The sequence below is a fragment of the Henriciella aquimarina genome (assembly GCF_002088975.1).
Classification (GTDB): Bacteria; Pseudomonadota; Alphaproteobacteria; order Caulobacterales; family Hyphomonadaceae; genus Henriciella; species Henriciella aquimarina.
This window is the reverse complement of sequence record NZ_NCST01000098.1, coordinates 1-51499: the sequence shown is the minus strand read 5'-3', so window position 1 is coordinate 51499 and position 51499 is coordinate 1. Positions and strand designations below refer to the sequence as shown.

The 51499-nt window shown below is 59.4% G+C and carries 43 protein-coding genes and 2 pseudogenes; 24 read left to right on the top strand and 21 right to left on the bottom strand.

Annotated features, from left to right (window positions below; all coding sequences use genetic code 11):
* Positions 1-268: 268 nt before the first annotated feature.
* Positions 269-679: a hypothetical protein gene (locus B8784_RS15260; RefSeq protein WP_084398778.1), complete on the top strand. Its 411-nt coding sequence runs from the start codon at positions 269-271 to the stop codon at positions 677-679.
* Between the two features lie 25 nt (positions 680-704).
* On the opposite strand, the gene B8784_RS15255 is transcribed toward B8784_RS15260, so the two are convergent.
* The 3 genes from B8784_RS15255 to B8784_RS15245 form a co-directional block, all read right to left on the bottom strand.
* Positions 705-2432: a hypothetical protein gene (locus tag B8784_RS15255; protein ID WP_084398777.1), complete on the bottom strand. Its 1728-nt coding sequence runs from the start codon at positions 2430-2432 to the stop codon at positions 705-707.
* Positions 2433-2716: 284 nt separating this feature from the next.
* Positions 2717-4393, bottom strand: a complete 1677-nt coding sequence (locus B8784_RS15250) for a M20/M25/M40 family metallo-hydrolase (protein ID WP_233356175.1) — start codon at positions 4391-4393, stop codon at positions 2717-2719.
* Positions 4394-4489: 96 nt separating this feature from the next.
* Positions 4490-5686 carry a PrnB family protein gene (locus B8784_RS15245; protein WP_084398776.1) on the bottom strand — a complete coding sequence of 399 codons (1197 nt, stop codon included), beginning with the start codon at positions 5684-5686 and terminating at the stop codon, positions 4490-4492.
* A gap of 146 nt (positions 5687-5832) precedes the next feature.
* Here B8784_RS15245 and guaB point away from each other — a divergent pair, with 146 nt between their 5' ends.
* Positions 5833-7287, top strand: a complete 1455-nt coding sequence (gene guaB, locus B8784_RS15240) for an IMP dehydrogenase (RefSeq protein WP_084398775.1) — start codon at positions 5833-5835, stop codon at positions 7285-7287.
* A 72-nt stretch (positions 7288-7359) separates the two neighbouring features.
* The gene (locus B8784_RS15235; protein WP_084398774.1) at positions 7360-7914 is read left to right on the top strand and encodes a hypothetical protein; all 555 of its coding nucleotides are present in this window, start codon (positions 7360-7362) and stop codon (positions 7912-7914) included.
* A 6-nt stretch (positions 7915-7920) separates the two neighbouring features.
* Here B8784_RS15235 and B8784_RS15230 read toward each other — a convergent pair whose 3' ends face one another.
* Together B8784_RS15230 and B8784_RS15225 are read right to left on the bottom strand one after the other, a co-directional pair.
* Complete coding sequence (locus B8784_RS15230) at positions 7921-8511, bottom strand: hypothetical protein (RefSeq protein WP_084398773.1); 591 nt, start codon at positions 8509-8511, stop codon at positions 7921-7923.
* Positions 8512-8519: 8 nt separating this feature from the next.
* A complete protein-coding gene (locus B8784_RS15225; protein ID WP_084398772.1) occupies positions 8520-9128 on the bottom strand; it encodes a GNAT family N-acetyltransferase in 609 nt (202 codons plus the stop codon).
* Between the two features lie 75 nt (positions 9129-9203).
* On the opposite strand from B8784_RS15225, the gene B8784_RS15220 reads away from it, so the two are divergent.
* The 3 genes from B8784_RS15220 to B8784_RS15210 all read left to right on the top strand — a co-directional run bounded on the left by B8784_RS15220 (position 9204) and on the right by B8784_RS15210 (position 11497).
* Positions 9204-10511 (top strand): RsmB/NOP family class I SAM-dependent RNA methyltransferase, encoded by a 1308-nt coding sequence (locus B8784_RS15220; RefSeq protein ID WP_084398771.1) that lies wholly within the window; start codon positions 9204-9206, stop codon positions 10509-10511.
* Positions 10512-10547: 36 nt separating this feature from the next.
* Entirely contained in the window at positions 10548-11060 is a 513-nt protein-coding gene (locus B8784_RS15215) for a hypothetical protein (RefSeq protein WP_084398770.1), read from the top strand.
* A gap of 125 nt (positions 11061-11185) precedes the next feature.
* Positions 11186-11497, top strand: a complete 312-nt coding sequence (locus B8784_RS15210) for a hypothetical protein (protein ID WP_084398769.1) — start codon at positions 11186-11188, stop codon at positions 11495-11497.
* Here B8784_RS15210 and B8784_RS15205 read toward each other — a convergent pair.
* Complete coding sequence (locus B8784_RS15205) at positions 11494-12681, bottom strand: aspartyl/asparaginyl beta-hydroxylase domain-containing protein (protein ID WP_084398768.1); 1188 nt, start codon at positions 12679-12681, stop codon at positions 11494-11496. The genes B8784_RS15210 and B8784_RS15205 overlap by 4 nt on opposite strands.
* Positions 12682-12745: 64 nt before the next feature.
* Here B8784_RS15205 and guaA point away from each other — a divergent pair, with 64 nt between their 5' ends.
* The 4 genes from guaA to B8784_RS15185 all read left to right on the top strand — a co-directional run bounded on the left by guaA (position 12746) and on the right by B8784_RS15185 (position 16794).
* Positions 12746-14329: a glutamine-hydrolyzing GMP synthase gene (gene guaA, locus B8784_RS15200; RefSeq protein ID WP_084398767.1), complete on the top strand. Its 1584-nt coding sequence runs from the start codon at positions 12746-12748 to the stop codon at positions 14327-14329.
* Between the two features lie 292 nt (positions 14330-14621).
* Entirely contained in the window at positions 14622-15896 is a 1275-nt protein-coding gene (locus tag B8784_RS15195; protein WP_084398766.1) for a tyrosine-type recombinase/integrase, read from the top strand.
* A 42-nt stretch (positions 15897-15938) separates the two neighbouring features.
* Positions 15939-16247 (top strand): type II toxin-antitoxin system TacA family antitoxin, encoded by a 309-nt coding sequence (locus B8784_RS15190; protein ID WP_084398765.1) that lies wholly within the window; start codon positions 15939-15941, stop codon positions 16245-16247.
* On the top strand, positions 16237-16794 hold the full coding sequence (locus tag B8784_RS15185) for a GNAT family N-acetyltransferase (protein ID WP_084398764.1): 558 nt from the start codon (positions 16237-16239) through the stop codon (positions 16792-16794). The genes B8784_RS15190 and B8784_RS15185 overlap by 11 nt, the downstream gene beginning before the upstream one ends.
* Before the next feature lie 19 nt (positions 16795-16813).
* Here B8784_RS15185 and B8784_RS15180 read toward each other — a convergent pair whose 3' ends face one another.
* From B8784_RS15180 to B8784_RS15160, 5 genes are all read right to left on the bottom strand, one after another.
* Positions 16814-17152 (bottom strand): helix-turn-helix transcriptional regulator, encoded by a 339-nt coding sequence (locus tag B8784_RS15180; RefSeq protein WP_233356174.1) that lies wholly within the window; start codon positions 17150-17152, stop codon positions 16814-16816.
* 326 nt (positions 17153-17478) lie between these two features.
* Positions 17479-18501: an NADP-dependent oxidoreductase gene (locus B8784_RS15175; RefSeq protein WP_084398762.1), complete on the bottom strand. Its 1023-nt coding sequence runs from the start codon at positions 18499-18501 to the stop codon at positions 17479-17481.
* A 132-nt stretch (positions 18502-18633) separates the two neighbouring features.
* Complete coding sequence (locus tag B8784_RS15170) at positions 18634-19689, bottom strand: phosphotransferase family protein (RefSeq protein ID WP_084398761.1); 1056 nt, start codon at positions 19687-19689, stop codon at positions 18634-18636.
* Positions 19690-20427: an SDR family NAD(P)-dependent oxidoreductase gene (locus B8784_RS15165; protein ID WP_084398760.1), complete on the bottom strand. Its 738-nt coding sequence runs from the start codon at positions 20425-20427 to the stop codon at positions 19690-19692.
* Between the two features lie 23 nt (positions 20428-20450).
* Complete coding sequence (locus B8784_RS15160; protein ID WP_084398781.1) at positions 20451-21740, bottom strand: acyl-CoA dehydrogenase family protein; 1290 nt, start codon at positions 21738-21740, stop codon at positions 20451-20453.
* 136 nt (positions 21741-21876) lie between these two features.
* On the opposite strand from B8784_RS15160, the gene B8784_RS15155 reads away from it, so the two are divergent.
* Positions 21877-22818 (top strand): LysR family transcriptional regulator, encoded by a 942-nt coding sequence (locus B8784_RS15155; protein WP_084398759.1) that lies wholly within the window; start codon positions 21877-21879, stop codon positions 22816-22818.
* Between the two features lie 41 nt (positions 22819-22859).
* Here the strand turns inward: B8784_RS15155 and B8784_RS15150 are convergent, their stop codons facing one another.
* Complete coding sequence (locus B8784_RS15150; protein ID WP_084398758.1) at positions 22860-23741, bottom strand: MaoC/PaaZ C-terminal domain-containing protein; 882 nt, start codon at positions 23739-23741, stop codon at positions 22860-22862.
* Positions 23742-23947: 206 nt separating this feature from the next.
* Here B8784_RS15150 and B8784_RS15145 point away from each other — a divergent pair, with 206 nt between their 5' ends.
* A complete protein-coding gene (locus tag B8784_RS15145; RefSeq protein WP_084398757.1) occupies positions 23948-24790 on the top strand; it encodes an alpha/beta fold hydrolase in 843 nt (280 codons plus the stop codon).
* 505 nt (positions 24791-25295) lie between these two features.
* Here B8784_RS15145 and B8784_RS15140 read toward each other — a convergent pair.
* Both B8784_RS15140 and B8784_RS15135 read right to left on the bottom strand, forming a co-directional pair.
* Positions 25296-26225 carry an electron transfer flavoprotein subunit alpha/FixB family protein gene (locus B8784_RS15140; RefSeq protein WP_084398756.1) on the bottom strand — a complete coding sequence of 310 codons (930 nt, stop codon included), beginning with the start codon at positions 26223-26225 and terminating at the stop codon, positions 25296-25298.
* Positions 26225-26971, bottom strand: a complete 747-nt coding sequence (locus B8784_RS15135; protein WP_084398755.1) for an electron transfer flavoprotein subunit beta/FixA family protein — start codon at positions 26969-26971, stop codon at positions 26225-26227. Before B8784_RS15135 ends, B8784_RS15140 begins: the two co-directional genes overlap by 1 nt.
* A 470-nt stretch (positions 26972-27441) precedes the next feature.
* Between B8784_RS15135 and B8784_RS22245 the strand changes: the two are divergent.
* The 7 genes and pseudogenes from B8784_RS22245 to B8784_RS15100 form a co-directional block, all read left to right on the top strand.
* Positions 27442-27752, top strand: a pseudogene (locus B8784_RS22245) (aldehyde dehydrogenase family protein); the annotation flags it as partial.
* Between the two features lie 276 nt (positions 27753-28028).
* Positions 28029-29168, top strand: coding sequence for an acyl-CoA dehydrogenase family protein (locus B8784_RS15125; RefSeq protein ID WP_084398754.1), 1140 nt, complete (start codon positions 28029-28031; stop codon positions 29166-29168).
* Positions 29165-30190 carry an enoyl-CoA hydratase/isomerase family protein gene (locus B8784_RS15120; RefSeq protein ID WP_084398753.1) on the top strand — a complete coding sequence of 342 codons (1026 nt, stop codon included), beginning with the start codon at positions 29165-29167 and terminating at the stop codon, positions 30188-30190. The genes B8784_RS15125 and B8784_RS15120 overlap by 4 nt, the downstream gene beginning before the upstream one ends.
* Before the next feature lie 14 nt (positions 30191-30204).
* Positions 30205-31095, top strand: coding sequence for a 3-hydroxyisobutyrate dehydrogenase (gene mmsB / locus B8784_RS15115; protein ID WP_084398752.1), 891 nt, complete (start codon positions 30205-30207; stop codon positions 31093-31095).
* 2 nt (positions 31096-31097) lie between these two features.
* Entirely contained in the window at positions 31098-32333 is a 1236-nt protein-coding gene (locus tag B8784_RS15110) for an NAD(P)/FAD-dependent oxidoreductase (protein WP_084398751.1), read from the top strand.
* Between the two features lie 202 nt (positions 32334-32535).
* Complete coding sequence (locus B8784_RS15105; RefSeq protein ID WP_233356173.1) at positions 32536-33345, top strand: SDR family NAD(P)-dependent oxidoreductase; 810 nt, start codon at positions 32536-32538, stop codon at positions 33343-33345.
* A 290-nt stretch (positions 33346-33635) separates the two neighbouring features.
* Positions 33636-36014 (top strand): TonB-dependent receptor, encoded by a 2379-nt coding sequence (locus tag B8784_RS15100; RefSeq protein ID WP_084398749.1) that lies wholly within the window; start codon positions 33636-33638, stop codon positions 36012-36014.
* Between the two features lie 785 nt (positions 36015-36799).
* Here B8784_RS15100 and B8784_RS15095 read toward each other — a convergent pair.
* Positions 36800-38344 (bottom strand): acyl-CoA synthetase, encoded by a 1545-nt coding sequence (locus B8784_RS15095; protein ID WP_407646489.1) that lies wholly within the window; start codon positions 38342-38344, stop codon positions 36800-36802.
* Positions 38345-38496: 152 nt separating this feature from the next.
* Positions 38497-40533 carry an acetoacetate--CoA ligase gene (locus tag B8784_RS15090; RefSeq protein WP_233356172.1) on the bottom strand — a complete coding sequence of 679 codons (2037 nt, stop codon included), beginning with the start codon at positions 40531-40533 and terminating at the stop codon, positions 38497-38499.
* Positions 40534-41016: 483 nt separating this feature from the next.
* On the opposite strand from B8784_RS15090, the gene B8784_RS15085 reads away from it, so the two are divergent.
* The gene (locus B8784_RS15085) at positions 41017-41628 is read left to right on the top strand and encodes a 2-hydroxychromene-2-carboxylate isomerase (protein WP_084398748.1); all 612 of its coding nucleotides are present in this window, start codon (positions 41017-41019) and stop codon (positions 41626-41628) included.
* 20 nt (positions 41629-41648) lie between these two features.
* Here the strand turns inward: B8784_RS15085 and B8784_RS15080 are convergent, their stop codons facing one another.
* From B8784_RS15080 to B8784_RS15060, 5 genes are all read right to left on the bottom strand, one after another.
* Positions 41649-42602 (bottom strand): LysR substrate-binding domain-containing protein, encoded by a 954-nt coding sequence (locus tag B8784_RS15080; protein WP_084398747.1) that lies wholly within the window; start codon positions 42600-42602, stop codon positions 41649-41651.
* A 240-nt stretch (positions 42603-42842) separates the two neighbouring features.
* The gene (locus B8784_RS15075) at positions 42843-43739 is read right to left on the bottom strand and encodes an NAD(P)-dependent oxidoreductase (RefSeq protein ID WP_084398746.1); all 897 of its coding nucleotides are present in this window, start codon (positions 43737-43739) and stop codon (positions 42843-42845) included.
* Positions 43739-44497 carry a short-chain dehydrogenase/reductase gene (locus B8784_RS15070; RefSeq protein ID WP_084398745.1) on the bottom strand — a complete coding sequence of 253 codons (759 nt, stop codon included), beginning with the start codon at positions 44495-44497 and terminating at the stop codon, positions 43739-43741. The genes B8784_RS15075 and B8784_RS15070 overlap by 1 nt, the downstream gene beginning before the upstream one ends.
* Positions 44481-45359, bottom strand: coding sequence for a fumarylacetoacetate hydrolase family protein (locus B8784_RS15065; RefSeq protein ID WP_084398744.1), 879 nt, complete (start codon positions 45357-45359; stop codon positions 44481-44483). The genes B8784_RS15070 and B8784_RS15065 overlap by 17 nt, the downstream gene beginning before the upstream one ends.
* A gap of 19 nt (positions 45360-45378) precedes the next feature.
* A complete protein-coding gene (locus tag B8784_RS15060) occupies positions 45379-46149 on the bottom strand; it encodes an enoyl-CoA hydratase-related protein (RefSeq protein WP_084398743.1) in 771 nt (256 codons plus the stop codon).
* Between the two features lie 333 nt (positions 46150-46482).
* On the opposite strand from B8784_RS15060, the gene B8784_RS15055 reads away from it, so the two are divergent.
* The 4 genes and pseudogenes from B8784_RS15055 to B8784_RS22005 form a co-directional block, all read left to right on the top strand.
* Positions 46483-47343 (top strand): VOC family protein, encoded by an 861-nt coding sequence (locus tag B8784_RS15055; protein ID WP_233356171.1) that lies wholly within the window; start codon positions 46483-46485, stop codon positions 47341-47343.
* Between the two features lie 848 nt (positions 47344-48191).
* Positions 48192-49394 (top strand): acyl-CoA dehydrogenase family protein, encoded by a 1203-nt coding sequence (locus B8784_RS15050; protein ID WP_084398742.1) that lies wholly within the window; start codon positions 48192-48194, stop codon positions 49392-49394.
* Between the two features lie 8 nt (positions 49395-49402).
* Positions 49403-50515, top strand: a complete 1113-nt coding sequence (locus B8784_RS15045; RefSeq protein WP_084398741.1) for an acyl-CoA dehydrogenase family protein — start codon at positions 49403-49405, stop codon at positions 50513-50515.
* Between the two features lie 176 nt (positions 50516-50691).
* Positions 50692-51499, top strand: a pseudogene (locus B8784_RS22005) (IS3 family transposase); the annotation flags it as partial.

The window sequence follows — 51499 nt, the reverse complement described above, 5'->3', positions numbered from 1 at the left end:
CGGCGCGCGCCATGGCCTCACACACCACATCGCGCACCGCCTCGAGGCCCTCGGCCAGAAAATCCCGCTCGGCTGTCATGGCGGGAAGGATAGGGGCAGGATGCGTCCGGTTGGATGTTTGACCTGCCGCCCCACATCTCCGGAAACCGACTGGCTTCTGAGTGGGCGCGGAGAGGTCGCGCCAGCATGAACAAGGTAACACGCGACGGGCGGATGCGGGCGTGCTAGACACCGGGCCAGACCCCTTGCCAAAACGAAAGCCAGACAGATGCGTCTTTTCCTTCTCGCCACAGCGGCTCTCTTTCTGGCCGCCTGCGGCAACCCGTCCGACGCGCCCGCGCCCGAAGGCGCAGAGAGCGCGGCCACGCAAGGCGGCTATGCCCGCATCGAGTTCGAAGGCGAGACGGCGACGCCGGAAGAACGCGAGCGCTGCGAAGCCGCCGGCGGCGAAGTGCGCCCGGCGGGCCGGATGGGCTTCGAGCATTGCATCCAGAGCTTCGCCGATGCCGGCGCGTCCTGCAGTGACACCTCCGAGTGCACCGGCAAGTGCCTGGTCAATGGCGAGGTCGTGGAAGCCGGCACGGCCATCACCGGCCAGTGCGCGAAAAATGACGACCCCTTCGGCTGCTATCAGGAAGTCGAAGACGGCACCGCCAGACCCGGTATCTGCGTGGACTGAGGCTTACAGGGTTCCCGGGCCCGGGTCAGTGCCTATGATCCGGCTCCCACCAATAGCGGGTTTGCTTGGCCCAGTCCGACTTGCCGAAGCGATAGTGAAGCAATTCGAAAGCGCGCTTGGCGACCGGCTTCCCGTCGATGTCGCCGGCCGGTTCGTGGGCCAGCATATAGACGGTGCGGTGCAGGGCTTCGGCCATGACATCCTTATGCGGGTTGAACCAGCGCTTGAGTCTGGTGTCGGTCTTGTCGTCCACCCAATCGATGATGGTCAGGGCCACCGTGCGGGTCATGCGGCTTTCGGTGGCCAGCGGGCCGATCTCGTCCCAGGCTGCCCAGCCGGCGATCCCCTGCTGGCCGAACCGGATCGTGGCGCGAGGACTGGGGAAGGTGTCCGGCATGGCCGGGGTGAGAGACCGGCTGTTGCGCGGCAAAATGTAATCGGGGTCGATTCTGCGTCTCTGGGCCCGTCGGGAAACCTGATAAGATGTACCATAGAGCCAGTTTTCAAAGGCGAATTTGATCTTGGCCCCCCAGGCCCAGTCCTGAGAAAGGTCGCGATGGAGGTGGCGTGGTTTCGGATCTTCAAGAGAGCAATTGCTTTCATGCCGGGTCGACAGGCAATCGGTACGCAAGGCGAAGACCGCCAGCCTGACGTCTGCCGGCAGGCCATTGAGGCCATTGAGATTCTGTCTGTATTCAGGATACCGCTTCAGGAATGTCTCAAGCTGTCTACTGGCATCTTCGGTTCGGCCAAGGGCGATGGAGCGTGCCAAGGCCATATTGGGCATGATGCCTTCGAGCGTGGAGACAGGCAGCATCCGGGTGACATAATAGGGGCCCATTCGCCGCGGAGCGTAGGGGATATAGCTGGACCTGACCGCATAGGCAGCCGCCTCTTCGGCAGAGGGGGCAGAAAGCATTAGAGGCAGGGCGAAGGCCGCCGGTTCAGGCGCGAGCGCGGCGATCTTGCCTATCTCCCGATGATATGCCGTCGTGAAGGGGTAGCGATCATGTCTGTATCCAGCCGAGCGCATCGTGGCCCGACGTGCCTCCCCGAGAAGCGCCTGTTGCAAGCGTTTGGGCGGGGCCCATGCCTGGGACTCCAGGCGGACGGATGAGGCAAGCACCGTGTAGTCCGCCGGGCTGGCCGTGCAATCTTCGACACGCTGTTCGAGGTCCGAGAGGCTTTCCCGGAGAGGGCTGGGCAAACGACGTGGCGGCTCGGACGCGGTGATTGCCAGGGCGAGCCAGGGGCCAGGCTCGGCTTCAGCTTCGGCCTTCCGAAGAATGTGATCATAAACGTGGTCATCATTCCTGCTCCAGTCTGGCTCGAGGGCGGGATAAAGCTCGTGAAGCTCGGCTGACAGGGAGAGGGCGGCCAGAAGCCAGTCCATGGCGGGGGCGTTTGCTGCGATCCCGGCAACCGTGCGCTCGGTTTCATTCAGGCCGGTATAGATCCGCCCAGTTCGCGGGTACTTGGACACCCCATCTTCAAAGTCGTCTGGCCGTAGCCACCAGTCGCTGGCTGGGCCGATGGTCGTGGCCAGGTCGAGCCGGGCGGCAGCCTGCATCGCGTCATTTCCGGATATGGAGGGGACGGCGTCGGTCATGATGTCCAGGTCGGAGAGAATATCCGCACGCGTCCATTTCTCAGGCTGGTTGCGCGGCTCATACAGGTCGATGTCCACACGGCGCGGCAGGTCTTCCAGCGGCTTCATGCCTGACATCAGCCTGTACAGCTGGACAGTGCCCATGACCGTATCCACATGTCTGTGATGATTGCCCCCGGAGTAGAGGGTCTCGAACTCGTGGAAGGCGGCGTCTACGTATTCGGCAGGGGCAGCATACCGGCCATCACAGAAAGTGGCGGGATCGGCGGACGCGCTGCCGGTTAGGCAGCAGGCTGATCCTGCTGCAATGCCAGCGATTCTGAGGGCTTTGATCATGGAGCACGGCATAGACGAGAGCCGTGACCATCCCATGAAGCAAAGATGGCAATTTTTCTACTTTAAAGTGGCGCGCCCCGTAGGGTGAAGCCTTACTCCCGCGCCGCTTCGCTCTCGTCTCTCAGCTCCTTGAATTCGGAGGTGTCCTTGAGTTGCGGCCAGTCGGTCGAATTGGCGAGGTCTCGGGTCATCTCCAGGAAAAGTTCGACGTCCTGGGCGGCGCCGCGCAGGTCCCAGTCGGGGGACCAGGCGTCGTTCTGGTTGTGGTACTTGTTGTCGATATAGTCCTGCACCCAGGCATCACCGGCCTCACGCCCACCGTCGACGAGGTCGGAGCCGCCGGCAATGCCCATGATGAGCAGGACGGGGACGCCCCGGCGGGCGAGCGAGAAATGGTCGGCGCGGTAGAAGAGGCCGTTTTCCGGCAGGCCTTCCGGCGTGACGGTGCGGCCCTGGTCTGCAGCAGCGGCGGCCATGCGCTCCTCCAGCGTGCTCTGGCCTTCGCCGACCTGGATGACATCCCTGGCCGGGCCGGCCGTCTGCAGGATATCGAGGGTGAAGTTGGCGACCGTGGTTTCCAGCGGATAGACCGGGTCCTGGGCATAGGCTTCCGAGCCGAGCAGGCCGCTTTCCTCGGCTGTCCAGGCGGCGACGACGACGGTGCGGGCCAGCGGCGGGCCGTCTTCGAGCACGCGGGCGATTTCCATGATGCCGGCTATGCCGAGCGCATCGTCATTGGCGCCGGGGCGCACCGTGCGGCCCTGATCGTCGGGCGCGCCGACACCATAGGCGTCCCAGTGGGCCGAGAGCATGATCGTTTCGTCCGGCCGCTCCGTGCCCGGGAGTTTGCCCAGCACGTTCTGGCTCTCAATGGTCTCGACCGACAGGGCGAGGTCGGTGTTGAACGTCAGGCCGTCCAGCGTGAAGGCCTGGAAGTCGCGCTTGCGGGCAGCGGTGCGCAGGGCGTCGAGATCATGGCCGGCCTGTTCGACCCATTGACTGGCCATGTCCTCATGCAGCCAGCCCTGCAGGTCGACGGAGGCCTTTCCGCCATCGCCGGCCACGGCATAGTTCTCGCCTGGCCCCGAGGCGGCGACGTTCCAGCCATAGCCGGCGGCTTTCGTTTCGTGGATGACGAGGGCGGCCACAGCGCCGCGGCGGGCGGCCTCCTCGAACTTGTAGGCCCAGCGGCCATAATAAGTCATGCGGCGTCCACCGAAGACGCCGGCGACGGGGTCATCCTCGGCGACGCCGAAATCGGGGTCGTTGACGAGGAAGAGGGCGACCTTTCCCTCAAGGTCGATGTCGCCATAATCGTCCCAGTCGCGCTCCGGCGCGCTTGCCCCGAAGCCGACAAACACGACGGGGGCGTCTTCCACCTTGATCGTGTCGCGCGGATTGGCGGAGCTGATCTCGATATCGCGGCCCTGCTTCATCTCGATCACCGTGTCGCCTTGGGTGACGTTCAGGGCGCGCACATCGGTGACGCGCGAATGTTTGAGGGTGACCGGATCGGTCCAGCCGCCATTCTCGCCGCCGGGCTCAAGGCCGATCTCCTTGAAGCGGTCGATCAGGTAGGCGACGGTTTTCGTTTCGCCCTCGGTGCCGGGCGCGCGGCCCTGGAATGCATCGGAGGAGAGGATCCTCGCGGTTTCAGAGAGGTTTTCCGTGCTGATGGGGGAGGCATCGTCCTCGGCCGTTGCGACATGGGCACAGGCGGCCATCAGCATGCCTGCGCCGAGCGAACTCACGATTGCTTTCATCATCATCTGCACGTTCCTTCCTAATTGTTTGCCGGGGCGGGACCCGGGCCCGGTTGTAGCGGGATTTCGCCGATTTCCAAAAACGGGACGGCAGCCAGCGCCTCAGCCCGCGCGCTCGGGCGCCACGCTGAGCAGGTGCGCCTCGGCCTCGTCGCGGTGCTTCTTCAGATACTTCATGAAGGGCGTGCCGCCGGTGCCGACTTCGGTGTCGTTGCCGGGGGCGCCGCCGGCCTGCTTGTTGATATAGGTCGCGGCATATTCGAGGTGGCGCGTGCGGAAGCGGGCGAGCTTCTCGACATTGTCATTATAGAGCTGGCGGATGCCGGCCTCGTCGCAAGCGCTGACCCAGTCGCGCACATGGCTGGCGGCGCGGACATCCTCGATGAAACGCCGGTGGCCGACGGGCCGGTAGGCGTGCAGCTCTTCGAGGTAGTGGCGCAGCGGGTCGTCTGCGTGGGAGATGGAGAGCAGCGCATCCATGGTCGGCACGATGGACGATTGCGAACCGGTTTGGCCGCGGAAGGCCTGCGGCGTGTCACCGGCTTCGGGCACGCCTTCATAGACGAGGCCGCCGGCCAGCGCGGGATTGTCCTTCCAGCCATGGATGTAGGGGCGTACGCGGTTGAAGTAGATGTAGGGGTCGCAGCGCTCCGGCATGCGGTCGAAGATGGCGTTGACCGCGTCCCAGCCCTCGGCGAGGCGGGCGAGGGCGATCTTCACGCCCTTGGCATCATTCAGGGCGCAGGCCTCGATCAGCTCCGGAATGGTGGCCAGCATGTCGCCGGCGCGCGCCTCGATGGCGACATGGACGAGCACGAACCAGGCTTCGTCCTGGCCCGAGAGGAAGGGCTGGATCATGTAGACGTTTGAAAGGTCGACGGGGCCGTCCTTGTCGATCTTGGCCCAGTTGTCGAGGACATAGGTCGAATAGGTGAGCAGGGCCTTCTGGTCGAGCGCGTGGGCGAGCTGCCAGCCGGGCCGGGCGAGGCATTCCGGCAGGGACTTCGGCGCATCCGGCTCATCCCAGACATAGGCCTGGATCATGAAGGTGTAGTGGACGAAGGCCTTGCGGATCTGCTCGTCGGAGGCGTCCTTGCAGAACTGGTCCAGGTCTATGACCGGCAGGCGCTCCAGAAGGGCGCGAACCCGGCCGGTGACCATTGTGTGCGGCAGGTCCATCGCCGCCTCGACGGCGGGCTTCAGATAAGCCGGCAAGACGACCTCGTCGGCATTGTGACGGCAGAGAAAGCCGCGTTCGCGGGAGATGTCGTAATGGTCAAGCGGTTTGAGCCCTGTCATGGCGTTTCCCTCTCCTGTTAGTTGTTTTTGAAACTATCTCTCACCTGCCAGACGTAACGTAAAGTCGCAGGGCTCAGTTTTCCCCACAAAAGGGGCTTCCAAAACCGCCACGACTCTCTTAAAGGGCCAAAAAGGGAGCTCCCCAGATGAAAATCCGACAAGCCATTACCTTCGATGACGTGCTTCTCCAGCCCGGCCCGAGCGAGGTCATGCCGGCGAATGTCGACGTCTCGACCTTCCTGACAAAATCCATTCCGCTGAACATGCCGCTCCTGTCTGCGGCGATGGACACGGTGACCGAAGCGCGCCTCGCTATCGCCATGGCCCAGGCCGGCGGCATCGGCGTGGTTCACCGCAACCTGACGGTCGAGGAACAGGCCGGCCAGGTCACGCAGGTGAAGAAGTATGAGAGCGGCGTGGTGATGAACCCGATCACCATCGCGCCGACCGCCACGCTGAGCGATCTCAACGCCATCAAGTCCCGCACGGGCTTCTCCGGCATTCCGGTGGTGGAAGACGATGGCCGGGTCGTCGGCATCATCACCAATCGCGATACCCGCTTCGTCGATGATCCGACGGCCAAGGTCGCCGAGCTGATGACCAAGCATGTCGTCTCGGTGAACATGTCCGCGCCGATTGAGGAAGCCCGCCAGCTCCTCCACAAGCACCGCATTGAGCGCCTCGTCATCGTCGACGAGGCCGGCAAGTGCGTCGGCCTGCTGACGGTGAAGGACATGGAGAAGGCCCAGCTCAACCCGAACGCCGCCAAGGACGATCAGGGCCGCCTGCGCGTTGCCGCCGCCTCGACGGTGGGCGATGCCGGGTTCGAGCGCTCGCAGGCGCTGATCGAGGCGGGCGTGGACGCGGTCGTCATCGACACCGCGCACGGCCATTCGCAATCGGTGCTGGATGCGGTTTCCCGCGTGAAGAAACTGTCGAATTCGGTGCAGGTCATTGCGGGCAATGTCGCGACCGGCGACGCCACCAAGGCGCTGATCGATGCCGGCGCCGACTGCGTGAAGGTCGGCATCGGGCCGGGCTCGATCTGCACCACGCGCGTTGTGGCCGGTGTGGGTGTGCCGCAGCTCACCGCCATCGAGGATTGCGCCAATGCCGCCGCCAAGACCGGCACGCCGATCATTGCCGATGGCGGCATCAAGTTCTCCGGCGATTTCGCCAAGGCGATTGCCGCAGGCGCCTCGACGGCGATGATGGGCTCGGCCTTTGCCGGGACCGAGGAAGCGCCGGGCGAGGTCTTCCTCTTCCAGGGCCGCTCCTACAAGGCCTATCGCGGCATGGGCTCGCTGGGCGCGATGTCTCGGGGCTCGGCGGACCGCTATTTCCAGAAGGAAGTCCAGGCCGACAAGCTCGTGCCGGAAGGCATTGAAGGCCAGGTCCCGTTCAAGGGCCCGGTCGGCAACATCATCCACCAGATGGTCGGTGGGCTGCGCGCGGCAATGGGCTATGTCGGCGCGAAGACGATCCCCGAACTGCACGAGAAAGCCGAGTTTATCCAGATCACCGGGGCGGGGCTGTCGGAAAGCCACGTCCACGATGTGACGATGACCCGGGAAGCGCCGAACTATTCGATCAGCCGGTAGGTTTTCCCGGAGAGCCTGACCCGTCTTCTCCCGGTCCTGCGCCTTTAAAGGCAGGTGGACAGGGAGGCGAAGATGCCGGATTTCACGTTCAGGCGGGCCTGGGGGACCGGCACGCTGCACGTCTCGGTCGACACGGCGCAGACGCAGATCACCAGGGGCCGGACGAGCCATTCGATGCGTCACGACGCTGTCGAGGTGGTCCGCTGGGCCCGGACGTCGAGCCCGCAGCGTTCAGACTATGCGCTCATCCTGGAAGCCGGCGGCGACAAGCTGGTCATCAATTGCAACACGCTCGCCGATCCGTCCGACCAGGACTGCTTCAATGCAGCGGTCGGCGCGGTGCTGGCGGCGATCAACCGGGTGCAGCCGGGGCTTCGGGTACATGCTGGAGCAAGCCCGGCAGCAAGCTGGCTGGCCTTTGCCTGCTTCGCTGTGCCGGCCTTTTTCGGGCTCTGCTTTGCGTTGGCGATGGTCGGCGAGCCGGGGGCGGCGGAATTCGTTCTCCTGCCGGCGGTGATTGGCGGCGTGTCCGGCTGGAAAGCCTGGAGCGCACGGCCCTGGCAGCAGAGGGAGTCCATTCCGGTCGGAGAGCTCGCAGCGATGTTCGCCGGGCCGACGACAGCCTGACATGGTCTAGCCGGGGCTTTGCTGAACCAGCCCTTGCCGCCGTCCGAGGATCAGCGCCACGAAGACCAGACAGGCGAGCCCTACGGCCGCCGGGAAGAGGGCGGTTGTCCAGGAATAGCGTTCGAGCGCGAGTACGACGAAGCCATTGCGCACCGCGCCGAGGGTGAAGAACAGCGCATTCTCCTCATGCGGGCGCAACCACGCCTTGCGCATGGAGGGGCCGAAGCCGAGCAGGTCGACCGTGGTGAGGATGATGACCGCGGCCAGCGGGTCGGAGGTCAGCGCCCAGAGCGGCAGGGCTGAGAGGGCCAGCGCCAAAAAGACCCAGTCCATGCGGACGATGGAAGTGTCGGCGGTCTTGGCCAGGGCAAGCGCGGCGACCCCGCAGGTGATCAGTCCCGACACCGCAATCGGCCAGGCGCCGACGCCGGCCCCGTCGGCCAGCTGCGCGATGGCGACTACGGTCGTCCCGGCGCCCCAGATGAACCAGGAAAAGACGTGCGGGCGGGTGCGGCCGTTCAGGATGGCGCGGATATAGGGGTAGAACGCCACGAAGGTGAGCGCCATGGCGATGGCGCTGAAAAGCTCCTTGGTCATGAGATGGCTTATCCCGGCTGTGGCTCCCGCCACATGGTCGTAACCAGCGGCGCGGTCTCGTCAACGCGGAAGTCGCCATGGCGCTCGAAACCGAGCGAGCGATAGAAGCCGTCATTCGCCGGATTGGTGTTTTCGAGATAGGCAGGCAGGCCCTTGCGGTCGGCGGCGGTGAGGACGGGTGCCAGCATGGCTTTGCCGAGCCCCTTGCCGCGTGCGGCGGCCCGCGTGCCGACGGTGAAGAGATAGACGTGCGGATCTTTCGGGTGGTGGGCTTGCATGGTGTCGGCGGCGGCGAGCGCGCGCTTCATTGCGCCGCGCCGGGCGAGCACCATCTGTGTGGCGATGAGACGGGCCAGAGAGAGCGGCGGAAAGTCCTGCTTCGCGTCATGCATCGCCCACATGGTGGCGGCGGAATCCTCGGCGAGGTGGCAGAAGCCGGTCTTGAGATAGATGTCGCGCGCCATGGTGCGGAAGAGCGGCTTCAGCGCACGGGCCCGTCCGAAAATCCAGAGATTGAACGGGTCTTGCGCGAAGGCTTCGGCGGTGATGTCGCCGAGCTGGCGCCAGTCGGCACGCGTAGCCGGGCGGATCGTCTCCGGCAGGTGAATGTCGAGCATGTGCCGCCCCGCTGTTTCCTCCGCCCCGATAGGACGCTAACACGGGCGCCTTCGCAAGAGAGGGCTCGGAAGATCATGCGCGACGGCGGACGGATAGCAGCAGCAATCGATGTGCTGACGGATGTGCTCACCCGTCACCAGCCGGTGAAGTCGGCCGCGCGCGACTGGGGCAAGCGGGCGCGTTATGCCGGCTCGAAGGACCGGGCCTGGGTGTCCGGTCTGGTGCTCGATGCGCTGCGCAAGAAGAATTCGATCGGGCATGCCATGGGCTCGGACGCGCCGCGTGCGCTGATCCTCGGCGCGCTGGCGCATGCCTGGAAATGGGACATCATGCGCATCGACAGCGCCATGGATGAGGAACATGCGCCCTCTGCCCTGACGCTGGATGAGCGCGAGCGGCTGGTCATGGCGCCGGATGTCACCGCCGAGCCTCATGTGGCGGGCGACTATCCGGAGTGGATGGAGCCGATGATGAACCGCGTTTTCGGTGAGGAGAAGGTGGTCGAGGGCCAGGCGATGGCGGTGCGCGCGGATGTCGATATCCGGGTGAACACGCTGAAAGTGGACGCCGAAAAGGCGGGCGGGCCGATGCGGTCGGCCAAGGCGGAGACCTCGCCACTGCTCAAGAATGCCTACCACATCCCGGCCCGCGACCCGTCCGAGCGCGAAGCCTCGCTCGAAAGCATCCCGGCCTATTCCAAGGGCTGGGTCGAGGTGCAGGATGCCGGCTCGCAGATCGCGGCGGCGGCGGCCAATGCGAAAGGCGGCGAGCAGGTGCTCGACTATTGCGCGGGCGGTGGCGGCAAGACGCTCGCCATCGCGGCGATGATGGAAGGCAAGGGCCAGGTCCATGCCTATGATATTGACGGGCGCCGGCTCTCGGCGCTGATCCCGCGGCTGAAACGCTCCGGCGCGCACAATGTGCAGCTGGTCCATCCGAAGGAGCCGGACGCACTGGAGGCACTGAGGGGCCAGATGGATGTGGTCTTCGTCGATGCGCCGTGTACCGGCACAGGCACCTGGCGCCGGCGTCCGGATGCGAAGTGGCGGCTGAAGGAGAAACAGCTCGCCAAGCGCATCGAGGAGCAGACGGAGATCCTCGAGGCGGCGAGCGACTTCGTGAAGCCGGGTGGGCGGCTGGTCTATGCGACCTGCTCCTTCCTGATGGAGGAGGATGAGGACCGGGTGGCGGGCTTCCTTTCCGGACACGCTGAGTTCAAGGAACTGAATGCGGCCGACCAGGCGATTGCCAGCGGCCTGCTCACCGATGAGGGGGCGGCCACGGTCAAGGCGGGCTGCGGGGCCGGGACTTCGGTGCGGCTGACCCCGCGCCGGGCGGGCACGGATGGATTCTTCTTCGCGGTTCTGGAGCGACTCAGCTGACAAGCCTAGACTGGGTTTGAGGAAAGGGCCGAGGCGATGACGCAGGACGTGCCGGAGCACAAGCATTTCGAGGCGAGCAACCGGCAGTATCTCGTGCTGGCGATTGTCGGGGCGGTCTTCGTCATCATGCTCTGGCTCATGCGCGGCAATGACGACGCGATGAGCGTCACGGTGAATGTCTGGCTGACCGTGCTGTTTGCCATCGTGACGCTGATCGGTGCGGCGGCTTTCCTGCTTAAGCGCGCCTGGCTGACGCTGGACGCGGACGGGTTCTCCTCAAGCGAGTTGCGCCCGCTCGGCAAGATTGCCTGGAGCGATGTGTCGGAGTTCCGGCTTCACAAGGCTGGCTCCAGCGGGCTGCCGACGACGCAGCAGGTCATCTTCGAACTGGAGAAGGAAGACCAGCAGACGCTGTCGCATCTCTCCGGCCTGCTGTTTCGCGGCTCCATCCGGCTGACCGAGGATTACCGCATCAAGGCGCGTGACCTGGTCGAGCTGATGAATGCCTTTCGTGAGCGTGCCCGGGCCGGGCAGGGGGTGTCGTCATAGTCTGGCCGGCGATCCTCATTGCGCTTGCCTTCCCGGTTTTCTTCGGGGCGCTATGGATCGGTATTGTCGGCTTTCTCGCCTGGGCCGGCGGCTGGCGGACGCTGGCACGGTCCTATGCCGGCGAGGTGGCGAAAGGTTTTGGCGGGCGCAAGATGCGCACCGTCACGCTGGGACGGGGCCGCTTTCCGCGCGTGCATTACCGCAACACGCTGTGGATGCGTTTCGACGAGGACAGGCTGCTGATCCGCCCGCACGTCCTGTTTCGCTGGGCGCACCCGCCGCTCATCATTCCGCGTGCCGAGATCGAGGCGCATGTGCGCAAGGGCCTCCTGCGCCGCTTTGCCGAGATGAAGACGGCGGCCGATCCGGCCATCGGCTTTCACCTGCCGATCCGCCATTATGGCTGGCCGGAGGACCTGGACGGCGGGACCGCCTAGCGGGGCTCCGCCGCGCCCCCCAGGGCGAACAGGCTGGAGATGAGCTGGCGCTGGCGGTCGGAAAGCTCCGGGCGCCAGATCTCGAAGATCAGGACATAGCGCGGCTGTTCGCTGCGGTTCCAGGCTTCGTGCTCGATCGTGTCGTCGAAGATGAAGACCTCGCCGTCTTTCCATTCGCGCGTTTCATTGCCCACCCGGAAGCCGCACTGGCCCGGCAGGATGACGGGCAGGTGGCAGATGAGCCGGGTATTGAACTGGCCATGATGCGGCGGAATGCTGGCGCCGGGCTTCAGCAGCGAGAACAGCACCGACTGGGCCGGGGCGGGGCAGGCCTCATCCCCTAGGGCGTCGATGGCCGCCATGGTCTTGGGGCAGAGCGCGATATTCTCTTCCTGACGCTCGCCCTGCTTGATGAGGTAGAAGGCGCTCCAGTCCGGATTGTCGAGCAGCGGGTGGGAGACATTCGTACCCTCGCGGCCGGCCTTCTCGACATAGGGGGAAAAGCGGGTGGCTTCGCTTCGCTGGCGGGCGAGCAAGTTTTCCAGCTCGGCGTGGATTTCCGGCGTCTTCGCGGCGAGCGCTTCGGTCCAGGCGAAATGATGCAGGGGATAGAATTGCCGGTTGGGCAGGCCGGGATAGAGGTAGCGGGTCGGCTTGGAGACATAGGGCCGGATGCGCCCGGCCAGCATGTCGAGCGACTGGCGGAAGAGGTCGTCATCCGGATCGGCGCCGACATTGTAATCGCGGGCGAAATCATCGACCGGGTGGTGGGCTGGCGCGGTCCCGGCTTCGGCTTCCAGCCCGAGAAAGGCGCGGGCGGCGCTGACGAGCTGGTCCATCTCGGTGGTCCAGGTCTCCACCGTCGACAGACTGCTCAGCCCCATGCGGAAGGCGGCGGCCGCTTCCTCCTTGCGCCCGGCGCCCGAGAGCGCTTGGCCATGGTGCAGCCGCGCGCGCACGCTGGTCGGGTCGACATCGAGCGCCTTTTCGAGCGCGGCGATGCGCCCGTCCATGTCGCCGAGCAGGGATTTCGCGAAGGAGAGCGCGACCCAGACATCCGGGCCCGGCCAGCCGAGTTCGATCGCGCGGGTAAGGGCGGTCTGCGCGGCCGGTCCATTGCGCGTCTGAAGGGCCTGCATGCCGGCAGCTGCCTGCGATCTTGCCTCGGTCAGTCTCTCTTCCATGCCGATATCCGTCCTTGTCGCATTCAACTCTTCCAGCCTTCGGGATTAGCGGTTAGGAGGCGTCATGGCCAGCACACCCGATTCCATTGCAGACAAGCACGAGCATGTCCTGATCGTCGATTTCGGCAGCCAGGTGACGCAGCTGATTGCGCGGCGCCTGCGCGAGAGCGGCGTTTATTGCGAGATCCATCCTTTCAACAAGGTCGATGCGGCCTTCATCGAGGATTTCGACCCGAAAGCGATCATTCTCTCCGGCGGGCCGGCGAGCGTGACCTGGGACGACAGCCCGCGCGCCGACGATGCGGTGTTCACGCGCGGCGTGCCGGTGCTCGGCATTTGTTACGGCCAGCAGGTGATGATGGAGCAGCTGGGCGGCAAGGTCGAAAGCGGCACGAGCCGGGAGTTTGGCCGCGCCTTCATCGAACAGGTCACCGAAAGCGAATTGCTGGAAGGCCTCTTCCAGGGCGAGGATCACAAGGAACAGGTCTGGATGAGCCATGGCGACCATGTCGCCGAGCTGGCCCCGGGCTTTGGCGTCATCGCCAAGTCACCGGGCGCGCCGCTCGCCATCATCGCGGACCTGGAGCGGCGCTTCTATGCCACGCAATTCCATCCGGAAGTCGTCCATACCGTGCATGGCCGCCAGATGCTGCGCAATTTCACCCACAAGATCGCCGGCCTCTCGGGCGACTGGACCATGGCGGCCTATCGCGAGGAAGAGATCGAGAAGATCCGCAAGCAGGTCGGCGACGGCAAGGTGATCTGCGGGTTGTCCGGAGGGGTCGACAGCTCTGTCGCCGCCGTCCTCATCCATGAGGCGATCGGCGAGCAGCTGACCTGCGTTTATGTCGACCACGGCCTGATGCGGCTGAACGAGAGCGAGGAAGTCGTCAGCCTCTTCCGCGACCATTACAACATCCCGCTGGTGCATGTGGATGCGAGCGAGACCTTCCTCGGCGCGCTCGAAGGCGTCTCCGACCCGGAGAAGAAGCGCAAGACCATCGGCAAGCTCTTCATCGACGTGTTCGAGGAAGAGGCGAACAAGCTGGGCGGGGCCGATTTCCTGGCCCAGGGCACGCTTTATCCGGATGTGATCGAGAGCGTCTCGGCCATGGGCGGGCCGTCGGTGACGATCAAGTCGCACCACAATGTCGGCGGCCTGCCGGAGCGGATGAACATGAAGCTCGTCGAGCCGCTGCGCGAGCTCTTCAAGGACGAGGTCCGCGCGCTGGGCCGTGAGCTCGGCCTGCCGCAGAGCTTTATCGGGCGCCACCCTTTCCCGGGGCCGGGGCTTGCCATCCGCATTCCGGGCGAGATCACGCGCGAGAAGGCCGACACGCTGCGCAAGGCGGACGCGATCTATATCGAAGAGATCAAGAATGCCGGGCTCTATGACGAGATCTGGCAGGCTTTCTCCGTGCTGCTGCCGGTGAACACGGTCGGCGTCATGGGCGACGAGCGCACATATGAAGCGGTTCTGGCGCTGCGGGCGGTAACGTCCACCGATGGTATGACGGCGGACTATTATCCCTTCGATCATGCCTTCCTCGGCCGGGTCGCGACCCGCATCATCAATGAGGTGAAGGGCGTGAACCGGGTGGTCTATGACGTCACCTCCAAGCCGCCCGGCACGATTGAGTGGGAATGATTCCGAGTCTCTCGCGGACTATCGAGTCCAATCAATAAAATTATAAAAAACAATAGCTTGATACGAATATCTTTCGCTATCTATCGCCGTTTATCGCGGGCCAACAGATCATTCTGACGGTATCGCTCGACGGTATACAAATTCGCTCGCACCCCCTAAATTCAAAATACCGTCAGGCCTTTTGGGCGGCATGACGGTATTTGTTCGGCATAAGCTGTTGTTGTTATTGGGTTTTGTTGTTGGTAATTGGCCATTTCGGCCTGACGGTAAAATTGGATGGGAAGGAGCACGGATGCTGACCGACATTGCGATCAAGTCTCTGAAACCAAAGGAGAAACCTTACAAGGTTGCTGATCGGGACGGGCTATACGTGTCCGTCGCTCCGACCGGTACCAGGACGTTTCGTTACGATTACCGTGTGAATGGGCGCCGCGAGACTCTGACCATCGGGCGCTATGGCAAATATGGCATCACGCTGGCCGCGGCCCGGGAGAAGCTCATCGATGCCAAGAAGATGGTCGAGGAGGGCATATCGCCCGCCAAGGCGAAGAAACGGGCCAAGGCGAAGGTGAGGGCCGAAGGAACCTTCGGAGAGCTCGCCCGGCGCTGGCTCGATGGAAGCGAGATGTCGGACTCAACACGGGACATGCGCCGGCACATTGTCGACCGGGACCTGATTCCAGCGCTTGGCAATTACACGCTGCGTGAAGTGACACCCGAAGACATCCGGGCGCTGTGCGAGAAGATCAAGAAGCGCGGGGCGCCCTCGACTGCACTGCATGTGCGCGAATTCATCAAGCTAATCTACGCCTTTGCCAATTTGCACGGCATCAGGGTCGAGAACCCTGCCGAAGAGGTCGATCCCCGCTCCATTGCCCGCGTGCGTCCACGTGACCGCTCGCTCTCGCCGCTTGAAATCCGCATCCTCTACCGTCTGCTGGACGAGATTACGGCCAATCCGACCCTGAAGCTCGGCGTGAAGTTCATCCTGCTGACCATGAAACGCAAGACCGAGGTCGCGCATGCGGTCTGGGACGAGATCAGCTTCCAGGACGCGGTCTGGACGATCCCCAAGAAGCGCATGAAGACAGGGCTCGACCATAATGTGTATCTCTCACGCCAGACACTCGACATCCTTGTCGCCCTGAAAACATGCGCCGGTGGATCGAAATATGTCTTCCCGTCGCGCTACGACACGTTCCGGCCGATCTCGAATGCAACCTTCAACCGGATCACGGACAGCGCGCACAAGCTGGCCGAGGAAATGGGGCTGCCCTTGGAGCCTTTCACGGTGCATGATCTGCGCCGGACCGGATCGACACTTCTCAACGAACTCGGCTTCAATCGGGACTGGATCGAAAAGAGCCTCGCCCATGAGGACCGCCGTTCCTCGCGCGGGGTCTATAACAAGGCTGAATATGCCGATCAGCGCCGTCACATGCTGCAGGAATGGGCGGACATGATCGATTCCTGGGCCGCAGGCGAGACGCGCAAACCGGTCATCATTCCGGAAAGCATGGGCGTTTATGCATCCGGTCCAGACCTGTCTGCGGATCTTGATATGTAATGCAATTTGCACTACATATTCGGCTTGAAAGGAGTCCCTGCGATGTTGGACCTGCCCATAAACGATCCCGACGAGGGAAAACAGACCCGTACCACCCAGATCCGCCATGGCGACAATCTGGGCGAACTGATCACGCGCGCCGCCGCCTCGCTTGGCGTCGACAAGTCGGTTTTCCTTCGCACCGCCATTGCCCGGGAAGCCTCCCGGGTGATCGAGGCCGGATCGCGTCATGTCCTGACCCCCGAGGATGCGGCGCGCTTTTCCGCCGCGCTCGATACACCTCCGGCACCGACGCCGCGGGCGCTTGCCGCGGCAAAGGCCTATCGCCGGCGCGTCGTGCATGCCGACTGAGGCCGGTGACCTTCGCATTGAAACCCTGGATCCGGCGCGGCACGACCGCGCCGGATTTTCGTGTGGCGTGGAGCGGCTCGACAATTATCTGAAACTGTCGGCCAGGAAGCAGCAGAAGGATGACATGACCCGGGTCTATGTCGCGGTCGAGGATGGCCGGACCACGATCCTTGGATATCACGCGATAAATCTCGGCATGATGAACGTGGACGCGCTTTCCAAGCGCCCGCGCGGCGCGCCGGATCATGGCGAATTGCCGATCCTGTTCCTCGGGCAGGTCGCTGTGAGCGAGACTGCGCAGGGGCAGGGTATCGGTTCAATCCTCATGCATCACGTGTTCGAGAAGGCCTGCGGGATCGCAAGCGAAGCAGGCTGTTTCGCCATCGTGCTGGACGTAATGCCCGATGGCGGCAAGGCAGCGTACAAGCGCCGGAAGGCCTGGTACGAAACCTTCGGTTTCCAGTCCTTTGTGAGCGATCCCGGACGCATGTTCATGACCATGAAGCAGGTGCGCTTAATCGTGAGCGAGCATGCAGACGCTGGATAGGGACTCTGCTCTTGCTGGCTCAGCGCCTGCTTTCCGGCACGGCGCGTTGCCGGTAATCGGGGTGGGCGCCGCACCCCTCGCGTCCTTCCTGCCGCCGGGCATCAATCCATTCCAGCACTTCAGCAAGCGGCCAGACCACACATCGCGGTGTCAGATAGAAGCGTTTGGGAAACGCTCCCTTCTGCTCAAGCTCGTAGATCGTCGTGTCCGAGAGCGGCACCAGCTTGCGAAGTTCGGGGCGCCTTACGGTCCTCCGCCTGAATATGTCTGCGGGCGTGATCCGTTCCGGGTCGGTGGATGTGACTGGTGCGGGGGGCCTCGCTGCAGGCGCGGCGATCTCCTTGGCAAATTCGTTCAATCTCAGACGAGCATCTTCTCTAACGCGATGTAACATCTGTTAGCCTTCCAGCTGGTTTGGGCCCGGTCCTCACACCGGCCTCGGCCAGCATGCCACCCTGAACAAGACCGGCATTGGGCGATCGAGGCCGTTACTCCGATCATCTCACGTATTTATCGAAAGGCGAGTTTGCCCCGGGGCCGAATGCTGCAAGCGGCAGCACAGTGCTGCACGAGCTGTGGCAAAACTGGCCAGGTCGATAGAATACAAATCCGGACTTTCGCGTATTCGAGAGCATCTGGCCCGGTGGCCATGAACCCACAAGAGCCCGGACGATGGAAGAAATGTCACCAGCCTTGGCCGGCTTCACCAATCTTGACCAGAAGCCTGCCAGCAGAGCTTTCTGAGAACTGTGAAACAAAACCATCTACCGCCAGGTCGATACCGGAAAGGATGTTGGGACTATCTTGCAACGCGCCAGACAAGACCCATTCTCGGATGTGCTCAAGCGCTCGATCGAACTGGTCCCGGAAATCAAATACGACAAAGCCTTGCAGGGTTAGTCTTCGCGTTATCACGGATGTCATCTGACGGCAGCCACGAGGCTCTCTTTGGTTGTATTCGCTGGTCTGGCCGCAGATGGCGATCCGGCCGAACAATTTCATGTTCTGAATAACAGCATCAGAAATCTCACCCCCGACATTATCGAAATAGGCGTCAATGCCTTCCGGGGCTTTTGCATTCAGCTCGCGAGCGAGTGACTTTGAGTCTCGATAATCGAGGCTGTCGTCGAATCCGTAGATTTCGATCAGGTCACGACACTTTTCCTTGCCGCCCGCAATACCAATAACATGACACCCCAATATTTTGGCGATCTGTCCGGCAGCGCTTCCGACAGAGCCCGCCGCCGACGAGATCACAACCGTCTCGCCCGGCTGGATGGCCAGCACATCCGTCAAGCCGAAATATGCTGTCAATCCTGATGGCCCCATTGTGCCGAGTGCGGTGTGCAGCGGTAGATCTTTCAAATGCTGCGTACCAATGCGATTTATGTCAGAAGCCGCTACGATGGCATGTGTTGCCCAAGCGAGCTGTCCTACGACCAGATCGCCAGGTTCGAACAAGACGCTTGCGGATTCCAGGACGATTCCGACGCCCATCCCTGGTATGATTTCTCCAACCTCGATCTTCGCTGCATAGGTGTCTGCGCCGATACGCGCCCGGATACCAGGAGCAACCGTGTGGTAGCGAATTTCTACCAGAACCTTCTGCTCTGTAGGAGAAGGAAGGTCGGTTTCCGCCAGAGAGAAATTCGAACTGGATGGCATTCCGACGACAGGCTTTGCCAGTACCCATTGCAGCGCTTTCATACAGCAGTCTCCAGTGTCGCAGAAAGTTAGACGCAGCCGCGTCTACAGATTTCTCCGATTTCGTTATCCTTCAAAAGTATACAGGTATTGCTGTCTGTTCTTGCAAGACAGACTCATTGGCTGGCGGCTGTCTTATTCCCATCGGCGACGGTCCGCCCATAGTCTGCCTCTTTGCATCAGTGCCATAGCGGCGGCGTGAAGTTTCTGACCGGTCGCTTGCGGGGCCTTTCCGGCACATGCGCGAGCGTGGGTCCCTTCAAGGATGATCCCGAGTTTGAAACACGCCAGCACGACATACCAATTGAAGCCAGAGAGGTCCCTGTCCGATTGGTCTGCATAGTGCGCGATCAGCTCGTCAACTAGCGGAAATCCGTCCCAGGGTTCGACTTGCAGGATTGGAAGTTCGGGAGTGTAGCCGCGCCAGGTTGCAATTATCCAGCCAAGGTCCAGCAGCGGATCTCCTATTGTCGAAAGCTCCCAATCGACAATGGCCGCCAGTTCCGGACCATCATAGCGATACATTACATTGGCGAGCTGATAGTCGCCATGCATGATGCCGGGCTGGAAACTGGAAGGCACATTCTCCGACAAGTAGTCCGACAGCCCGTGGACGCCCTCCAGGCTTTCCGGGCCGGGCCATCCCTCGTGACGAGAATATGAGGCGAGCTGCCTTTGCCAGCGCGGGACCTGTCTTTGGAGGAAATTCTCCGGCTTCCCAAATCCCTCCAGTCCGACCTCAAGATAATCAATATTGGCAAGTGCTGCCGCTCCGTCGACAAGCGAAAACCCCATGGCGCGGCGCATGGCGGAATCGGATCGGTGGGGCTCCGGCATTCCGTTCACGGCATTGAAGCCGGTGACGGGTTCCATCAGGTAGAAGCTGGCACCAAGGACTTCCTCGTCAGCGCAGGCAGCAAGCAAGGCCGGATGGGGAACGTTGCTGCCTTCCAGCGCGCCCAGAACACGCGCTTCGCGCATCATGGTCACATTGGCTTCGGGCCGGGGATTGAGCGAAGGCCGGCGGAGAACATATATCCTGCCTTCTCGTTCGAACCGCACAATCAGGTTTTGCGTCCCGCCCGTGAGGAGGGACATGCCGGCGATCGGTCCGCTGCCAAGCCCTTGTTCATCCATCCATTCGACAAGGCGGTCGCTATCGACGCCCTTGATTTCACTTTGGGTGTTCATTCAGAGCAACATTCCCCCATCGGCAAGCAGGGTCTGGCCGACAATGTAACCGCTCATCGGAGACGCGAGGAAGAGTGCAATCGCTGCCATTTCCTCGGGAGTTCCAAACCGGCCGAGCGGGATATTAGACCGAGCCGCGTCAGCCCGCTTTTCGTTTTCGGTGGTTACGCGGGTCATCCGCGTCGGCACAAAGCCGGGAGCAATGCCATTGACGCGTATTCCCTCAGCAGCCCAGGCCTGAGCGAGAGTTCTTGTCAGACCAAGCGCGCCGGCTTTGGAGGCATTATAGGCCGGATTGCCTCGGGTGGCATGGAATGCGGCTGAGGAGCTGACGATAATGAGTGACCCGTTGCTTTGGGAAAGCAGATCACGGAATTTCATGGCACAGGTCATAAGGCTCGTCAGATTGACATCCAGGACCCGGCTGAAGCCTTCGGTCTCGAACTCCTTACGCTCGTAAAGGACCAGCCCTTGGCAGAGCACAAGCACGTCCAGCTTCGAAAACGGAGGAGCATAGGATTCGACCCGGCCGGATTCGACGACATCCATGCACTCATACCGAATTCCGGCCAGGTCAGATGTCGGCTCATTCTCATAGTCCTCTGGGCTCTGGCGTGTCCCCCAGACATGAACGTCGGCGCCCTTTGTGCGGAAGGCCTGCGCGGTCGCGTTGCCGATACCGCTCGTGCCGCCGACGACCAGAGCAGTCTTGCCAGTGAAGTCGATTGAGTAGTCCATAGATGTGTTTCCTTCGCGGCGACTTACGGGACTGGTTGCGATTGATCGAGAGGCGGATACATATCTTCAGCATGTGCTCTCGCCTTGTGCTGTATATAGTCCGGAAACAGACTGTTTGTGGGCTCAACGTCCCGCAGCATTTCCTTCGCCACTGTAAGCTTGTGAACCTCTGTTGGCCCGTCGGCCAATCCGATCATGTAGCTGTTCATGAGGTGGTAAGAGAACGGCATTTCAGTGGACAGCCCCAGCGAACCATGCAGGTGCAGTGCCGTGGATGAAACATCGTGCAGCACTCTGGGCATCATTACCTTAACTGCCGCAATGTTCTGCTTGATCGCCTTCCAATCCTTGGACTCGTCAGCCAGCCACGCCGCCTCCAGAGTGAGAAGCCGGAACTGGCGAAGCTGGATCCAGCAATCGGCCAGTCTTTCCTGGACCATCTGCTTCTCGGCCAGCTTTTCACCTTTCGTGAAACGTGAAGCGACGCGTTGACATGTTAGGTCAAGGCACTTTGTGGCCTCGGCCAAGGCCCGCATCGCATGATGCAGCCGGCCACCGCCGAGACGGACCTGCGCCACAACAAAAGCGTCACCTCTGCCACCAAGCATATGGTCCTTTGGAACGCGTACATTGTCGAATCTGAGATGCGCATGCTCGGCCTCGGCCTGTCCATAATAGGTGTAATCGCGCACGAACTCGATCCCCGGCGTTTCAGCGGGTACAATAAACATGGACATGCTGCGATAAGGGGTATCCGCATCGGGGTCAGTCACGGCCATAACAATAAAGAAAGCGGCAAATCGGGCATTCGACGCAAACCACTTCTCGCCGCTAATGGCCCACTCATCACCTTCGTCGGTTGCTCTTGCCTTCAGGAGTAGCGGATCCGACCCACCATGCGGCTCGGTCATCGCGAAGCAGGACACAATTTCATTATTTAGAAGGGGGTCAAGATAGCGCCGCTTTTGTTCGGCTGTTCCGTAATGTGCGAGGATCTCGGAGTTGCCGGTGTCGGGTGCCTGCGCCCCGAACACAATCGGACCAAATCTGGAGCGTCCGAACTGTTCATTCATGAGGGCAAGCTTGAGTTGACCATAGCCTTTCCCGCCCAGCTCGGCACCGAGATGGCAGGCCCAGAGGCCGCGCTCCTTTACTCTTTTCTGGAGAGGGCGGACGTATGTCTTGAACCGTTCATCATGAATATTCCACTGACTGCCGAGAATGAAATCCAGCGGTTCAACTTCAGTTTCAACAAATTCTCTGATCCAATCCAGTTCTGACTGAAACTCTGCATCTGTCTCGAAAGACCACATTGCCATCTCCAACTCGCTAGTGACCATTGCATTTTGACTCAGGGAAAGATGGGAAGTCGAATTTGTATTCCTTTTGCTTTGGATTTGGTTTGCTTATAGATGGGGTCGAGATCGCAACATCGCTGGAGGGAAGATCATGGATTTGAGGGCAACCCCCTTTCGGGCCTTCCTCAAAATTGCCGAACTTGGGTCCTTCACGCGTGCGTCCGAGGCACTGAACGTGTCACAGCCGGCGCTGTCGGCCAGCATACGGGAAATGGAACGACAGCTGGGGTTCGATCTGTTCCACCGTACAAGTAGGCGGGTCAGCCTCACGCGGCAGGGGCAGGCTTTCGTTGCGAATGCGCGCAGACTGGTTCTGGAGTCCGACTGGCTTCACCAGAAAGCGGAGGAATTGAGGACCAATGCGCTCCGGCTCGCCGTCCAACCGCACTCGGTGTTCTTTCCGGAACGGACGCGCCTGACGGACTCGTTCCTCAAAGTATACTCAAATACGAGTATCGAAGTGCTGACGCTTGGCCATGTGAGGATTTTCGATGCCCTGAAGGAAGAGAATGTCGACCTTGCGCTCGCCATCGAGCCCGACTGCCAGGAGAGTCACCGGCAGGGTCGCGATGATGAGCTTGATCGATTGATTGTGCGACGGCGTCCCATGCGGCTGATCATTCCAGCGGGTCACCCACTCGATGGCGCAGTCAAGATAGACGATGATCTCCTGAAGGGGCATTCAGTCGCGACCATCAATCGTCTGCATGGAGTCAGTCTTGCCGATGCCGTCGCACGGGGGCTCGTTGCTGCCGGAGCCAGGCTTGTGCGTCCGCCAGAGGCCGATGCATTTTCCCTGCTGCGATATGCAACATTGAACAGAATCATGTGCGTGGATCTCGGCTGGTTCGATCCTGAGCTCTATTTGGCTGGTACGGGCGAGGCTCACCGCCTGACTTCCGTCGCGGCACCATTTCTTGGGCTTGCGACCCAGTTGTCCGTGCTCAGACGCCGCGGCGAGCAGAGATCAGCCGCAATGGATTTCTGGGAGCATGCAAAGCAGTCGGCTGTTGAGGAGCCCGTGTGCTTGTGAAACCGGAATCGGAACGCTGCAAAGGGAGAAGGAAATCGCCTTCATCCGTGCGCCAATAGAGTCTTTCCATTCCGGATAGCGGTGATTGCGCGATCTGTGACGTGGGCTTCGAACGAGACAACATTGCCGTCTTTCCACAGGTCGACTGTCAAAGTCTCGCCCGGATAGACTGGCGAGGAGAAACGCACTTCATGGTGCGTGACCAATGAGGGGTCATTGTCGCAATATTCCTTCAGAACAGCGCGACAGCAAATCGCAAATGTGCACAGACCATGCAGAATTGGCTGGGGGAAGCCGGCCGCGAGCGCTGCATCGGGATCGGCATGGAGCGGGTTGTCATCGCCCGAAAGCCTGTAGAGCAGTGCCTGATTTTGGGTCGTGCCGATACGCACACTCTTGTCGGGCGCACGCGACGGGACAGAGTGAGGTTCAGGCTGTCCGTCACGGGGACCGCCAAATCCGCCTTCGGCGCGCGCGAAACTCGTCGTCCTGATAGTGGCGAGCGGCTCTTGGTCCCCTTCCAGCCTCATTACTTTCTCCTGCGAAAACACTGCACCGCGTCCAGGGCCCTTGTCCCAAGCCCCAAGCATCCTGCTCGTTGCCACTGCTTGTCCGCTTGATGGAAAGCGCTTGTGCAGCGTGACTGCATGCTCGCCGTGTAGCACGTACCGATAGTCTATGCCGACATCCTCCAGAGCGCCGCCATTGAATCCGACAACAACAGGGAAGGTCGGGAAGACTTTCAGCTGTTTCTCATAGACGAAGCCGAGCTCTGCCCGGTCCAGAGGGTCCGCACCGAGGCCGATCCCAAGCGCGTACAGCATTGCGTCTTTCTGACTCCATTCATGGCGGTTTTCTTTGCTCAGGCTCATCACCTGCTCGTGGTTGATGTCCGGAAGTGAAGCGTCTCTGTTGATTTCCATTCGAAGCGATTCTCCATTTTTCAGACGATTCCCTTCGATATGCCTGAAATGAGGCAAAAACAAAACAAACGCTTTAATTTGTGAGCTGGTTGTGGCAAACCTTTGGGACCGTGACTGGCCAAGGTGTCGCAGTTTCCGGATCGGATTGTTGCACCGGCGATGCCCAGAAGCGTAAAAATAAAATTGGATCACAAGGAGCCCGAACGATGCCGAATGCTGCAGTCCCAGAAAGCCACTATGCTGACCTGCCGAATGGCCGGATCCGTTATCATGAGGCGGGTTCGGGCCCGGCGGTAATCTTTATCCATGGTGGAGGCCCGGGAGCTTACGGCTTCAGCAATTTCAGCAAAAATATGCAGGCCCTCGCCGATAGAGGATTTCGGTCGATTGTGTACGATCATCCGGGCTTTGGCGAATCTGAGCACCGGAACATCAAAGGCGGCATGTTCGATGCCATGGCGGAAGCACTTCTGGAACTCATGGACTATCTTGAACTGGACAAGGCAAGCCTAGTGGGCAATTCGCTAGGTGGCGGAACGGCGCTGGTTCTGGCGCTCGATCATCCTGAGCGCGTTGATAAGCTTATCCTCATGGGGCCCGGCGGTGGCATGCCGGTGCATTCGACCTTCCCCACCGAAGGTATAATGCGTATGGCGACCTTCTATGATGGAGACGGGCCGTCTATCGAGAAAGTGGATCGGGTTGTCGATCTTCTTGTGTACGACAGATCAGATATAACGCCGGACCTCATTGAAAAAAGATTTGAGGCTGCCACCCGGCCCGAAATCGTCGCTGCCCCCCCGCTGGCGGGCCAAGTGGGAAATACGGCGAACGACCTATGGCGGCGAGATTTAGAAAGCCTGCCCCACGAAACGCTGATTATATGGGGTGCGGAGGATCGTGTCTTGCCTGTAGACATGGCATTCCAGTTCCAGCGTCGTATTCCAGAAGCCGACCTTCACATCTATTCGAAATGCGGCCACTGGGCTCAGTGGGAGAAGGCGGAAGAGTTCAATTCTCTTGTTGCCGATTTCATCAGCAATGGATGATGGATCAGATGTTTTCGCATTGATCTTGCGACAAATTGATCATGTGTCGGAATGAGCTCTAACTAGCCTGCGGGATTGGTGCGCCGGGCATTCGTATATGCCCCTGGAACATGATCGGGTCGTGCCTGGCGTATCGCACATCCCCACCGCTATGTTTGGCGGCTCTTCATGGTTGCCTATGCGCCTTGCTTGGGGTGCAAGGCGCTGGTATTGCCAGTAACCGGGAGAATAACGTTTCATCAAGCGAGTGCCCTATCCGCGACGTAGGCACTGCTGGTTTATAGCGAATGAACGCGAGTTCATTCGCAGATCTCTCTAATGGAAAACAGCATGCAGGGCGGGGGGTATTGCTGCTATTAGGAACAACAGGCCGGGCGTTTGGCTCAGCAAAGACGATTCCGCCTATCTATGGGCTATAGGAAGGCCGAAACTGTAGCAGCGGTAAGGCCCTTTATAGGCGCATCGGTTTCGTTCCCGCACAAGAGGGAATCGTCCTCGTGTGCGATCAGAGCGCTTCAGTCAGCTCTGGCACAGCGTTGAAGAGGTCGGCGACCAGGCCATAATCGGCGACCTGGAAGATGGGGGCTTCCTCATCCTTGTTGATCGCGACGATGATCTTGGAGTCCTTCATGCCGGCAAGGTGCTGGATGGCGCCTGAGATACCGACGGCAATATAGAGTTCCGGGGCAACGATCTTGCCCGTCTGGCCAACCTGGTAATCATTCGGCGCATAACCTGCGTCGACAGCGGCGCGTGAGGCACCGACAGCGGCGCCGAGCTTGTCGGCAAGTGGCACGATCAGCCGGTCGAATTCATCCTTCGAACCGAGGGCGCGGCCGCCGGAGACGACGCGCTTGGCCGATGTCAGTTCCGGGCGATCGGACTGCACGATCTTTTCCTCGACAAAGGCCGACTTGAACGGGCCTGTCGGCGCGTCGATGGCCTCGACGGAGGCAGACCCGCCTTCACCGGCGGCATCAAACGAGGTGGTGCGAACGGTGACGACCTTCTTCGCGTCTGAAGACTTGACCGTCATGATCGCATTGCCGGCATAGATCGGGCGTTCGAACGTGTCGGTGCCCTCGATCGCGGTGATGTCGGAAACCTGCATCACGTCCAGCTTGGCGGCGATCCGCGGCGTGCAGTTCTTGCCCATGGTCGTGGCCGGCGCGAAGATGGCGTCATAACCATCCATGAGCGGAACGATCAGCGCCTCCATCGCCTCGGCGAGCTGCTTTTCCAGCGTGTCGCTTTCAGCGTGGAGCACCTTGCGGACACCGTCGATCTTGGCGGCGGCCTCTGCCACGGCGCCCGACCCCTTGCCGGCGACCAGTACGTCGATGTCGCCACCGAACGCCTTGGCCGCGGTCACGGTCTTGTGGGTCGCGTCAAAGAGCGATTCATTGTCGTGATCGGCAATAACCAGAACAGCCATTAGAGCGCTCCTTCGGACTTGAGTTTCGAGACGAGCGTGGAGACATCCTCGACGATCTCACCGGCTTCGCGCTCCGGCGGTTCGGTGACCTTCACGACGCTCAGGCGGGCCGCCGTGTCGACGCCATAATCGCCAGGCGCCTTCTCGTCGATCGGCTTCTTCTTTGCCTTCATGATGTTCGGCAGCGACGCATAGCGTGGCTCGTTGAGACGAAGGTCTGTCGTCACGATCGCCGGGGTCTGGAGTGCCAGCGTCTGCAGGCCGCCATCGATTTCCCGGGTCACGGTCGCCTTGCCGTCCTCGATCACGACTTCCGAGGCGAATGTGCCCTGCGGCCAGTCGAGCAGGGCAGCGAGCATCTGACCGGTCTGGTTTGCGTCGTCGTCGATGGCCTGCTTGCCGAGGATGACGAGGTCCGGGTTTTCTTCGCCGACGATGCCTTTCAGGATCTTCGCGACGTTCAGGGGCTCGACAGTCTCGTCGGTCTTCACGAGTATGCCGCGGTCGGCGCCCATGGCGAGCGCTGTGCGAAGCGTCTCCTGGGCCTGTTGCGGGCCGATCGAAACGACGACGATCTCTTCGACCACGCCTTTCTCTTTCAGGCGCACAGCCTCCTCGACGGCGATTTCGTCGAACGGGTTCATCGACATCTTCACATTGGCAAGGTCAACGCCCGTCTGATCCGACTTGACGCGGACCTTCACATTGTAATCGATCACCCGTTTGACGGGCACGAGCACCTTCATCGGCTGGCTCCCATATTCAGTATCCTCTACCATTGCCGAGGCCGGATCCGATACCCGGATCAATCATTCTCAGGATCGGAGTGCATCGACGAATGCAGAAAACAAATGTACTAATTCATGGATTGCTCGCATCTTGTCAGGCAAGTGTCAAGAAAGACTGCGCGCAGCCCTTCCGGAACATTTGCCGGTCTCCGGCAGAAGATATAGTCTTGTATCAAGAGCGAAGTTTTGGCGCGCTAAAGACGGGATTGAAGCTAATCCTGGCGGCGACTTCCAGCTTTGGGAGCATTGTTAGATCAAGGAACATTTTGACATGGTCCCACTTCATCCCCCCCTCTCTCTGACTGCAGAATTGCAGTTGTCAGCTGCAAATGGGTATGTTTACCCGGGTGAATGCCGGTGATATTGCATCTCTAAAACATGTATACTAGGAAGTCGGCAACTTGATGTGCAGCGTCCACCATTTCATCCTCCGTAAGGCCGTTGGGGGCGCAAAGGCCGCGTTGCCGGAGTGGGCGAGCAATCCGCAACGCTGGGCCCGCATCCTTTTCAGGTTCAAGGACCTGCTGGAGCAGAATAGCGGCGAGTTGGCCGAGCTGCTTAACTCCGAACACGACAAGGTGGTCTGGGACTCGATAGGCGACGTGCAGCAGAGCATAGATGTGGTCGAGTTCGCTTGCGGGATTTCGCGCGTACTGAAGGGGTCTCGTGCTGGATGTTCGCGGATGCCATCGCCTGCGGGAACACCTTCGTGCTAAAGCCCTCGGACCAAGGCCCCTCTGCGCCGGCAGGGCTGGCCGAACTCTTTCTGGAGCCCGAGGCGCCGGAAAACGTGCTTGGCGACAACATCGCCGTCGATGGGGTCCTGAATCATCCCTGCGTCGCGATTAGTGTCTGGAAGCGCCCTGCCTTTGGTGACACCGACCAGCACGGCCCCGAAAGCGTGAAGTTCTGGGCCAAGACCGTCACCCAGCGCTGGCCGGAAGGCGATGTCGGCGACCAGGCCTTTATCATCCCGACGATGCAGTAAGTCAGTCTCAAACATCCGGAGACGAACATGATCCTCAACGAAGAACAGACGATGATTTCGTTCATGGCGAAGAATTTCGCCATGAACGAGCTGCGCCCCCATTCGGCGAAATGGGACAAGGAAGGCCATCTCGACCGTTCCAAGCTGGAAGCGCTCGGCGAGCTTGGCTTTGGCGGAATCTATACGCAGGAGGAGCATGGCGGCTCGGGCCTGGGCCGGCTCGATGCGGCGCTGATCTTCGAACAGCTCTCGCGCGGTGACATCAGCCATGCGGCCTTCCTGTCGATCCACAATATGGCGACCTGGATGATCGATAGTTTCGGCCATGACCAGCTGCGCGCGAAATATGTCTCGCGTCTGACGGCGACCGAACTCATCGCCTCCTATTGCCTGACAGAGCCGGGGGCCGGGTCGGATGCGGCGAGCCTCAAGACGACGGCGAAGCTCGATGGCGACGAATATGTGCTGAACGGCGCGAAGGTGTTCATCTCCGGCGCGGGCTTTTCGGATGTCTATGTCGTCATGGCGCGGACCGGGGAGGACGGCGCGAAAGGCGTCTCGACCTTCGTGGTCGACAAGGATGCGCCGGGGCTCTCCTTCGGCAAGCATGAGGACAAGATGGGCTGGCGCGCGCAACCCACCGCGATGGTCAATTTCGACGATTGCCGTATCCCGGCGACGAACCGTGTTGGCGAGGAGGGGCAGGGCTTTCGCTTCGCCATGGCGGGGCTTGATGGCGGGCGGCTCAACATTGCCGCCTGCGCGCTTGGCGGGGCGCAGGATGCGCTCGACCGGGCCTTCGCCTATGTCCGGGAACGCGAGCAGTTTGGCCGCGCCATCATCGAGTTTCAGGCAACCCAGTTCAAGCTCGCCGACATGGAGACAGAGCTCGCGGCTGCCCGCGCGCTTCTCTATGAGGCTGCCTCCAAGCTCGACCGGAAGACAGCTGACGCCACCAAATTCTGCGCCATGGCGAAACGCTTCGTCACGGACACCTCGTCAAATGTCGCCAATGACGCCCTGCAGCTGCATGGCGGGTATGGCTATCTCGGTGACTATGAAGTCGAGCGGATCGTGCGCGACCTTCGCGTTCACCAGATCCTTGAAGGCACCAATGAAATCATGCGCGTCATCGTGGCGCGTGAAATGATGAAAGGCCAGGTATGAGCGAGCGAAGTGTAATCGCGCGCAAGCAAGGCCGGGCAGGGCGGATCACCCTCAACCGACCTAAGGCGCTGCATGCGCTCAATCAGGACATGTGCGACCTCATGACGGATGCGCTCATCACGTGGCGCGATGACCCGCAAGTCGAACTAATTGTCGTCGATCATGCCGAAGGTACGCGTGGTTTTTGCGCGGGCGGGGATATCCGAATGCTGCAGGAGTCCGGCAAGGCGGACGGGCAGGAAGCGCGTGATTTCTTCGCGTCAGAGTACCGGCTCAATACGCTGATAAAGGAATATCCAAAACCCTATGTCGCGATCCAGGACGGCGTGACGATGGGCGGCGGCGTTGGCATCTCGGTACATGGCAGCCACCGCATCGCAACCCCGGACACGATGTTCGCCATGCCCGAAAGCGGCATCGGTCTTTTCCCGGATGTCGGCGGGGGCTGGTTCCTGCCGCGGCTTCCCGGCGCAGTAGGCATGTGGCTCGCCCTGACAGGCGCGCGCCTCAAGGGTGAGGACGTGCTGGCCGTAAGTGTATCGACGCATTTTGCCGAGGACACTTCAGGCCTCGCTGACACGCTCTGCGAGAAGGGCATTAGCGCGCTTGACGGGCTAAAGACTGACGCGACGCCGAGCTTTGCCGAGCATAGGCAAGAGATTGATACTTGCTTCGGACCGGCCAGCGTCGAGGAGATCGTCGCGGCGCTTCAGAACGGCAGCGACTGGGCCAGGGCGCACGCCGAAACGCTCGCCTCCAAATCCCCGCTCACCATGAAGATCGCCCACCGCCAGCTCACTGAAGGCGGCAAGATGAACGATTTTCGCGAGAATATGCGGATGGAGTATCGCATCGGCGGGCGGCTCGTCTGCACCGAGAACTTCATTGAAGGCGTGCGCGCCGTGCTGGTCGACAAGGACCACAACCCGAAATGGGAGCCCCCAACGCTCGAAGCTGTCTCCGACGATCTCGTCGACAGCTTCTTCGCCCCGCTGGGCGACAACGAGCTCCAGTTCATCTGAGAGAGGAAACAGCCATGACAAAAGTCGCATTCATTGGCCTTGGCAATATGGGCTCAGGCATGTGTGCAACCCTCGCCAAGGCCGGCCATGAGGTGAAGGCCTTCGACCTCAGCACTGAAGCCGTTCGCAAGGCTGAAGAGTTCGGCGCGATCGGTGCGGGGTCTATTGCGGATGCGGTCGAGGGCGCTGATGTCGTGGTCTCCATGCTGCCGGCGGGCAAGCATGTGCATCAGGTCTATTTCGGTGAGGACGGTGTCGCGGCGCATGCGGGCAAGGGTACGCTGTTCATCGACTGTTCGACCATCGCGGTGGAAGAGACCCGCTCCGCGGCGCAGAAGGCGAAGGAAGCGGGATTCCTGATGGTCGATGCGCCGGTGTCGGGCGGGACGGCGGCGGCTGATGCCGGGACGCTGACCTTCATGACAGGCGGGCCGAAGGAGGCATTCGATAGGGCGAAGCCACTGCTCGATGTGATGGGCAAGAATGTCTTCCATGCCGGGGATGCAGGCAATGGACAGGTCGCCAAGATCGCCAACAACATGCTGCTCGGCATTTCGATGATCGGGACGTGCGAGGCGTTCAACCTGGCTGAAAGGCTGGGGCTCGATGCGCAGACCTTCTTCGATATCTCCTCGACCGCGTCCGGCCAGTGCTGGTCGATGACGAGCTACTGCCCGGCACCGGGACCTGTCCCGGCTGCGCCGTCGAACCGCGACTACAAGCCGGGCTTTGCCGTCGCCATGATGCTGAAAGATCTGAGGCTTGCCATGGGCGCGGGCGACGATGTCAGGGCCGACATACCGCTCGGCAACCACGCCCAGCAGATCTATTCCCGCCTCGACCAGGACGGCTATGCCGACCTCGATTTCTCCGGCGTCATGAAGCGTCTTAGAGGAGAGATTTGATCATGAGGGCATTCCAGCACGTCATTGTCATCGGCGGCGGCCAGGCTGGCGCGCAGGCGATCCAGTCGCTGCGGCTGTTCGGCTATGAGGGCCATATCACGCTTGTCGGCGATGAAGCCGCCCTGCCTTACCAGCGCCCGCCGCTCTCCAAAGCCTATATGAAGGGCGAACTCGGCGAGGACCGGCTCTATTTCAAGCCTGCCGCCTGGTATGAGGACAACAAGGTCGAGACGCTGCTGTCCCAGCGCGTCGAGAGAATCGACCGATCCGCCCGCGAGGTGCGCCTCGAACATGGCGGGCACCTTCCCTATGACGCGCTGATCATCGCCACCGGTTCGCGCCCGCGTGCCCTGCCGGTCGAGGGCGTGGACCTGAAAAATGTCTTCGACCTGCGCGGCCTGGCCGATGTCGAGCATATCCAGCCGAAGATGATCCCCGGCCACAGGCTGGTCATCATCGGGGCCGGCTATATCGGGCTCGAGGCCGCCGCCGTGGCGCGCCAGCTCGGGCTCGAGGTGACCGTGCTGGAAATGGCTGACCGTGTGCTTGCGCGCGTGACGAGCCCCGTCATCTCCGAATTCTACCAGGACCTGCACCGGGAACATGGCGTCGATATCCGTCTCGGCGCGCGCCTCGACCGGCTGAAGGGCGAGGGTGGCGCGGTCACCCATGCCGTGCTGGCGGACGGTGAGGAAATCGAGGCCGATATGGTGCTGGCCGGGATCGGCATCGTGCCGAATGTGGAGCTGGCTGCCGAGGCCGGCCTGCCCTGCAAGGACGGGATCATCGTCGACGAGGATGCCCGAACCTCCGATCCGCGCATCTTTGCTGCCGGGGACTGCACCGTCCGCCCGCTCGGCCATTATGCCCGCACCGGACGGCTCGAGAGCGTCCATAACGCGATCGAACAGGGCAAGCTTGCTGCGGCCGCCATCATGGACAAGCCGCGCCCGAACATCGATTGCCCGTGGTTCTGGTCCGACCAGTACGACATCAAGCTGCAGATTGCCGGTCTTTCGCAGGGCCATGACGCGGTCGTGGTGCGCGGCGACAAAGCAGCAAAGAAATTTGCGGCCTTCTATCTGAAGAACGGGCGGCTCATTGCCGTCGACGCGGTGAACAGTCCGCCGGAATTCATCGCATCCAAGAAACTGATCATGACCGGGGCTGTCATTGCGCCAGACCGGTTGAGTGATACATCCACAAGCATGAAAGAGATCGCGGCTGCGGCCGTCTGAGGAGAGACGACGACTTATGCCATCCGTCACGGCATCCCCTCGACCGGACACACCCGCAAACGCAGGCTCTTCGGGCCATTGTTGACCAGATCAAAATACTTGTACTAAACATCCCGGATGCGGCGGCATTCGGGCTATCTAGATGAATTGGGCGGTGGAATGTCACAACGATGTTTTGCCCATACGAAGCGAGGGTCGCAAAGTGAAGCTTGAAGGCAGGGTCGCGTTGGTCACAGGAGTTAGTCCTAATATTGGAGGAGGCATTGTCGAGGAACTCTGGGCGGAAGGCGCCCATATCGCGGCGGTCGATGCTGATGCCGCCAACGCGAATGATTGCGCAAATTACATCTCTCGAAACGGGGGGCAGTCCCTCGCGATTGTCTGCGACGTTACCGACGAGACTCAGGTATCACAAGCTGTCGATCAGACCATTAAACACTTTGGTCAGATTGATATCCTGGTAAACAACGCGGCCTTCTTTAACCAGAAAGGCATTCTCGAGATGAGTTATGCCGAATGGCAGAGTCAAACCGGCGTAATCCTCGACGGTGCGTTCCTGTTTACCAAGTATACGGCCGCATCGATGATCGACGCAGGCAGACGAGGCAGCATCATCAACATTATTTCAACAGCGGGGCATCAGGGGCAGCCGGGGAATGTCGCATATTCGACAGCCAAAATGGGACTGATGAACTTTACAAATTCTGTTGCAATGGAACTGGCTTCGTATGGTATTCGTGTAAATAGTCTTACACCAACAGCAACGGACCCGGGCGAATCAATCGAGCGCGGAAAACGATGGGGCCGTGATGTCTCTGCGAATGCTGAACTTGGCAGGATCTTCGCCGAGTTTGCCAATCACATTCCTCTGCAGAAATTGCCCCGGCCGAGCGACTACGGCAAGGCTGCGGTCTTTCTTGCTTCGGACGACGCAGAAATGATTACAGGCACGGACCTGCGTGTCGACGCCGGTGCGGTGTCCAAGTACTGGGCATGGGATCCAGCCAAATGACGCGATTGGCCTGGAAGCCAGTGTCCCTCGGCGATTGAGAGGGCTTAAGTCTGGCGCATTAACCGCCCCGCTGTCTATACATCGCATAGGTTCTGAACGCGCCAACAAGCAGTCGGCCATCAATTTTCGAGCGAAACCCGTTCGAAATGATGTGTCGGTGCGGCTAATCTACAACAGCGTAAAACATTTGTTCCAACTTTTGGGGAGGCGGGTTGCTCGTGCGCACCCGCCACTGCTAAGTGTTCTGCTCGCCCATCAATGATAATAGAGCCCAAGGGAGGGACTGGAATATGAAACAGAGTAATAATTCGTCGCTAGGAAAATCCGCTGCGTCGATCCTGGTTCTCGGTTTTTTGGCGACCGATCTCGTTGCTGTCGCGCAGGAATCCGAGGCAGGGGCGGCGCCCGTCGCCGACCAGGCTGGCGAGACGGAGGATGAGAGCACAGATGAAACCAGGCAACTCGGCGTCGTCTATGTCAGCGCCCGGAAGCGCCAAGAGCGCGAAATCGACGTGCCCGTGGCAATTACTGCCCTGCCGGCTCTGGAGATTGACCAGCGAGGTCTGAGCAATCTCACCGAGTTGTCGACGGCTGTGCCGGAATTGCGCATATCGGACAACACGATCACATACGGCGGAAATTTGGCTATGCGGGGGATTTCCAGTGCAACGTCGACCGCCTCGGTTGACCAGGCCGTCACGGTAAATATCGATGGTGTTCCCGTATCCTATGCCGGGATCATTAAGCTGGGGCAGTTCGATCTCGGGCAGGTCGAGGTTCTCAAGGGACCTCAGGCGCTGTACTTCGGCAAGAATTCGACGGGCGGCATTATATCACTCACCTCGGCAGCCCCGACCGAAGAGTTCGACTATCGAGTTCGAGGCGAATATGAGATCGAATCCCGTCAGTACGCGGCTGAATCATTCATTTCCGGCCCCTTGGCCGAAGGGGTGCTCGGTCGGCTTGCTGTACGCTATTCAGACAGCGAAGGCTGGATCGAGAACGAGGTTCCCGATCCTTCAGTGGTGCCGGGCGCTATTCTGCCTGAGAATGATCGGGGGCCAGCCACGCGGGAATTTCTGGCGAAGGGCAGCTTGTTTATCGAGCCTAGCTCGGATTTCTCACTGAAGCTTATCGGCGGTTATAGTGATACGGAAACCGACGGAAATTATATCACCTCACAGCGCATTTATTGTCCCAATGGCCAGGCGCAGGGACCGTTCGGCTATCCGGGGCAGAATTGCGAGCTGGATGGGGTTACGACGCACTCCGACTTGCCTCCAAGCTATGCCGATATCGATTCCCGGTTTCCTTCGGACGGCGTTCCATACACCAATACCGAACAGCAAGTGCTGGTTGCCGATCTAGACTATCAGGTCACAGACGACATTTCATTCAATTCCATTACGGGGTTTTACAATGTCAACCTGGATGCAGCTGATCATGTCTCGAACGGGGCCATCCCGTTTATCGCCTTTGGCTCAAGCGTCGAGAAAACGACCTATTCCCAGGAGTTCAGGCTCTCCAATGATGAGGCGAACCGCTTCAACTGGATGCTCGGCCTGTTCTTGCAGGACGATGAATTCGTTGAGAAGCAGGAAACAATCATCGGGGTTCTGACCCCGAGCGCGGATTTCCGCATCACTGGTGATACAATGTCTCCCTTTGTTCAGCTCGGATATGAGCTTACGGACAAGCTGAGTATTTCCGGCGGCGTACGGTACACGGAAGAGACCAAGCAGCAGATGATCGGGAACGGGGAGTTTGATGGCCTGTATCCTCGTGAGGTGGAATTCCAGAACTGGTCGCCGGAACTGACCCTGTCCTATGCGTTGACCCCTGATGCGAATGTGTATCTTGCCTACAAGGAGGCCTACAAGTCTGGTGGTTTCCAGACCGAGCATGTGGCCATTCCGGCGGCGCTTGCCGCAGGCACGGTGCTCGATAATTCCTTCCAGGAAGAAGAGACTGAGGGTTTCGAGATCGGGGCCAAAATGTTCCTTCTCGATCAGTCACTCCGGGTTTCTGCTGCAGCCTATCAGTTCGAATACTCAGAATTGCAGCTCAGCAGCTATGATTCGGTACTCGTGGCCACGATTATCAACAATGTTGGTGCCGCGACCACCGAAGGCATTGAGGCGGATTTCGAATATCGTCCAGCGTCTCTGGATGGACTGAGATTGAACGGTGCTGTTGCTTACAACAATGCGACCTTCGATGAATACAGCCCGGCCTGCTATAACGGCCAGACCGCCGCCATGGGCTGTGATCTCGCCACCGACACCCAGGACCTGACGGGAGAGCGGCTTCCTCGTGCTCCGGAGTGGAGTGCGACCTTCAGTGGTGCATATGAGGGGGCGATAAGTTCGGCTCTCGACTACCGTATCAATGCAGGCGTCCAGTACAGCTCCGAATATGAAGGCAATTCCGACGTCATCCCGAATTCCCAGGAAGATGGCTATGTTTCGTTTGATGCGGGCTTTGCGATCATGGACAAAGACAAGGTTTGGGAGCTGGCCTTTATTGGCCGTAATCTTTCCGATGAATACTGGATATCAAGCTCCTACCAAGTTCCCGTTACCGGCAGTGACACTACACTTTCAGACATCGCCGCAACGCACAATCGGGGCCGTCAGCTCATGCTGCGGCTAACATATCACCCGCAATAGGCCCCCGCATTGTCAAGGCAGAATAAGGGTGCCGGAGCACAGCGTCTTCGGCACCCCTCTGCCGAAGCGGTCTGACGGGCACGTCTCGTCGGGGCAGCCGAATCCGCTCTCTTTAGTACTTGTTCACCTTGGTTCCAGCACGATCCTGATCAGCGGGCGCTTGCTCGTAGCAAGACGCCGTCAGCCAGCAGACGCTATCCGGCTAGATGCATCATCATGGATGTCCTATGAGCGGGCAAAGCGATTTGCTCCAATCCAGCCACGACGTATCTCTCTACCGCTCTGATCGCGTGACGAATACCATGCGGCGGACGGTCATTCTGTCGAGCGCGCACAGGCAAGCCGGAGTCGGCGACTGAAGCTGCATTGTCAAATCGGCCCGACCTCGCGATAGTTCTTGGACAGCCATTGCTCATGACTTCGGGGGATTTGTGCCTCAGCTGCTGATCGGGTACGGATATTCCTGGGCGGGTGATTGCAGGGACTGTAGAAGGCTTGCCGTGGCGGGAAGCGGCACGCCGTCACAGGGGAGGATGGAGGGGTAAAGGCGCTCTCTCACGAACCGGGGTCGACTGAAGCGCCCAAGCAGGGTCAGCTGGCACGTTCAAAGCTCTACGCGCACGAGGTATTCATTCCACGCGCCATCGAGACTGCGCCGGCCAGCACGCTTGCTTGGCTAAGCGAACGCCTTGCCGCTGAGGAATGCAGTCACTGTTACACAGTAGCCAGTACATCCCGGGATAGGCTGAATTTTCCCTGGATTATCGTTGGGTCGTGTTCGTGGATCACGAGCTGCCCGGCCCCTTATGACCTTCCCAGTACTTGTCACGAAGAATTCGTTTGTAGAGTTTGCCGGTCGGGAGCCTCGGTAATTCTTCGGTGAAATCTATCTGGCGGGGCAATTTTATGCGTCCAAGATGTGCCAGGACGTGGGCTTGTATGTCCTCAGACAGGGCGTCTCCTGCATCCGACATACTCATCGGCTGCACGATCGCAACCAGACGCTCACCAAGGTCCGGATCCGGAGCGCCGATGACCGCGACATCGGCAACTTTCGGATGGGTGACGATCACATCTTCGATTTCCTGCGGATATATATTCACGCCACCAGAGATGATCATGAAGCTCTTGCGATCAGTCAGGTAGAGATATCCGTCCTCATCCACCCAGCCAATATCACCAAGAGTACTCCACCCCTGCTCATTGTAAGAGCTCTGTGTTTTCTTCTCGTCTTTGTGATAGCTAAATTTATTCCCACCTTCAAAATATATGAGGCCTTCACTGCGGGCAGGCAGCTCCTTGCCATCCTCAGACATTATGTGGATAGTTCCGAACTTCGCCTTCCCCACCGAGCCTTTGTGCTCCAGCCATTCGTCAGGAGTGATCATGGTCATTCCGTTGAACTCTGTGCCAGCATAGAATTCGTGTATTATAGGCCCCCACCATTCGATCATAGCCTCCTTGACTGCGACAGGGCAGGGAGCCGCCGCATGGATCACAACTTGCTGCGATGAGTGGTCGTACCTGCTCCTCACGGCGTCCGGTAGTTTCATCATGCGGATAAAATGAGTCGGAACCCATTGAGAGTGGGTCACCTTTTCGCTTTCGATCGTTTCAAGGGCACGTTGCGCGTCGAATTTCTCCATCACAATCACTGTCCCACCAACCTTCAAGGCACTCAGGCTCCAGCGCAATGCCGCCGAGTGGTACAGGGGAGCCGGGCAAAGATAGACCATACCTTCAGTGAAACCGAAGCCTGATACCGCCAGATTGGTCAGAGAATCCATTTCATCAATCCGAGCTTCAGGAAGGTCGAACTTGACCCCTTTCGGCCGGCCTGTTGTTCCAGAGGAGTAGAGCATGGGTGTGCCCATGCTCTCATCGGCAATTGGCGTCCCCGGCTGGGCGTCACGCTCGGAGAGATAATTGCGGCCAAGCTCCGCATCATCTCCATCCACGATGAACAAGATGATGTCTGACCGGTCCGCGATAATCTCCCGGGCCAGTGGGAGTGTCTTGGATGAGGCGAATAGGAGTTTAGCATCGGAATCGTCCACGATGTAACCTGCCTCGCTTGCGGAGAGGTGTGTGGAAATGCCGGTGAAATATAGCCCGGATCTTTCGGCGGAAAGCGCGATCTCGAAATAGCGTGGATGGTTTTCCAGCAGAATGGCAATGACATCGCCCCGGTGTAGCCCGCATGCCCGCATCAGGTGGGCGCATTGATTGGACTTTCTCTCCAGGTCGGCAAAAGATACCGTTTCCCCGCTGGGGACCATTCGGTAGGCGGTCTTATCCGGGTTTCGTGCAGCCTGATTATGTACGTGCAAGATCATCGATAACATTGACGCTTTAAGAAGCGGCCTCCCTTAGAACAACTATTTTACTTCTGTTTTCAGAACGCTGGCAGCCCGTCAAGGGGAGACAGCAAAAGCATCGCTTCTGGTATACATCGCTGGTCAAACGGCGGCCCAAGGCCAACTCAGTTGAAGCTCATTGCCAAGTCTACGTACCATTCCAGCGCTTTCGGCTCCCTCATCATCTGGGGGTCTGCTACGCGCTGAACTTCTTCGCCTTCGAGTAAGCGTCGCACCGGCACTTCCATGCGCTTGCCCGTCAAGGTGTAGGGAATTGCGGGGGTTCCGATGATACGGTCGGGAACATGACGCGGGCTGTTTTCCTGTCGCAGGGCGTCCCGGATTTTCTTCGTGAGCTGATCGGAAAGTCTTTCCTCAGGCTGCGTCTGCACAAAGAGGATCATTTGTTCGCCAACGCAAACGGCGAGCGAGTCGGCCACACCCGGAATTCCTTCAAGGGTCCGATAGATTTCGGCCGTGCCGATCCGAACGCCGTGCCTGTTTAGAGTGGCGTCCGACCGGCCGAAGATGTAAACGCCGCCGCGATCATTGATGAGGCAGAGATCGCCTTGCTGCCATGTACCGGGATAACTGCTGAAATAGCTGTTTCTATAGCGTTCTCCATCCTCATCGTTCCAGAACCCGATTGGCATGGACGGTGAAGGTGACCGGATCACAAGTTCGCCTGTCTCGTTTCGCAGTGTTTTGCCGCTTGGAGACCAGCAGTCCACATTAATCCCGAGGGCTCGCCCCTGAATTTCTCCAGCATAGACCGGGGCGAGTGCGACGCCGCCGGCAATCGTGCCGCAGAGGTCAGTTCCTCCGGTCTGGGATGTGACCCATAGATCCTTCGCCACATGATTGTAGAACCATTGGAACGTCTCCGGCGTCGAAGGTGCTCCTCCTAGAATTATCATTTCGAGACGTGATAGATCAAACGCGTCACCGGGACGAATGCCTTCCGCATCCATCTTATTGACTAGGCCCGGGCTCATCCCGAGCGCGGTGACGCCGGCTTCTTCTGCCATCCGCCATAAAACCGATGAGTCGGGATAAACCGGGCTTCCATCGTATATCACGATGCTCGCCCCTGTGAGCAGGGAACAAAACAATGTGTTCCACACCATCCAACTGGTGGTGGTATAGAAGAAGAGCGTCGAATTTGGCTTCAGTTCCGCAGTGAAGTGCTCCGACTTGAGGTGTTCAAGCAATATTCCCGCATGCGAGTGAATGATAGCCTTCGGAAGTCCCGTCGTACCTGAGGAGAACAGCACCCAGAGTGGATGGTCGTGAGAAACCTGCTCAAACTGGAAGTCCGCTGCAGGTGGAGGCTCATCCTTCATCAGTGACGGCCAAGTGTGCGTGCTGACGCTTTTATGCCGGACAATGTCCATCGTGTCGAAAGGCAGGAGGACCGCATGCTCAAGGCTTGGAAGGCCATCGATAATGGCTTCCAGGTTTTCGCGCCTGTCCCGGCAGGCACCATTGAACCGATAGCCGCTGCTGGCAAATATTAGTTTTGGTTCCAGCTGGCCGAAGCGGTCGATCACAGTTTTGGACCCGAACTCGGGAGAAGCCGATGCGAACACGGCGCCTATCGCTGTCGCCGCAAGAAGCGCAATCGCGGCTTCTGTGGTGTTCGGGAGATAGGATATCACACGGTCACCCGGCTTGATCCCGAGATTGCGCAGAGCCGTTGCCAGCTTGCGCACGCTCTCGCCGAGCTCCGACCACGTGATTTCCTGCATCGGCCGTTCTTCCGAGAAAGCATATATTGCCGTCTCGTCGGGCGTCCGACGCTCCTGCCGCAGAGCATGCTGTGCGAAGTTCAGCCGGGCCCCCTCGAACCAGCGGGCGCCCGGCATGTCATTTGAGGACAGGACCCGTGTGTACCGCTGCGCTGCCTCAACGTCGAAATGGTCCCATATGGCGGTCCAGAACGCTTCGATTTCCGTAACGGACCATCTCCAGAGTTCGTCATAGCTCGCGAAACGCAATCCTCGTTCTCTTTCAAGCCATGCCATGAAGCGGGCGATATTGGACTGCCTTATGCGGTTCTTTGACGGCGACCACAGAAGCTCGCCCCATTGTGGAGCTGCCTCGCCCGAACCGTTCGAGCGTTGGCTTGGGTCCGCTAGATTACTTGTCTGCAATTTCGCCACTGTGTTCTCTCCCAGCTGATAAAACGGACGTTTCTAATTATTTTTAGACCAGTTACCCGATGTAAATGCAGTCCGTAAAGGTACACTCGGAAAAGTTGCTGCATTGGAGTTTGAGCGTGTCACTTCCTGTTCCCGCCGTCCCGTTTCATCTGTCCTTCCGGACGCCGGTCGCTGCATTCATGCTGGGGGCATATTGTCGGCCGAGTCGTTCCAGAAAACTTCACCGCGACTATGTCCGCCCCTGGATGAAAATGGCTGTTGAGGTGCAGGACTCCGGACGTGAAACCGCCGGCCAAGGATTAATTGGGAGGCTGCGCTTGCGCTGTTAGTACGATTGCATTAATGTTATGGGGATCTTGCACCAGATCATATGCGTTGCGCTTTGCAGATTCCTCCCGGAAGCGCATACTTGCCGGCATCCGGGTCTATCTGAGACCCGGATGCCGGCTCTTTCTCATGACTTGAGGCGTGGAAAGGGCCGCGATGACGACGATTGAGTTTTTTTTCGACCTCTCTTCGCCTTGGACGCGTCTGGCGTTTCACAACATTCAGCCAATCGTCGCGGAAACCGGTTCGGACATTATCTGGCGCCCCTTCCTCGTTGGAGGGGTTTTCAATGCGGTCAATGACAGCATCTACCGGGCGCGCGACGGCGAAGGCGCCCGCAAGTATGAGCATCAGATGCAGTCCTTGTATGAATGGGCGGATCTGGCCGGGCTGCCGATGCGTTTTCCGACAGAGTTTCACCCTGTGAAGTCAGTCAATATCATGCGATGCTGCTGCGTGATAGAAGAAGACGAGGAAACCCTTCACCAATTCGCCTCGTCAGCCTTTCACACCTATTTTGGCGAAGGGCGGAATATCGATGATATCGATGTGATCATGCAGATCGCTGATCAATGCGGCATTGACGGGGCGGAAATTATCGCGCGAAGCAGGTCAAAGAAAATAAAGGACAGGCTTCGCGCCAATACTGACGAGGCTATTGATCGAGGTGCATACGGATCGCCGACAATGTTTGTGGCCGGGACAAGGATGTACTTTGGCAACGATCAGTTGCCGCTCGTCCGCAAGGCTTTGCAGTCTTGTTCCTGACAGTACACTCAAGGCGGGGGCTATCCGTCTTTTGCTTCCTGAAGGACCGGTGGGGTCAACAAGGTCTCGCACAAGGCGTCGATTTCAGCGTTCGTTTTGCGGGCTTCGCTGACCATCCATTCGGTTAGCGTGCCGATCGAAGGGTGCCGATTACGGCCGGTGCGAAAGTAGAGGTGGTGAGGGAGTTCCATGTCGACGCAAGTCTGGGTCGCGGGAACGAGCGTTCCGCTTTTTAGATCATCGGCGATGAAGAATAGCAACCCGAGCGCGATCCCGGCACCGCGTCTGGCAGCTTGGTAAGTCAGGCTCAAACTGTCGAATTCCAAACCCCGGTCGAATGCGGGAGGCGGAAGGCGCAATGCCTTGAAGACGGCTTCCCAGAAAGGAACTTCGCGGCGCGTATACAATAAGGGCGGAGCCTGTTCAGTGTTTAACAAGTCGAGCCTGTAGCCTCCTCTCATGGATGGGGCGATAACCGGGGTGAAGATGGTGTCGAAGAGTTCAACCTGTTGCACGCCGCTTTCGACGATATTCTGGGCGGTTACTGCAATATCCAGAGGCTCGCTCGCAAAGCTGACATCGCTGAAGGCCTGTTTCAATTGGACCGACACTTCAGGATGCAAGCTGCGGAATGTGCTGAGCCGGGGTGTGAGCCAATCCGTGGCGAGGCTCGTGAATGTACGAAGCCGGATAGGACGATGGGCGCCTCTATCGACCTCCCGGCAGGCCGCATCAAGGGTATCGAAAGCGGATACAATTGCCGTGTGAAGCGGCTTTCCCCATTGCGTTAGCACGACGCCATCATGACGGCGTTCGAACAGGTCGCAGCCGAAATAGCTTTCGAGAATTGAAACATGTCGGCTGACCGCACCGACTGATACGTGAAGATCTCGGGCGGCGGCGCTCAAGCTGCCTGTTCGACCGGTTGCTTCGAAAGCCTTGATCGCATTGAGTGGAGGCAAACTATATCGCATTGTACGCTTTCCAATAAACTGAAAGCATAATTTTGCAGAACAGGCCTGACAAGGCCTGCCGTGTTTTCACGGGGCAGGACGCTGACGCGCCCTGTTGGGGGGGCGCACAGTGACCGGCCCGCCAGGACAGCCGACGGTCGGCAGATGAGTTGATTCTGCAGGTTGATCAGACGTGGCCTGGCATTCCTCTGACACAACATCACTCAGTATAGCGCATAGCTGCTTTTGATGGAGTGTCGATTAGTCTTCGAGATGGTGCAACATGCGATAGATCCAATCGATATGAGTGGTGACCGGTAGTGGAACTCCGGATTGTCGCCCCATATCGAGCGCCATCGACAGATCTTTCAGAAGAATGTCGAGTTGCCCGGCAAGGTCCTTGCGAATGTCGGCATTGTAGAAATCCCGTAGTGCTTCGGTCAGGGTCCGTACCGGGCTGGGGTCAGCAGCAGCCAACGATCTGCCGAATTCCCGGGAAATATTCGAATCTGCGAAGCCCCCGGCAATGGCTTCCGTGATTGCAAAAGGTGTCAATCCATAGCGTGAGCCAAGAGTGGTGGCCTCGGCCAGAGCGGCGATTGTCCCGAAATTGATGACCTGGTTGCAGGCCTTCATTGCCTGGCCCGCGCCAACAGGTCCAAGATGAGTAATCTTGCTTGCATAGCACTCTAGGATAGGGCGCGCTTCGTCCAGATCGGCCTTCTGCCCGCCAACCATGGCAGCAAGGGTTCCAGCCCGCGCCCCGATCGCACCTCCGGACACCGGTGCCTCAAGATAGCGTATTGAATGCTTGGCGAGCTTCGCTTCAATCACTTCTGCTTCAGAGGGGGGGATCGTGGAATTGTCAACGATCAGCGACACGCGTCTCGGGGCGGCCTCAAGGAGGCCTCTCGATCCAAACATGACATCGTACGACGCTGCAACACTGCTGAGGCAGATAAAGACGAGGTCGCAAGCTGTCGCCAGCTCTGCAGGAGACTGCACGGCTGTCGCTCCCGCCTCAATCAGGGGCTTCATCTTTTCGGGCGTCCGGTTCCACACGCTTAGCGACCATCCGCTGCGCGCAATCCGTTCGGCCATGGGGGCGCCGATATCGCCCAGCCCTATGTATCCGACAGTCTGTCTCTTCTCAGCCATCAGGATCCTCCATTGATCGTCATGACCATGCCTGTGGTATAGGCGGAGCGTGCCGAAGCCAGAAAGGCAGCGGCATCCGCGATCTCTTTTGGCGCTGCGGCCCGACCGAATGGCAGATCCTTTACGAGATCTTCCCATCGCGAGGCATCGCCAAATTTTCTTTCTGCCTCAGCACGGAGCAACATCCTGAAGCGGTCGGTCAGGACAGGACCAGGATTGATACCGACAACACGCACGCCATCCTCAATTGCTTGCCTGGCCAGGGCGCGGGTAAACATCATCAGCGCGGCATTCCCTGTGCAGCCGGCAATGTAGTTCTCGTTTGGCTGCTCACCTGCGGCGCCAATGATGTTGATGATGACGCCGCCCGGCTTGCGAAGACGGGGGTAGAGTTCCCGCGCAAGCTCAATGTAACCGTGAACTTTCAAGTCCCACGCCGCCCGCCACGCATCGCTTGTAACGGTGACCAGGGAACCAGGTGGAATGGCACCTGCATTGTTGATGATGATGTCGACCATCTCAATGGCATTGGCAACGGTGTCGATTCCGGAGGGCGTGGAGAGGTCGGCGCTGACAGTTTCGATCTTCACCTGAAACTGCAATGAAAGCTTGGCCTTGATAGCCTGCAAATCGGTGCTGGATCTAGCGACCAGGACGAGATCGGCCCCCTCGCTTGCAAGCACCGTTGCCATGGCGAGCCCTATACCCTGAGTACTGCCTGTGATGAGGGCTCGCTTGCCGTCAAGTTCCAGGTCCATCGCCAGCTCCTTCCGGTTCGCAGCAATTTTCGATATGACCCAGTTCGGAAATTTCGCAGCGTACGATATCCCCTTGTGCCAGGAAACGTGGCGGCTCCATTGCAACGCCGACCCCACCTGGTGTTCCGGTGAAGATCAGGTCGCCCGGTTCAAGCGTCAACACCTGGGAAAGGTGTGCAATCTGGTCCCAGATCGAATAGACCAGATGACGGGTATTGGATTTCTGGCGGACGTCGCCATTGACTCGACACTGTATGTCCAGAGCATGTGGATTTTCGACAGCGGAATCAAGCGTGATCCAAGGGCCGAAAGGTGCATGGCCGTCAAAAGATTTGCCAAGCGTCCATTGCGGTGAGGCGCGCTGCCAGTCCCTCACAGAAACATCGTTGCCGACGCAATATCCGAAGACGTGATCACGTGCCTGTGCGGCATCCAAATGGCGGCATGGCTTGGCGATCACCGCGACCAGTTCGACTTCATAGTCGACCTGCGACCCGGCGCGAGGCAGGGGAATGGTGTTGTACGGATCGTTTGCTGTATTGGGCAGCTTGTTGAACCAGAGTTGTCTATCTGGCCTCGACATGCCCGTCTCCGCGATATGGTCGGCGTAATTCAGGCCGATAGCCAGAATCTTGCCCGGCCGATCAAGTGGCCGAAGCCAGTTCCCGGTCGCGACAGGTTCTGGCGCATGACCTTCTTCCAGAATCTCTCGAATGTGAGCCGACCAGTTATCCCAATCCTGAATTAACTTCAGCATGTCACTTCCCAATTCCGGAATGTGCCGGTTCAGCATGATGGCGCCTTCACCGGTTGAAATGGCCAGCTGGATGCCGTTTTCCGTCTGAACGCGCGCAAGTCTCATCTGTCGTCTCCCGGTGGTTTCAATGGCCGGTCCATACTGGCGGTCGCTTCTGCATGAAGGCCGCAATGCCTTCACGGACATCCTTGCTCTGCGCAAGCTCACCGGCCAGTTCCTGCTCGAGAGACTGCAAGGGGCCGCGCAACGAGTCGGGCTCCATCGACGCCTGGGCTAGCTGCTTGGAAAAATACAGGGCCTTGGGCGAACAGGTCAGCATCTCCCTTGCCCATCTGTATGCGCCAGCCATGACGGCTCCGGGCTCGGTGACGTCGTTCACAAGACCGAGCTGAGCCGCCTTCTCTGCCGAAATGGACTTGCCGGTCAGCAAGAGCCCCATCGCAATATGATAGGGCACGCGATGTGGGAGAATCCTCGCTCCGCCACCCAGCGCCGCGAACCCCACTTTTGGCTCCGGAAGCCCGAAGGTCGCCCGCTGGTCTGCAACGACCACGTCGCACATCATCGCAATCTCCCATCCGCCACCCAGCGCCAGTCCGTTCACCGCCGCAATCAATGGTTTATGCAGTCCCTTGCGGAGGGAAAGACCAGCCCAGCCTGATTCCGGCATGGGCTCAAAGAAATCGTCGACCAGATCATGTCCAGCGCAGAACGCCCTGTCTCCTGTTCCGGTAATGATGGCCACGCGCAACTCGTCATTATCCTGATAATCATCGAAAATAGCCGCAAGTTCAAAACACGCCGCCGCGTTAAGGCTGTTGAGCGCCTGCGGTCGGTTCAATGTAATCGTGAGAATTTGCCCACTGACTTCGCTCGTGATGAAAGTCGTGCTCATAGCCTACCTTCCGAAGGTGCCGGTTTTGTGCGTCATCTGAATGCCGGGTCGGTTAGTGCAACCGTTCTACAAAATCAAGAAGCCAATGTCCGGTCTAGTCCCCGGCTGTCTCTCTGGCAGACATCAGCGATGCGCGCTCTGGGCCACTGTTGATCACCAGTTTTAAGCCAAAAAATTACGTTAAGGCTACGCTGTGACCCTCATTATTTTGCCGGAAAAAAAAGTGGGTTTGGCTTGACTCAGCGGAAAACGAGAGCATTGGTAATACCAATGCGCGGTCAGGGGCGAAGATAGTGCGGTCGCTTTACATGACAGCTATGAGGGAGAGGCATTATGTCGAATGAGCACATCCGGTACCGGCGTTTGGGTTATCTTGCTCTGAACGTGACCGATCTGGATCAGTCGAGCGAGTTTTATGAAAGAATTGTCGGGTTGACCCCGGCAGGTAAGGCAGGGGGGTGCAGATTTTTCCGCTGCAGCGAAAAACATCACGACATTGCACTGGTTCAGGCGGATGAGCCCGGCATAAAACGGATAGGCTGGGAAATGGAAAGCCCTGAGGCGCTTGCAGCTGTTCGCTCGCGCTTCGCGAAACTCGGACTGAATCCGACACCGGTTTCCAATTCGGAAGCTGAGCTTCTGGGTATTGGCGAAGCTTTCCGTGCCTCAGACCCGGTGCTTGGGGCAACCATGGAGTTCTATGCTGCAATGGATAAGGCGAAAGCCCCTTACGTGCCGTCTCACACCAGGATTGTGCGGCTTGGCCATGTTGTTCTTGCTGGGCCGGATCTGCCGAGGGCCGAAGACTTTTTCATAAAGGAAATGAACTTTCGTGCGTCTGACCGAATTGACGGTGCAGTCGTGCATATGCGTTGTTTTCCCAATCCGCTACATCACTCGTTCGGTATCGGTCGCGCAGAAGCCCCGCAACTTCATCACGTGAATTTCATGGTAACCGACGTCGACGATATCGGCAGGGCGAATGTGCGGATGAAAAAAGAGAATGTTCCGATCGTCTATGGCCCAGGCAAGCATCCTCAGTCGGAATCGTTGTTTTTCTATTTCCTTGATCCAGATGGTATCACGCTCGAATACAGTTTTGGCATGGAAGAGTTTCCCGAAACGGGGGCGAGAGAGCCCAGACTTTTCCCACTCGAACTTGAGTCAGTCGATCATTGGGGGGGGGGAACCTGAGCCGGATTTTGCCAAGATTGGTGCAATTGAAACGGCAAGCCCTGCGAACGGGACATCTTGAGGTGCCGACCAGATTAAGACTGTAAAGTACTTTGGTTGGATGAACAGGTAGGGAGAAATTTCACATGAGGCTGGTAGATCTATGATTCGCTTGGTTGTTCTTGACGAATTGACACCAGACGGCCAGCTCGCGTAACGGCCAATCCACTGCTGCGACGTCGTTGTCGGCTGAGCAGTTGATGCCCAGCGACTGCCAGTCCATCTTTGCAGTTTTCTGTAGTTCCTGAGATTGTTGCATGGGTGGGGAACTCGGCTATTGGCTTTCGAAGTTCGATGATATCCGGGCCAAGCAGAATGCGGCCGCAATTGACGACAGGCTGCCGTGAGGTGGCTTACGGTCGATAGGCTGAAGGGGGGGGGGCGGCACACCGTCGCAGATGTTGCCAAAGCAACGTCTGGAGCTGCCGGATCCGCTCCTATCTGTCGTTATTGCCGGGCGATGGTCGACTCAGCGCGTATTGCGGCTTGCATCCTCGGTGCGATGGCACCGCCTCTGGGCAGATATTCGTCAATCTGGAAGGCCGAGACAAACGAGGTGGGCAGGCGATTGCCAGTGATGCGTCGCCTGGCCATGGGGGGTATTACAAGCGAATGGGGTGGGCTTATCCAGGACCGAGAGTCCGGATCACGGCCCCTGACAACAGCAGCGGGACGTCGATCAGGACTGATGATTGGTTTTATCTGATGAACTAAAACGATTGAACTAAAATGGCTATCATTCTATTTTTGTCGTGATAGATGTGTATATCAGTTTTCAGGCTTGTTTATAAAACGGAAAGGCAAAACCCATGGACTTCAATTTGCCGGGAGAAGATGACCCACGCCGTATTAAGGTGCAGCAATGGTTCGAGAACAACCCCAACCCGACTTACGCGCAGTTGGCGGAGCAGGGTTGGACGGCGCCCAACTGGCCCGCGCCTTGGGGGGTAGGCGCCGACGCTGAAATGCAATGGATCATCGATCAGGAGATCCTGCGCACCGGATTGGAGCTCCCATACACTATCAATGCGATCGGACTCAATCAGTGCGGGCAGTCGCTGTTAACTTACGGCACAGAGGCCCAGCGAAAGAAGTTCCTTCCTGGTGCGCTCGCCTGTGAGGAAATTTGGTGCATGCTCTTTTCAGAGCCCTCGGGCGGTTCTGATTTAGGGGCGCTGCGGACCACAGCGCGGCGTGAGGGGGATCATTACATCGTCAACGGCCACAAGATTTGGACATCCGCGGCCGACCATGCAGCAGTAGGGGTCCTTGTTGCGCGCACGGACCCTGAAAAGCCGAAGCATAAGGGACTGAGCATGTTTCTGATCGACATGAACAGTCCCGGCATTACCGTCAATCCTATTGTGGACATGACGGGAGAGAAAAACGAGTATAATGAAGTTTTCCTCGATAATGTGAAAGTTCCCGCCGACGCTCTCCTGGGGCGTGAAGGCGAAGGCTGGAAGATCGCCATGGAACAGCTTCAGACTGAACGTGTCGGCATGACAAAGCCGGGTGTGGTCTGGGGCATGGGGCCAACGGCCCGCGATCTTATGGACGGTCTCATTGCAACCGGACGTATCAGTGATCCACTTATTCGCGACGAGGCGGCAAAGGCTTATGTGGAAGGTGAGATTCTGAGGCTCCTGACCTACAGGAACATGACAAACCGCATTAACGGAAAGCCCGCGGGCTTCGAGGGGAGCGCCGGCAAGATGCTTTCTTCGCCCCATGGTCAAAGGATGGCGGACCTGGCCAAGCGGTCACAGGGCGTTGCTGGCATGATCCGCGACCCCGATGTCCTGCCGCTTCCCGACAAGAAGTGGGGCATGTTCTCCGATTGGGACTATGCCTATTGGTTCTGTCCGGCCAACACGCTCGGTGTCGGCACGCAGGAAGTATTGCTGAATGTTGTTGCCGAACGTGTGCTGGGGCTCCCCCGCGATCCTGACCCCACGGCAAAGCTGCCTTTCTTTGAAACCACAAAAACGACCGCCCGAGCGGCGGAATAGAGGCCCTAATGGATTTTGCATTAAGTAATGACCATGTTTTCCTTCAGGACTCGGCTGCCAAGTTCGTTAATGAACAGGTGGACTTGTCTCCTCTGCTCAGGCCCGGTGCTGATGTTTCGCATGCCGGATATGACAGGCTTTGGAGCCAGATCTCGGAATTAGGATGGAGTGCCATCACCGTTCCCGAAGCTTATGGTGGTCTCGGTATGAGTTACATCGACCTGATCATGATAATCGGAGAAACTGGGCGCACGTTGGCCCCGTCGCCGCTCTTCGGGACGCTCGCGGGCGCTTGGGCGATGCAGGCGGCTGGTTCGGATCGACAGAAGTCGGAATGGCTTCCTAAGCTTTCTGACGGACTGAAACTTGCGCTAGCGATGGCCAACGAAAACGGATCATACGACAGTACGGCACCAGACGTTGTGGCGGAACCGGCAAAGGAAGGTTTCAAGCTGAAGGGCGCGAAGTCATTTGTAGTCGATGCTGCATCTGCCGACGCAATTGTCGTTTCGGCCATGCTGGACGGGCGGAAGGACTTCTTCATTGTCAATTCGGGGGCGCCCGGGCTCGATGTGGAGATTCTTGAATGGCGCGATATTACGCGTCAGGTGTGTAAGATCACCCTTAGTGACGTAAACGCGGAGAGGCTTGAGGAAAGTAATGACCAGGTTTGGCCGTGGGTGCGGGACAGGCTTTATCTTGTGCTCGCAGCTGAAAGTGCTGCCGGGATAAAGGCCGTCCTGGATGACGCCGTGGACTACGCAAAGGAGCGGATTGCTTTCGGTCGTCCGATCGGCGCGTTCCAGGCGATCAAGCATCAGCTCGCAAACATTGCCGGCGTATCTGAAGCGGCTGCGGCGCTCGTGCAATATGCCGCCTGGGCGCTATCGGAGAATGACCAGCGCGCCAGCCTCGCCGCGGCGATGGCCCAGAGTTATGCGAGTGAGCAGTACAAGCAAGCGACGCACCGGAATATTCAGATTTTTGGCGCGATCGGCTTCACTTGGGAGATGAAAAACCACCTTTATTACAAGCGTGCGCGATGTAATGCCGAGCTGCTCGGTTCACCCGCTTCGCAACGAGAACAGGTTGTCCGCATTCTCGAGCACGAGGCAGCATGACACTCTGTAGCAATCGTGTAATCTTTTGGCGGGGCTGAATAGAATTGGCCCCGCCATCATTGTGAACTGCTGTCCTGAAGCTTCCTCGGGGGCCATTCTCTCTTTTGTCTTTCTGACCCAGCCCCGTAAATTCCGGCCATGAATTTGCAGAGTCCTCGACACGAAGAGGATGACAGATGCGCAAATCACGATTTTCCGAAGAACAGATCATTGGGATGATCCGGGAGCACGAAGCTGGCGTGAAGACAGCCGATATCTGCCGCAAGTACGGCATCTCGGATGCGACCTTCTACAAGTACAAGGCGAAGTTCGGCGGCATGACGGTGTCGGACGCCCGGCGGCTGAAGACGCTGGAGGAGGAGAACTCGAAGCTGAAGCGCCTCCTGGCCGATGCAATGCTGGACAATGCCGCCCTGAAGGACCTGGCGACAAAAAACTTCTGACGCCCGACGCCAAACGGAAGGCCGTGCACCACGTGATGGAAGTGCATGGCCTGTCGGAGCGTCGGGCCTGCCGGCTGGCCGATCTCGATCGGTCCACCTTCCAGTATGAAAAACGCGATGGCGGTGACGAGAAGTTGCGCCAGAGGCTACGGGAGCTGGCCGGTGAACGCCGCCGGTTCGGCTATCGCAGGCTCGGCATCCTGCTGGACCGCGAGGGCCTCAGCGCCAATCACAAGAAGATCTACCGGATCTATGCCGAGGAGGGACTGGCCGTGAAACGACGACGTGGGCGAAAGCGGGCGACAGGCACACGTTCACCCATGCTCCTGCCGGAACAGGCGAATGAGCGATGGAGCCTGGACTTCGTATCGGACGCTCTCAGCGATGGCCGCCGGTTCCGCACGCTCTGCGTGGTCGACGACTTCACCCGGGAAGCCCTGGCCGTGGTCGTCGATGTCTCCCTGTCCGGCGTGCGGGTCGCCAGGGAACTGTCCAGGCTCATCACCCGGCGGGGTGCTCCGAAGATGATCGTCTCCGACAA

Excerpts from the sequence above, each read along its gene's own strand:
- B8784_RS15050 (WP_084398742.1), top strand. The coding sequence starts at position 48,192 with ATGGACTTCAATTTGCCGGGAGAAGATGACCCACGCCGTATTAAGGTG.
- B8784_RS15075 (WP_084398746.1), bottom strand. The coding sequence starts at position 43,739 with ATGGCTGAGAAGAGACAGACTGTCGGATACATAGGGCTGGGCGATATC.
- B8784_RS15080 (WP_084398747.1), bottom strand. The coding sequence starts at position 42,602 with ATGCGATATAGTTTGCCTCCACTCAATGCGATCAAGGCTTTCGAAGCA.
- B8784_RS15110 (WP_084398751.1), top strand. The coding sequence starts at position 31,098 with ATGAGGGCATTCCAGCACGTCATTGTCATCGGCGGCGGCCAGGCTGGC.
- mmsB (WP_084398752.1), top strand. The coding sequence starts at position 30,205 with ATGACAAAAGTCGCATTCATTGGCCTTGGCAATATGGGCTCAGGCATG.
- B8784_RS15195 (WP_084398766.1), top strand. The coding sequence starts at position 14,622 with ATGCTGACCGACATTGCGATCAAGTCTCTGAAACCAAAGGAGAAACCT.
- B8784_RS15245 (WP_084398776.1), bottom strand. The coding sequence starts at position 5,686 with ATGACAGGGCTCAAACCGCTTGACCATTACGACATCTCCCGCGAACGC.
- B8784_RS15055 (WP_233356171.1), top strand. The coding sequence starts at position 46,483 with ATGTCGAATGAGCACATCCGGTACCGGCGTTTGGGTTATCTTGCTCTG.
- B8784_RS15150 (WP_084398758.1), bottom strand. The coding sequence starts at position 23,741 with ATGGAAATCAACAGAGACGCTTCACTTCCGGACATCAACCACGAGCAG.
- B8784_RS15135 (WP_084398755.1), bottom strand. The coding sequence starts at position 26,971 with ATGAAGGTGCTCGTGCCCGTCAAACGGGTGATCGATTACAATGTGAAG.
- B8784_RS15065 (WP_084398744.1), bottom strand. The coding sequence starts at position 45,359 with ATGAGACTTGCGCGCGTTCAGACGGAAAACGGCATCCAGCTGGCCATT.
- B8784_RS15085 (WP_084398748.1), top strand. The coding sequence starts at position 41,017 with ATGACGACGATTGAGTTTTTTTTCGACCTCTCTTCGCCTTGGACGCGT.
- B8784_RS15220 (WP_084398771.1), top strand. The coding sequence starts at position 9,204 with ATGCGCGACGGCGGACGGATAGCAGCAGCAATCGATGTGCTGACGGAT.
- B8784_RS15225 (WP_084398772.1), bottom strand. The coding sequence starts at position 9,128 with ATGCTCGACATTCACCTGCCGGAGACGATCCGCCCGGCTACGCGTGCC.
- B8784_RS15100 (WP_084398749.1), top strand. The coding sequence starts at position 33,636 with ATGAAACAGAGTAATAATTCGTCGCTAGGAAAATCCGCTGCGTCGATC.
- B8784_RS15045 (WP_084398741.1), top strand. The coding sequence starts at position 49,403 with ATGGATTTTGCATTAAGTAATGACCATGTTTTCCTTCAGGACTCGGCT.
- B8784_RS15060 (WP_084398743.1), bottom strand. The coding sequence starts at position 46,149 with ATGAGCACGACTTTCATCACGAGCGAAGTCAGTGGGCAAATTCTCACG.
- B8784_RS15070 (WP_084398745.1), bottom strand. The coding sequence starts at position 44,497 with ATGGACCTGGAACTTGACGGCAAGCGAGCCCTCATCACAGGCAGTACT.
- B8784_RS15190 (WP_084398765.1), top strand. The coding sequence starts at position 15,939 with ATGTTGGACCTGCCCATAAACGATCCCGACGAGGGAAAACAGACCCGT.
- B8784_RS15230 (WP_084398773.1), bottom strand. The coding sequence starts at position 8,511 with ATGACCAAGGAGCTTTTCAGCGCCATCGCCATGGCGCTCACCTTCGTG.
- B8784_RS15140 (WP_084398756.1), bottom strand. The coding sequence starts at position 26,225 with ATGGCTGTTCTGGTTATTGCCGATCACGACAATGAATCGCTCTTTGAC.
- B8784_RS15160 (WP_084398781.1), bottom strand. The coding sequence starts at position 21,740 with ATGTGGTCTTTCGAGACAGATGCAGAGTTTCAGTCAGAACTGGATTGG.
- B8784_RS15205 (WP_084398768.1), bottom strand. The coding sequence starts at position 12,681 with ATGGAAGAGAGACTGACCGAGGCAAGATCGCAGGCAGCTGCCGGCATG.
- B8784_RS15120 (WP_084398753.1), top strand. The coding sequence starts at position 29,165 with ATGAGCGAGCGAAGTGTAATCGCGCGCAAGCAAGGCCGGGCAGGGCGG.
- guaA (WP_084398767.1), top strand. The coding sequence starts at position 12,746 with ATGGCCAGCACACCCGATTCCATTGCAGACAAGCACGAGCATGTCCTG.
- B8784_RS15185 (WP_084398764.1), top strand. The coding sequence starts at position 16,237 with ATGCCGACTGAGGCCGGTGACCTTCGCATTGAAACCCTGGATCCGGCG.
- B8784_RS15165 (WP_084398760.1), bottom strand. The coding sequence starts at position 20,427 with ATGGACTACTCAATCGACTTCACTGGCAAGACTGCTCTGGTCGTCGGC.
- B8784_RS15125 (WP_084398754.1), top strand. The coding sequence starts at position 28,029 with ATGATCCTCAACGAAGAACAGACGATGATTTCGTTCATGGCGAAGAAT.
- B8784_RS15250 (WP_233356175.1), bottom strand. The coding sequence starts at position 4,393 with ATGATGATGAAAGCAATCGTGAGTTCGCTCGGCGCAGGCATGCTGATG.
- B8784_RS15235 (WP_084398774.1), top strand. The coding sequence starts at position 7,360 with ATGCCGGATTTCACGTTCAGGCGGGCCTGGGGGACCGGCACGCTGCAC.
- B8784_RS15215 (WP_084398770.1), top strand. The coding sequence starts at position 10,548 with ATGACGCAGGACGTGCCGGAGCACAAGCATTTCGAGGCGAGCAACCGG.
- guaB (WP_084398775.1), top strand. The coding sequence starts at position 5,833 with ATGAAAATCCGACAAGCCATTACCTTCGATGACGTGCTTCTCCAGCCC.
- B8784_RS15255 (WP_084398777.1), bottom strand. The coding sequence starts at position 2,432 with ATGGGCACTGTCCAGCTGTACAGGCTGATGTCAGGCATGAAGCCGCTG.
- B8784_RS15145 (WP_084398757.1), top strand. The coding sequence starts at position 23,948 with ATGCCGAATGCTGCAGTCCCAGAAAGCCACTATGCTGACCTGCCGAAT.
- B8784_RS15170 (WP_084398761.1), bottom strand. The coding sequence starts at position 19,689 with ATGAACACCCAAAGTGAAATCAAGGGCGTCGATAGCGACCGCCTTGTC.
- B8784_RS15260 (WP_084398778.1), top strand. The coding sequence starts at position 269 with ATGCGTCTTTTCCTTCTCGCCACAGCGGCTCTCTTTCTGGCCGCCTGC.
- B8784_RS15175 (WP_084398762.1), bottom strand. The coding sequence starts at position 18,501 with ATGAAAGCGCTGCAATGGGTACTGGCAAAGCCTGTCGTCGGAATGCCA.
- B8784_RS15155 (WP_084398759.1), top strand. The coding sequence starts at position 21,877 with ATGGATTTGAGGGCAACCCCCTTTCGGGCCTTCCTCAAAATTGCCGAA.